This is a genomic window from Streptomyces sp. 7R007 (assembly GCF_054850255.1).
The window spans coordinates 283,617-341,287 of the sequence record NZ_JBTWMV010000005.1 but is presented as its reverse complement, the minus strand read 5'-3'; the positions used below and the strand labels follow the sequence as shown (position 1 = coordinate 341,287).

Sequence of the window (57,671 nt, the reverse complement as noted above, 5' to 3'; positions counted from 1 at the left end):
CCTGCGCGACACCGACGAGGCCGGCCGGCGCGTGACCAACGACCTCCTCGAACCCCTCGACACGGGCGAACGCGAGGTGCTGCACGCCCTGTTGCTGCGCATCGCCGGGGACGGACTGAACTGATGTTGTGCAACTGATTGACGGCCGAAGCATTCCTGCCTAACTTCACCCGGGCGCCGGTGCGGTCCCCCGCCGGCGACATCCCCCGGCTTCGGCAACAGGGAGCGCATCGTGCAGCCATCCCGTACGTCCGCCCGTCAACCGTCCCCCGGCCAACGGCAGTTGCGCCGCGTCGCACTGTCCGGACTGCTCGGCACCACCGTCGAGTTCTACGACTTCCTCGTGTACGGCACCGTCGCCGCGCTGGTCTTCGGCGACCTGTTCTTCCCCGAGGCCGACCCCGCGGTGGGCACGGTCGCCGCCTTCGGCACCTTCGCCGCGGGCTATGTGGCCCGCCCGCTCGGCGGCCTGGTCTTCGGGCACTTCGGCGACCGGCTCGGCCGCAAGTCGATGATGCTGCTGACCATGACCCTGATGGGCTGCGGCAGCTTCCTCATCGGCGTCCTGCCCACCTACGACACGATCGGCGTGTGGGCGCCCGTCCTGCTGGTGGCCCTGCGCGTGGTGCAGGGCCTCGCCATCGGCGGCGAATGGGGCGGCGCGACCCTGATGGTCGTCGAGCACGCCGAGCACACGGCGGGCTCGCGGCGCGGCCTGTGGTCCAGCTTCACCCAGCTCGGGGCCCCGCTGGGCTCCGTGCTGTCCGCCGGTGTGGTCACGCTGGTCTCCGCGCTGCCCGACGAGCAGTTCCGCTCCTGGGGCTGGCGCGTGCCGTTCCTGCTGAGCGTCGTGCTGCTGGCCGTCGGCCTGTTCGTCCGGGTGAAGGTCGCCGAGAGCCCCCTGTTCCGCAAGCCCCAACCCCTCGACAGACCACCGGTGCTGGAGGTCCTGCGCCGCCCGAAGCCGGTGCTGCTGGCGGCCTGCGCCGGCATCGGCGCGTTCACCGCGCAGTCGCTGCTGACGGGCTTCATGATCTCCTACGCCGTCGGCGAGGGGTACAGCCGCTCGCAGGTCCTCACCGCGGTGACCGTCGCCTCCTGCGTGGCCCTCGTCGTGCTGCCCGCCGCGTCCGCGCTGTCCGACCGGGTCGGCCGCCGCCCGGTGGTGCTGGCCGGCGCCGTCGCCTCCGCACTCCTCGCCTTCCCCGTGCTCGCGCTGGTCGACTCCGGCTCCCCCGGCCTGCTGATCCTCGCCCTCGCGCTCGGCCACGGCGTCGCCCAGTCCACGATGTACGGGCCGCTCGGCGCCCTGCTCACCGAGATGTTCGGCACCCGGGTCCGCTACACCGGAGCCTCCCTCGGCTACCAGGCCGCCACCCTGGTCGGCGCCGGTTTCTCCCCGCTGATCGCGAGCAGCCTCCTCGCCTCGACCGGCGTCGGCAGCACCCCCGTCTCCCTGCTGCTGTGCTGTGGCACCGCGATCACCGCCGTCACCGTGTGGCGCCTGCGCGAGACGCACACCGACGCCCTGGAGGAGCCCGCCACCCGCACGCTGGAAGGGAGCCGGCCGTGAAGTCCTGCGTGAAGTCCGCCCTGACGGCCACCGTGAAGTCCCGCACCGCCGTGCTGGCGCTCGCCCTGTGCGCGGCGGCCGCCGTGCCCGCGCACGCCGCGACCGCCTCCGACACCCACCTCGAAGGCCGGCTCCCCTCCGGTGCCGCCTACGTGATGGACGTCCCCGCCGACTGGAACGGCACCGTCCTGCTCTACAGCCACGGCTACACCCCCGCCGGCGCCCCCAACACCGCCCAGGACGCCCCCGGTTCGGACACCCGGACCACACTGCTCGCCGAGGGCTACGCCCTCATCGGCTCCTCCTACGCCACCACCGGCTGGGCGGTCACGGACGCGGTGCCCGACCAGCTCGCCACGCTCGACGCGTTCACCGCGAAGTTCGGCACCGCCCGGCGCACCCTCGCCTGGGGCACCTCGTACGGCGGTTTCGTCACCACGATGCTGGCCGAGCGGCACGCCGACCGCTTCGACGGCTCGCTGTCGATGTGCGGGCTCGTCCAGGGCGGCGTGGCCAACTGGAACAGCACCCTGGACCCGGTGTTCGCGCTGAAGACGCTCCTCGGGGCCGACGTCCCGCTCACCCGCTTCGAGGACCCGGCCGCGGCGTCGGCCGCCGCCACCGCCCTCGGCGCGCGCGTCACCGACGCCCAGCGCACCCCGCAGGGCCGGGCCCGCATCGCGCTCGCCGCCGCCCTGCACGACATCCCCGGCTACAACGACGCCTCCCAGACCGAGCCCGCCCCGACCGACCGGGACGGCCAGGAGGCCAACCAGTACGCCGCCGTCGCCGGACTGCTCGCGCTCCCCGCGTTCAACTGGCGGCAGGAGGCCGAGAGCCGGGCCGGCGGCTCCATGTCCTGGAACACCGGCGTCGACTACACCGCGATGCTCGCGCGCTCCCCGCTGTACAAAGAGGTGAGCGAGCTCTACAAGGAGGCGGGAGTGTCCCTGCGCACCGACCTCGCGGCCCTGAACCGCGCACCCCGGATCTCCGCCGACGCCCGGGCCGTACGGTGGATGCGGGCCACCAGCGTCCTCACCGGCCGCCTGACCGACCCCCAGCTGGACATCCACACGACCGGCGACGCGCTGATCCCGGTCCAGGCCGAGAGCGCCTACCGGCGGGCCGTCACGGCGGCGGGCTCGGGCCGACTGCTCGGCCAGGCGTACGTCGACGGACCCGGGCACTGCGCCTTCACCGCCGGCGAGATGCTCGGCGCCCTGCACACCCTGGAGCACCGCCTGGACACCGGCCGCTGGGACGCCTCGCCGGCGACGCTCAACTCCCGCGCGCGGCAGGAGGATCCGACGGCCCGGCCGCGATACGTCGGCTACCGCCCCGCCGCCTACCCCCGCCCCTACGACCTCGCCCACCCGGGAGACACCCGGCCATGACCCCGCGCTCCGCCCCCGACCGGCTGCTGTCCGTGCTCGCCGCGTTCGACCACGAGCATCCGGCGCTGTGCCTGACGGACATCAGCCGGCGGGCCGGGCTGAGCCTGACCACCGCACACCGGCTCGTGGGCGCCCTGACCGAGTGGGGCGCGCTGGAGCGGGACGACAGCGGCGTCTACCACGTGGGCCTGCGGCTGTGGGAGCTCGCCGCGCTCGCCCCGCGCGGGCTGGCGCTGCGGCAGATCGCGCTGCCGTATCTGGAGGACCTGTACGAGGCCACGCACGAGAACGTGCAGATGGCGGTACGGGACGGGGCGGAGGTCGTGTACATCGAGTGGCTCTCCGGGCGCAGCGCCGTCGGCGTGCACATCCGCGTCGGCGCGCGCTGGCCGCTGCACGCCACCGGGGTCGGGCTGGTGCTGCTCGCGCACGCGGACGCCGATGTCCAGGAGGCGTACTGCAAGGGACCGCTCGCCTCCTTCACGCCGTACACGATCACCGATCCGGAGCGGCTGCGCCGGGTGCTGGCCGAAGTGCGGCGCACCGGGGTGGCGGTCAGCAGCCGCCAGGTCACCGACGACGCGCTGTCGGTGGCCGCCCCGGTGCGCGGGCCGGGCGGGGCGGTGGCCGCCGCCGTGTCGGTGGTGGTCCCGCAGGCGGAGGCCCAGGTGCCGGTGCTGGCACCGGCGGTCCGGGTGGCGGCGCGCGGGATATCGCGGGCGCTGGGCTGGCAGCCGTAGCCGACGGACCGGGGGTGAGCGCGCCGCCGGATATCCCTCTCACCGGCGAGGTCCGCGCCCGCGCCCGCCGTGATACTGGAACGGCCCTTGCCCCGAGGAGCCGCCGATGTCCCCGCACCCGTTCTTCACGCGCGCCGCCACCCGGCTGCGCACGGCGAACCCCTATGCCGTGGACGCGGCGCTCGCCGCGCTCGTGCTGTTCGCGGTCTCCCTGCAGTGGATCTTCCCCGACGAGGGCGACGACCCGCTCTCCTGGCAGGGCTGGCTGCTGGGCGCGGCGACGGCGGTGCCGCTGGTGTGGCGGCGCCGGGCGCCCTTCGTCACCGCCTTGGTCGTGTCGGCGGCCACCCCGGCGATGGCGGTCTACCACGCGCCGCCGCCGGACGTGGTGTGGGGCGGCCTGGTCGTCCTGTACACGCTGGCCGCCCGCTCGGCGGCCTGGCAGCGGCGGCTGATGCTGGCCGGCTGGCTGATCGGCGCCACCCTCACCATGCAGCACAAGGAGAACGCCCGCCCGTTCGAGTACGCCTTCCACCTGCTGACGATCCTGTGCGCCTACGGCCTCGGCACGCTGGAGCGGGTGCAGCGCGCCTACACCGACGCCATCGAGGACCGGGCCCGGCGGCTGGAGCGGGAGCGGGCGGCGGACACGGCACGGGCGATCACACGGGAACGGGCCCGCATCGCCCGGGACATGCACGACGTGCTGGCCCACGCGGTGAGCCTGATGGTGGTGCAGGCGGAGGCCGGACCGGTCGTGGTGCGCAGCGATCCCGAGCGGGCCGAGGCCGCGTTCGAGGCGATCGCGGCGGCGGGGCGCGATGCGATGGCGCAGCTCAGGCGGATCCTCGGGGTGCTCAAGGAGGAGCAGTACAGCGGGACTTCGCCGCAGCCTTGTGTGGCCGCGCTACCCGCCCTGGTCCGGCAGGTCGGCGGATCTGCCGGCCTGCGCGCGGAGTTGCGCACCACGGGCGCGCCGCGCCCGCTGCCGCCGGACACCGAGGTCGCCGTCTACCGGGTGGTCCAGGAGGCGCTGACCAACACCGTGAAACACGCGTACGCTTCCCGCGCTACGGTCGAACTCAACTGGACGGAGGACGCGTTGACCGTGACGGTGACCGACGACGGACGGGGCCCGGCGGGCCCGGGCGGCGGCCACGGGCTGATCGGCATCCGGGAGCGGGCCGCGGCCTGCGGGGGCGCCGCCGAGGCCGGACCGGGACCGGACGGCGGCTTCCGCGTCGCCGTGCGCCTGCCGGTGGCCGCCGACCGGCAGGCGGCGCTGGGGTGAGCATCCGCGTGGTCGTCGCCGACGACCAGGAGCTGGTCCGCAGCGGCTTCAGCATGATTCTGGAAGCGCAGCGGGACATCGAGGTGGTCGCGGAGGCCGGGGACGGCGCCCAGGCGGTCGCGGCGGTCGAGCGGCACGCGCCCGACGTGCTGCTCCTGGACATCCGCATGCCGGTGATGGACGGGCTGGAGGCGGCCCGGCGGGTGTGCGGGCAGTCCGCCTGCAAGGTCGTCATGCTGACCACGTTCGACCTGGACGAGTACGTGTACGAGGCGCTGTACGCGGGCGCCAGCGGGTTCCTGCTCAAGGACGTGCGCCGCGACGACCTCGTACACGCGGTGCGGGTGGTCGCCGCCGGCGACTCGCTGCTCGCGCCGGCGGTCACCCGGCGGCTGGTCGCGGACATCGTCCGGCGCCGCCGGGAGGAGGCCGCCGCCGAGGTCACCCCGCAGCGCCTGGACGTGCTGACCGCCCGTGAGGTGGAGACCCTGCGGCTGCTGGCCCGGGGCCTGTCCAACGCCGAGATCGCCACGGCGTTCTTCGTCAGCGAGCACACGGTCAAGACACACGTGAGCAACGTGCTGAGCAAACTGGGCCTGCGGGACCGGGTGCAGGCGGTGATCTGCGCCTACGAAACGGGACTGATCACGCCGGGCTCCCCCTAACGAGCGAGACGCGACTGCTCACGCCGGGTTCCCCCTAACGAGCGAGACGCGACTGGCACGCCGGGCTTCCCCAGCGAACGAGACGCGACTGCTCACGCCGGCATCGCCCCAGCGAACGAGACGGGACACGGCCTGCCGCACGCCCGCGGGACGAGACCCCGGGCTCCTCGCGCGGGCAAGCTCCCGCCGACCTCCGCGCGTCGAGACCCGCCCCGCATTCCCCGCGCGTCGAACTCCCAGCCCACCTCCCGCACGCGTCGAGGACCCGCCCCGCATCTCCCGCGGGCAAGCTCCAGCCGACCTCCCGCGCGCCGAGAACCCGCCCCGCATCCCCTGCGCGGGCGAGCTCCAGCCGATCTCCCACGCGTCGAGCCCCCAGCCCCCCTCCCCACACGTCGCCCCCCACCCCGCCTCCCCCACGCAGACAAGCTCCCGCCGACCTCCCCCGCACGGGATCTCCCGCCGACGTCCCCCGCACGGGCAACCTCCCGCACGTCGAGGACCCACCCGCATCCCCTGCGCGGGCAACCTCCCGCCGATCCCCCGCGCGTCGACCCCCCAGCCCACCTCCCCACGCGTCAACCCCCCACCCCGCCTCCCCCACGCAGACAAGCTCCCGCCGGCCTCCCCCGCACGGGAGCTCCCGCCGGCCTCCCCCGCGTCGAGCCCCCAGCCCCCATCCCCCGCGCGGGCGAGTCCCCGCTTCGTCTCACTCGTGCGAGGGAGTCCGGGAAACCCCTCCCTCCGGCGATCCGGTGGCACCCCTTCCCGCACGAGCCTGAGGGCATGTCATCCGACGTCCCGCAGGGAGGGGCCATGCTCTCCACGCTCGCCCGGGCGGCCACCCGCCGCCCGCTGACCGTCATCGCTTTGTGGGTGCTCTTCCTGCTGCTCGGGTTCGGGCTGGGAACGGGCGTCTTCGGGCGGCTGTCCGACAACGTGCCCGAGGTCCCCGGCACGGAGTCCGAGCACGCGGCCCAGTACCTCGACGACACCGACCCGACCGGCGAGTCGATCACCGCGGTCGTCGCGGGCGTCCGGGTCGCCGACCCCGGCGTGCGCGACCAGGTCGAACGGGCCGTCGCCGACCTGCGCCGCATCGCCGGGGTGGCCGCCGTGCCCGACCCGTACACCACCCGCGGACTGACCGCCGCAGACGGGCAGGCGCTGATCGTTCCGGTGACCCTCAAGGGCGGTCTCGGCGACGACGCCGAGGAACGGGCGGTGAACGCGGCGACCGACCGCATCAAGCGGGTCGACGCGCCCGACGTCCACGTCAGCGGTGGTCCGCTGCTCGGCACACAGCTCGGCGAGCGAGCCCAACAGGACGTGAAGAACGCCGAGTTGATCTCGCTGCCGGTCGTCCTGGCCCTGCTGCTGGTGGTGTTCGGCGGGCTGCGCGCGGCCGGGCTGCCCCTGGTGATCGCGGTCAGCGGGATCGCGGGCGCCTTCCTCGCCCTGTTCTGCTTCAGCCAGGTCACCGACATCTCCGTCTACGCGATCCAGGTGACGACCATGCTGGGGCTCGGACTCGCCGTGGACTACGCCCTGTTGATGCTGGTCCACTTCCGCGAGGAGCGCCGGCGCACCGACGACGTGGCCGAGGCAGTGCACCGCACGGTCGCGGCGGCCGGGCGGACCGTGCTGTTCTCCGGGCTCACCGTCGCCGTCAGCCTCACCGGGCTGCTGGTCTTCCCGAGCGTGTTCCTGCGCAGCATGGGCCTGGCCGTGGCCGCCGTGGTGGTCATCGACATGCTGGCCGCGCTGACCCTGCTGCCTGCGCTGCTGGCCAGGTTCGGCGGCCGGATCGCCCCCTCCAAGGCGCCCCGGGCGGGCGAGGAGGGCCGCCTCTTCGCCCGCCTCGCCCGCTTCGCCGTCCGCCGCCGCGTCGCCGTCCTGGCCACGGTCGTACCCGCCCTGCTCGTCCTGGCCCTGCCCGCCGCCGGCCTGCGGATCGAGATCGGGGACGCCACCCAGCTGCCGTCGGGCACCGAGGCACGGCAGCTCTACGACACCGTGGGCGCGCACTTCCCGCCGGGTACCGGCGTCTCGCCGGTGACGGTCGTGCTGCGGCCCGGCACCGACGCCGCCACGGCCGAGCGGATCCGCTCGCTGTCCCCCACCGCGGACTCCCGCGTGCTGCCCGGCGGCGCCACCGTCGTCGAGCTGGAGCCCTCGGGGCGGGTGGACGGCAAGGAGGCCACCGACCTGGTCACCGCGGTGCGGGACCTGCGCGGTGACGCCCCGGTCGAGGTCACCGGCCAGGCCGCCCGGCTGGTGGACTTCCGGGCGATGCTCGCCGACCGCGCGCCGTGGGCCGCGGTGACCGTGCTGGCCGGCATCCTCCTGCTGCTGTTCGCCTTCACCGGCTCGGTGCTGATCCCGCTGCGCACGATCCTGACCACCCTGCTCAGCCTCGGCGCCGCGCTCGGCGTGGTGGTGTGGGTCTTCCAGGACGGCCACCTGGCCGGGGCGCTGGGCGCCGAGGGCCTGGGCGCGCTGAGCCTGACGGCGCCCCCGCTCATCGTCGCCATCGCCTTCGGGCTCGCCATGGACTACGAGCTGTTCATCCTGGCCCGGATGCGGGAGGCCCGGGGCCTGACCGGCGACGAGCGGGAGGCGGTCGTCACCGGTCTGCGCCGGTCCGGACGGGTCGTCACGTGCGCCGCGCTGCTGCTCGCCGTCGTCTTCGGCGCCTTCATGACGGGCGGTTTCTCGCCCATCCTGCAGATCGGGCTCGGTCTGACCCTCGCGGTCCTGATCGACGCGACGATCGTGCGGATGCTCCTCGTCCCGGCGACGATGTCGCTGCTGGGCCGGCACGCCTGGTGGGCGCCGGGGCCGCTGCGCCGGGCGCACGACCGGTTCGGGGTGAGCGAGCAGCCCGCGCCGCGGACACCGGTGACCGCGCCGCACGGCGGGTGACGGTCCGGGGTGGCGGGGCCCCGGCCGGGGTCCCGCCACCCGGGCCGCACTCGTGCTCGTCCACGCCCTGGTCCTCACAGGAATCTCAGGAAGCCTTCCGGGAATTCAAAGGATCAACAAATCTGCGCGGCGCAGGATGCACCCGGAAAAGGTGGACATCCCAGGAAGGCCTGACGTGGGCGTCTCGCACATAACGAACCGGTCCGACCAGCAGCCGCAGAGGTGGTCCCGGCGCGGGCTGCTCGCCGTGCTCGGCGCGGCGCCGGCCGCCGCCGTACTGACCGGATGCAGCGGTTCGGCGGGCGCCTCCGAGGACACGACCAAGGCCGGCACCTCCGCGAAGGCCACCGCGACCAGGCGGCCGGTCGTCACCGTCACCCCGGCCGACGGCACCACGAAGGCCGACTTCACCAGCCCCGTCGAGATCACCGTGACCGACGGCACCCTCGCCTCCGTCGAGGTCACCGGCAACGACGGCTCCACGCTGGAGGGCTCCTTCAACGAGGCGAAGACCAGGTGGACGTCGTCGAGGAACCCGTACTCGGGCACGAAGTACACCGTCACCGCGACCGCCGAGGGCGCCTCCGCGCAGACGGCGACCTTCACCACCAGGTCCCCCGGCGAGACCTTCGTGGGCTACTTCACCCCCGAGGCGGGCTCCACGTCCGGTGTGGGCATGCCGGTGTCGATCAACTTCACGCACGCCGTGTCGGACCGGGCCGCCGTCCAGAAGGCGATCACGGTGACCGCGGAGCCGGCCGTGGAGGTGGTCGGGCACTGGTTCGACGACACCCGCCTGGACTTCCGGCCGGAGACGTACTGGGCCTCCGGCACGAAGATCACGCTCAGTCTGCGGCTGAAGGACGTCGAGGGCGCGGACGGCGTGTACGGCGTGCAGCACAAGGACGTCACCTTCCACATCGGCCGTGAGCAGATCACCACGGTCGACCTGTCGGCCAAGCAGATGGTGGTCAGGCGGGACGGCGCGACGTACGCCACCTACCCGGTCACCGGCGGCGACTCCGACCACACCACCTGGTCCGGGATCATGGTGATCAGCGAGCGGTTCAAGCAGACCCGCATGGAGTCCTCCACGGTCGGGCTCGGCGACGAGTACGACATCCCGGACGTCCCGCACGCCCAGCGCCTGACCACGTCCGGCACGTTCGTGCACGGCAACTACTGGGCGTCCACGTCGGTGTTCGGGCACGAGAACACCAGTCACGGCTGCATCGGCCTGCACGACGCCAAAGGCGCGAACGACAGCTCCGTCGCGGGCTACAGGTTCTACGAGAGCTCGATGCTCGGCGACGTCGTCATCGTGAAGAACTCCGGCGAGAAGACCGTCGAGGCCTCCAACGGCCTCAACGGCTGGAACCTGTCCTGGGCGGACTGGAAGGCGGGCAGCGCGGTCTAGGGCCCGCTGCGAACGTCCCCTTCGTGCCGTTCATGGGGTGAACTCACCCGCTGTGCGCGGACTTTCCTTGCTTTAAGTCTTGACGACCACGGTGCCAGGGAGCACATTGGGGCCACTTTGAGAGCGCTCTCAGGGAGCGCTCCCACAGGGCATCCGCGCAATTCCCGTACCCGAGAGGCACCCCACATGAGCGACTCCTCCGGCATACACCGCAGACGGCGCCCGCTGCGGCGGGCGTTCGTCGCCGCGCTCGGCACCCTGGGCCTGGCGGCGGCCGTCGCCCTGGCCGCCGTCCCCTCCGCCAACGCCTCTGCCCCCACTCCCCCGTCGGGCTGGACGCAGCTCTTCCTGGACGACTTCAACGGCTCGGCCGGCACCGGCGTCAACACCTCCAACTGGCTGTACGACACCGGCACCTCGTATCCCGGCGGCGCCGCCAACTGGGGCACCGGCGAGGTCGAGACGATGACCAGCAGCACCAGCAACGTCGCCCTCGACGGCAGCGGCAACCTGAAGATCACGCCGCTGCGCGACGCGGCCGGCAACTGGACCTCGGGCCGCATCGAGACCAACCGCACCGACTTCCAGCCCCCGGCCGGCGGCAAACTGCGCGTCGAGGCGCGCATCCAGATGCCGAACGTCACCGGCAACGCGGCCCTCGGCTACTGGCCCGCCTTCTGGATGCTGGGCGCCCCCTACCGGGGCAACTACCAGAACTGGCCGAGCGTCGGCGAGCTGGACATCATGGAGAACGTCAACGGCATCAACAAGACGTGGGCGACCATGCACTGCGGCACGGCCTCGGGCGGCCCGTGCAACGAGACGACGGGGCTGGGCAATTCGACCGCCTGTCCCAACACGACCTGCCAGTCCGGCTTCCACACCTACACCATGGAGTGGGACCGCTCGGCCAGCCCCGAGGCGATCCGCTTCTACGTCGACGGCGTCAACTACCAGACGGTGACGTCGAGTCAGGTGGACGCGACGACCTGGGCCAACGCCACCAACCACGGCTTCTTCGTCATCCTGAACGTGGCGATGGGCGGCGGCTTCCCGGCGGCGTTCGGCGGCGGCCCGACCAGTGCGACGGAGTCCGGCCACCCGATGCTGGTGGACTACATCCAGGTGCTGTCGTCCAGCGGCAGCGGTACCACCACCCCGCCCTCCGGCAACCGTGACGCCTACAGCGCCATCCAGGCCGAGTCCTACGACGGCCAGTCCGGCGTCACCGCGGAGACCACCACGGACACCGGCGGCGGCCAGGACATCGGCTACATCGCCAACGGCGACTGGGCCCTGTACAAGGGCGTCAACTTCGGTTCCACGGCGGCCAAGCAGTTCTACGCCCGGGTGGCGAGCGGCGCCGCGTCCGGGGTCAGCGGCCTGGTCCAGGTGCGCCTGGACAGCGCGACCAGCACCCCGATCGGCAGCTTCTCCGTCGCCAACACGGGCGGCTGGCAGACGTGGACGACGATCCCGGCCAACATCAGTTCGGTCACGGGCACGCACGACGTGTATCTGACCTTCTCCAGCGGCCAGTCGGCGGACTTCGTGAACGTCAACTGGTTCGACTTCGGTCACTGACGCACGGCGCGAGCGACAGCAGGCGCACCGGATGCCCCCGCGAGGCTCTCGCGGGGGCATCCGGCCGTGTCAGCGCAGCTCCGCGCGGAACGCCGCCGGGGTCATGTCCGTGTGCTGGTGGAAGAACTTCGAGAAGTTCGCCGCGTCCGGGAAGCCGACCGCCGCGCCGACCCGGCCGATGGGCAGGTCCGTGTGGGCCAGCAGGCGCTTGGCCTCCAGTACGACGCGTTTGTCGATGAAGCCCTTGGGGGTCTCGCCGGTGGCGGCGCGGACCGCGCGCACCAGGGTGCGGCGCGAGTAGCCGAGGGCGTCGGCGTAGGCGCTGACGCTGTGGTTGGTGGCGAAGCCCCGCTCCACCGCGTCCCGGAACAGGGTGAAGGTCGTGTCCGTGTGGCGGCGGGCCGCCTCGGCCGAGCTGGCCGCCAGATGGGCGAGCCGCAGCAGGAACGCCGTCAGGCTGTGGCGCAGGACGGCCGTGTGCAGGCTGAGCGGGAGGGTCGTGTCGTCCTCGTACTCGCGCCGCAGGTGCGCGAGGGCCGCGCGCAGGGCGGTCAGCTGGGGCTCGTCAGGGTGCAGCAGGGGCGGCAGGTCGTAGCGGTACAGGCCGGTGGCCTCGACCGTCGCGCGGGGCAGGAAGCCGGGTTGCATGGTCAGCACCGTTCCGCGGTACTCGCCGGACTGCGAGAAACGGTGGACCTGGCCGGGACGGATCCACAGCAGGTCGCCCGCCGTCGCCTCGTACTCCGCGAAGTCGATCATGTGGCGGACGGGTCCGCGGTCGAAGAGCATCACGACGTGGAAGTCGATGCGGTGGACGCGGTGGAGGGGGGCGTCGGCGTGCCAGCTGCGGTCCGCGCCCATGGGGCCCACCTGCATGCCCACTCCGCACACACTCAGCTCGCTGGGGAAGGGGAACGTTCTGATCCCGTCCACGCCGCCTTCACCCTCTCCGCCTTGGATGGTTCTGTCCGCCACGTCCGCCATGTCCCTCTCGCGCCACCCGACCGGGCCGTTCGATGTCCCACTTTCACCACAGGCTGGCACACGCCGACCTTCCCTCGGAAAAGTCATACTTTTAAGTTTGAACGCGTCAGGCCAGAACCACCGCTGCGATCGAGGACTTCTTGAAGATGAGCACGCAGACTCCGGACAGCTTCGAATGGACCGACCTCGACCGGCGCGCCGTCGACACGGCGCGGTTGCTGGCGGCCGACGCGGTGCAGAAGGTCGGCAACGGCCACCCCGGCACGGCCATGAGCCTCGCGCCGGCCGCGTACACGATCTTTCAGAAGGTGATGCGGCACGACCCCGCCGACCCTGAGTGGACCGGCCGGGACCGTTTCGTCCTCTCCCCCGGACACACCTCGCTGACGCTCTACACCCAGCTCTTCCTGGCGGGCTACGAGCTGGAGCTGGACGACCTGAAGGCCTTCCGCACCCACGGCTCCAAGACGCCCGGCCACCCCGAGTACGGGCACACGGCCGGCGTCGAGACCACCACCGGCCCGCTCGGCCAGGGCGTCGCCAACGCCGTCGGCATGGCGATGGCCGCCCGCTACGAGCGCGGCCTGTTCGACCCCGACGCGCCCGAGGGCACCTCCCCCTTCGACCACACCATCTGGGCGATCGTCTCCGACGGCGACCTGGAGGAGGGCGTCTCCGCCGAGGCATCCTCGCTCGCCGGGCACCAGAAGCTCGGCAACCTGGTCTTCGTCTACGACGACAACCACATCTCCATCGAGGGCGACACCGCGACCGCGTTCTCCGAGGACGTGCTGGCGCGGTACGCGGCGTACGGCTGGCACACCCAGCGCGTCGAGCCGGCCGAGGACGGCGACATCGACGTACCGGCCCTGTACGCGGCCCTCAGGGCCGCCCAGGCCGAGACCGGGCGGCCCTCGATCATCGCCCTGCGCACGATCATCGCCTGGCCCGCCCCGAACGCGCGGAACACCGAGGCCGCCCACGGCTCGGCGCTCGGCGCCGACGAGGTCGCCGCCACCAAGCGCGTCCTCGGCTTCGACCCCGAGCGGTCCTTCCAGGTCGACGACGACGTCCTCGCCCACACCCGCGAGGCCCTGGACCGCGGTGCCGAGGCGCACGCGGCCTGGGACAAGCAGCTCGACAAGTGGCGCGGCGCCAACCCGGAGCGGGCCAAGCTGTTCGACCGGGTCCTCGCCGGCCGGCTGCCCGAGGGCTGGGAGGACGCCGTCCCGGTCTTCGAGGAGGGCAAGGCGGTCGCGACCCGCGCCGCCTCCGGCAAGGTGCTGCAGGCGCTGGGCGCCCTGCTGCCCGAGCTGTGGGGCGGCTCCGCCGACCTGGCCGGCTCCAACAACACCACCATCGACAAGACGTCGTCGTTCCTGCCCGCGGACAACCCGCTGCCGGAGGCGAACCCCTACGGCCGTACCGTCCACTTCGGCATCCGCGAGTTCTCGATGGCCGCGGAGATGAACGGCATCGCCCTGCACGGCAACACCCGCGTCTACGGCGGCACCTTCCTGGTCTTCTCCGACTACATGCGCAACGCCGTGCGGATGTCGGCGCTCATGCAGCTGCCGGTGACGTACGTGTGGACGCACGACTCCATCGGTCTGGGCGAGGACGGCCCCACCCACCAGCCCGTCGAGCACCTCGCGTCGCTGCGCGCGATCCCGGGCCTGAACGTGGTCCGCCCGGCCGACGCCAACGAGACCGCGATCGCCTGGGCCGAGATCCTCCGGCGGCACGCCACCCACCCGGCCCCGCACGGTCTGGCGCTGACCCGGCAGGGCGTGCCGACCTACGCGCCCAACCCCGATGCGGCCAGGGGCGGTTACGTCCTGAAGGAGTCGTCGAAGCCGGCCCCGGACGTGATCCTGATCGCCACCGGCTCCGAGGTGCAGCTCGCCGTCGCCGCGCGGGAGCTGCTGGAGGCCGAGGGGATCGGCACCCGGGTGGTGTCGATGCCGTCGGTGGAGTGGTTCGAGGAGCAGCCGGCCGAGTACCGCGAGCGCGTCCTTCCGCCGTCGGTGAAGGCCCGCGTTGCGGTCGAGGCGGGCATCGGCCTGACGTGGTACCGGTTCACGGGTGACGCAGGACGCATCGTCTCCCTGGAGCACTTCGGCGCCTCCGCCGACGCCAAGACCCTGTTCGCCGAGTTCGGGTTCACCCCGCAGAACGTCGCCGCAGCCGCAAGGGAATCCCTTGCCGCCGCCCGCGGTTGATCAGAACGCAAGAAAGAAGATGATCACAGTGACCGAAGCGACCGCGACCGCGGGAGCACTCAAGCGCCTCGCCGACGAAGGCGTCTCCGTCTGGCTGGACGACCTCTCACGCCGCCGGATCGACTCCGGCGACCTGGCCGGACTCGTCGCGCACGGCGGTGTGGTGGGCGTGACCACCAACCCCTCCATCTTCCAGGCCGCCATCGGCTCCGGCGAGGGCTACGAGGAGCAGCTGACCGGCCTCGCCGTGCGGGGCGTCACGGTCGACGAGGCCGTACGGATGATGACCACCGCCGACGTGCGCGCCGCCGCCGACGTCCTGCGGCCCGTGTACGACGCGACCGGCGGCCGGGACGGCCGGGTCTCCATCGAGGTCGACCCGCGCCTGGCCCACGACACGAAGGCGACGGTCGCCGAGGCCAGGCAGCTGGCCTGGCTCGTCGACCGGCCCAACGTCATGATCAAGATCCCCGCGACGAAGGCCGGCCTCCCGGCGATCACCGAGGTCATCGGCCTCGGCATCAGCGTCAACGTCACGCTGATCTTCTCGCTGGAGCGCTACCGCGAGGTCATGGACGCCTACCAGGCGGGCCTGGAGAAGGCGCTCGCCAAGGGCCTGGACCTCTCCGCCGTCCACTCCGTGGCCTCCTTCTTCGTCTCCCGCGTCGACACCGAGATCGACAAGCGGCTGACGGTCCTCGGCACGGCCGAGGCGCTCGCCCTGAGGGGCCGGGCGGCCCTCGCCAACGCACGGCTGGCGTACGAGGCGTACGAGGAGGTCTTCGGCGCCGAGCGCTGGAGCGCCCTCGCCGCCGCCGGGGCCAACCGGCAGCGCCCGCTGTGGGCCTCGACGGGCGTGAAGGACCCGGCGTACAAGGACACGCTGTACGTCGACGAGCTGGTCGCCCCCGGCACCGTCAACACCATGCCGGAGGCCACTCTGCGGGCCACCGCCGACCACGGCGAGATCACCGGCGACACCGTCACCGGCCGCTACGCGCAGGCGCGCGCCGACCTGGCCGCCGTTCAGGCGCTGGGCATCTCCTACGGCGAGGTCGTCCAGCGGCTGGAGGACGAGGGCGTCGCCAAGTTCGAGACGGCCTGGCAGGACCTGCTGGACGCCGTCACCAAGTCGCTGGACGCCAAGGGGGTCGACGCGGAATGACCGAGGTTCCTGCCACCGTCTGGGACAACCCGCTGCGCGACGCGCGCGACCGGCGCCTGCCCCGCATCGCCGGCCCGTCCGGTCTCGTCATCTTCGGCGTCACCGGGGACCTGTCCCGCAAGAAGCTGATGCCGGCCGTCTACGACCTCGCCAACCGCGGCCTGCTGCCGCCGGGCTTCTCGCTCGTCGGCTTCGCCCGCCGGGACTGGGAGGACGAGGACTTCGCGCAGATCGTGCACGACGCGGTGCGCGAGCACGCCCGGACGGAGTTCCGCGAGGAGGTCTGGCAGCAGCTCGCCGAGGGCATGCGGTTCATCCCCGGCGACTTCGACGACGACACGGCGTTCAAGCAGCTGCGCCAGACCGTCGACGAGCTGGACCGGGCCCGCGGCACCAGCGGCAACTACGCCTTCTACCTCTCCGTACCGCCGAAGTTCTTCCCCAAGGTCGTCCAGCAGCTCAAGAAGCACGGCCTCGCCGACGCCCCCGAGGGCTCCTGGCGGCGGGCGGTCATCGAGAAGCCGTTCGGGCACGACCTGGCGAGCGCGCGCGAGCTGAACGCGATCGTGCACGACGTCTTCGAACCCGACCAGGTCTTCCGCATCGACCACTACCTGGGCAAGGAGACCGTCCAGAACATCCTGGCGCTGCGCTTCGCCAACCAGCTCTTCGAGCCGATCTGGAACCGGTCCTACGTCGACCACGTGCAGATCACCATGGCCGAGGACATCGGCATCGGCGGCCGGGCGGGCTACTACGACGGCATCGGCTCCGCCCGTGACGTCATCCAGAACCACCTGCTCCAGCTCATGGCGCTGACGGCGATGGAGGAGCCGGCCTCCTTCGACGCCTCCTCGCTGCTGACGGAGAAGCTGAAGGTCCTCAAGGCCGTCAAGCTCCCGGAGGACCTCGGCCGGCACACGGTGCGGGCGCAGTACGCGGCCGCCTGGCAGGGCGGCGCGAAGGTGCGCGGCTACCTGGAGGAGGACGGCATCGACCCGGCCTCCACCACGGACACCTACGCGGCCGTGAAGCTGAACATCGACAACCGGCGCTGGGCGGGCGTGCCGTTCTACCTGCGCACCGGCAAGCGGCTCGGGCGGCGGGTCACCGAGATCGCGGTGGTCTTCCAGCGGGCGCCGCACTCGCCGTTCGACTCCACCGCCACCGAGGAACTCGGCGAGAACGCGATCGTCATCCGCGTCCAGCCCGACGAGGGCGTCACCGTCCGCTTCGGCTCCAAGGTGCCGGGCACCTCGATGGAGATCCGGGACGTGTCGATGGACTTCGCCTACGGCGAGTCCTTCACGGAGTCCAGCCCGGAGGCGTACGAGCGCCTCATCCTGGACGTCCTGCTCGGCGACGCCAACCTGTTCCCCCGTCACCAGGAAGTGGAAGAGTCCTGGAGGATCCTCGACCCGATCGAGGAGTACTGGGCGAACAACGGCAAGCCCGCGCAGTACGCCTCGGGGACCTGGGGACCCGAGGAAGCCGACGAGATGCTCGCACGAGACGGACGGAGCTGGCGCAGGCCATGAAGATCGACCTGACCGACACCACGGCAAGCAAGATCAACAAGGCGCTGGTGCAGGGTCGCCGCGCCCTCGGCACGCCCGCCGTGGGCATGGTCCTGACGATGGTGATCGTCACGGACGAGGAGAACGCCTACGACGCGATCAAGGCGGCCGAGGAGGCCTCGCACGAGCACCCTTCGCGCACCCTGGTCGTCATCAAGCGGCACGCCCGCACCCCGCGCGACCGCACCAACTCCCACCTGGACGCAGAGGTGCGGGTGGGCGCCGACGCGGGCACCGGTGAGACCGTCGTGCTGCGCACCTACGGCGAGGTCTCCGAGCACGCCGACTCCGTCGTCCTGCCGCTGCTGCTGCCGGACGCGCCGGTGGTCGTGTGGTGGCCGGTGGAGGCGCCGGAGGTGCCCGCCAAGGACCCGCTGGGCGCCCTCGCGCAGCGCAGGATCACCGACCTGTACGCGGCCGAGAACCCGCTCGAGGCCCTGGAGAGCCGCGCCCGCTCCTACGCGCCCGGCGACACCGACCTGGCCTGGACCCGGCTCACGCCGTGGCGGTCGATGCTGGCCGCGGCCCTGGACCAGGCGCGGGCGCAGATCGTCTCGGGCGCGGTGGAGGCCGAGGCGGAGAACCCGGCCGCGGAACTGCTGGCGCGGTGGCTGGAGGCACGGCTGCGGGTGAAGATCGAGCGCGTGGTCACCGCCGGCCCGGTCGTCACCGCGGTCCGGCTGGGCACCGCCGACGGCGAGATCGTCATCGACCGCCCCGAGGGCCCGCTGGCCACGCTCTCCCTGCCCAACCAGCCCTCGCGCACCCTGGCGCTGAAGGTCCGCACCACCTCCGAACTCATCGCCGAGGAGCTCAGGCGCCTCGACGCGGACGAGATGTACGCCGTCGCCCTGCGCGGCGAGGCCGTCAAGGAGAACGTCTGATGTCCGACACCCCCCAGCTGGAGCGGCGGCCCGAGTGGACCGCGTTGCAGGATCACCGCGCCCAGGGGCAGCCGCACCTGCGTGAGCTGTTCGCGGCGGACCCGCGGCGCGCGGAGCGGTACGTCGTGCGCGTGGGCGACCTGCGCATCGACTACTCCAAGCACCTGGTCACCGACGAGACCCTCGCCCTGCTGCAGGAACTGGCCGCCGCCACCGACGTGTTCGGGCTGCGCGACGCCATGTTCCGCGGCGAGAAGATCAACCTCACCGAGGACCGGGCGGTGCTGCACACCGCGCTGCGCGCCCCGCGGGACGCGGTGATCGAGGTCGACGGCGAGAACGTCGTGCCGAAGGTCCACGAAGTCCTCGACAGGATGGCCGACTTCGCCGACCGGGTCCGCTCCGGCGAGTGGACCGGCCACACCGGCAAGCGCATCAGGAACGTCGTCAACATCGGCATCGGCGGCTCCGACCTCGGTCCGGCGATGGCGTACGAGGCGCTGCGGGCCTTCACGGCACGGGAGCTGACCTTCCGTTTCGTGTCGAACGTGGACGGCGCCGACCTGCACGAGGCGGTGCGCGACCTGGACCCGGCGGAGACGCTGTTCATCGTCGCCTCCAAGACGTTCACCACCATCGAGACGATCACCAACGCCACCTCGGCCCGCACCTGGCTGCTGGACGGGCTCGGCGACGACAAGGCCGTCGCCCGCCACTTCGTGGCGCTGTCGACCAACGCCGGCAAGGTGACCGAGTTCGGCATCGACCCGGACAACATGTTCGAGTTCTGGGACTGGGTCGGCGGGCGCTACTCGTACGACTCCGCGATCGGCCTGTCGCTGATGATCGCCATCGGCCCGGACCGCTTCCGCGAGATGCTCGACGGCTTCCGGATCGTCGACGAGCACTTCCGCAACGCGCCCGCCGAGGCCAACGCCCCGCTGATCCTGGGCCTGCTCGGCGTCTGGTACGGCAACTTCTTCGACGCCCAGTCGCACGCGGTGCTGCCCTACAGCCACTACCTGTCCAAGTTCACCGCGTATCTCCAGCAGCTGGACATGGAGTCCAACGGCAAGTCGGTGCAGCGCGACGGGCGCCCGGTGGACTGGCAGACCGGGCCGGTGGTGTGGGGCACGCCCGGCACCAACGGGCAGCACGCCTACTACCAGTTGATCCACCAGGGCACCAAGCTCATCCCGGCGGACCTGATCGGCTTCGCCCGCCCGGTCGCCGAGCTCTCCGACGAACTCAAGTCCCAGCACGACCTGTTGATGGCCAACCTGTTCGCGCAGGGCCAGGCGCTCGCCTTCGGCAAGACCGCCGACGAGGTGCGCGCCGAGGGCGTGCCCGAGGAACAGGTGCCGCACCGCACCTTCAAGGGCGACCACCCCACCACGACCATCCTGGCCCGTGAACTGACCCCGTCGGTCCTCGGCCAGCTCATCGCCCTCTACGAGCACAAGGTGTTCGTGCAGGGCGCGATCTGGAACATCGACTCCTTCGACCAGTGGGGCGTCGAACTCGGCAAGGTGCTCGCCAAGCGCGTCGAGCCCGCCCTCACCGAGGGCGCCGACGTCCCCGGCCTCGATCCCTCCACCACCGCACTCGTGGCCGCGTACCGCGAGCTCAAGGAAGTGAACTGACACCATGCAGCTCGGTCTGATCGGTCTCGGCAAGATGGGCGGCAACATGCGCGAGCGGCTGCGCCGCGCGGGCCACACCGTCGTCGGCTACGACCGCAACCCCGACCTGTCCGACGCGGCGAGCCTCGCCGAACTCGTGGACAAGCTCGAAGCCCCGCGCACCGTCTGGGTGATGGTCCCGGCCGGCGGCCCCACCCAGTCCGTCATCGACGAACTCGGCGACCTGCTCTCCCCCGGTGACGTCGTCGTCGACGGCGGCAACTCCCGCTGGACGGACGACGAGAAGCACGCCGAGGAGCTCGGCGCCAAGGGCATCGGCTTCGTCGACGCCGGTGTCTCCGGCGGTGTGTGGGGCCTGCAGAACGGCTACGCCCTGATGGTCGGCGGCGACAAGGAGCACGTCGAACGCCTGGAGCCGGTCTTCGAGGCGCTCAAGCCCGAGGGGCCGTACGGCTACGTCCACGCCGGCCGGGTCGGCGCCGGGCACTTCTCCAAGATGGTCCACAACGGCATCGAGTACGCCATGATGCAGGCCTACGCCGAGGGCTGGGAGCTGCTGGAGAAGGTCGACTCCGTGGACAACGTCCGCGAGGTCTTCCGCTCCTGGCAGGAGGGCACCGTCATCCGCTCCTGGCTGCTGGACCTCGCGGTCAACGCCCTCGACGAGGACGAGCACCTGGACAAGCTCAAGGGCTTCGCGCAGGACTCCGGCGAGGGCCGGTGGACGGTCGAGGCGGCCATCGACAACGCGGTGCCGCTGCCGGCCATCACGGCCTCGCTGTTCGCCCGGTTCGCCTCCCGCCAGGACGACTCCCCGCAGATGAAGATGGTCGCCGCGCTGCGCAACCAGTTCGGCGGGCACGCCGTCGAGTCGAAGTAGGCGGCCGTGGGGGACCTTCTCCTGGTCCGCCACGGCGAGACGGAGTGGAGCGCGTCGGGCCGGCACACCAGCTTCACCGACCTGCCCCTCACCGAGCACGGTGAGGAGCAGGCCAAGGCCCTCGCTCCCCTCCTCTCGCAGCGGACCTACGCACTCGCCCTGACCAGCCCGCTCGCCCGCGCGATACGCACCGCCGAACTCGCCGGCGTCTCCGGGACGGTCGTCGAGCCCGACCTGCACGAGTGGGACTACGGCGCCTACGAGGGCGTCACCACCGTCGAGATCCACCGCACCCGCCCGCACTGGGACCTGTGGCTGCACGGCGTCCCGCCGGGCGCCGAGAGCCCCGGCGAGTCCCCGGCCGAGGTGGGCCTGCGCGCCGACCGCGTGCTGGCCCGCGTCGACGCCGCCCTGCAGAACCGCTCGGGCGACGTCGTCCTCGTCGCGCACGCCCACTTCCTGCGGGTCCTCGCGGCCCGCCGGCTGGGCCTGACCCCGGCGGACGGGCGGCTGTTCCAGCTCGCGACGGCCACGGTCAGCCGCCTGTCGACCGAGCACGGCCGCCCGGTCATCGCCGAGTGGAACACCCGGCCGTGACACCCCCGGCCCGGGCTACAGCACGTCGCCGAACTCGCTCAGCACCCCGGGCGGTGCCAGCGCGTTGACGTAGTGGCCCGGGCCGTGGTCGTCGAAGGAGTACTTGAACGGGATGGTCCGGGTCAGCGCCAGCCGGGTCGCGAAGAACGCCAGCGGCGCGACGACGGCGAGGCCGGCCAGACTGTCCATCTGCGGGTAGTGCAGGCCGGGTTCGGTCACCTCCGTCCAGCCCCGGGCGCCGGTGCTCACCAGCGGCCGTACGGACCGCCGTACGCCCTCCGCGGCCCGTACCAGCAGCCCTCCCCAGTCCCGGTTGACGGCCGTGCGCACCAGGTCGGACGGCAGGGTGAGGGCCTCGATCGCCGAGTCGGCGGCGAAGGTGAGGCCGGCGTCGACCGGGCCGTGGTGCCGGCGGTAGTGGAACTCGCGGCCGAAGGGGGCGTACGGGCCGACCGGGCGGGGCGGCAGGGCGGGCACGACGTCGCGGTCGAAGATGTAGCGGAGCATGCGGTCGCGCAGGAGGTGGCTGTCGTGCGGGCCCGGGGCCTCCTCGCAGGCGCGGGCCAGGTCGGGGCCGCCGACCATGGGCTGACCGAAGGTGTAGACGGCCTTGAGCTTCTCGGCGATGCGCCGGTAGCGCGGCTCGTACACCAGGGTGAGCGCCATGATCGCGGCCATGGCGGCGCCCAGGCTGTGCCCGGTGATGTACAGGGCCTCCAGGCCGTCGCCGCGGGTGCCCTCGATCTCCGGGTTGACCGACAGCCCGCGCCGGGCGCGTTCCAGGGCGTCGATGACGGCGTGGCGGGTGGCGCGGACGTTGCGGTAGAAGCCGGCGTGGACGTCGTACCGCCTGCCGTCGAGTTCGACGGCGAGCATCTCCGGCCGGACGTCGGCGTCGGTGAGGATGCTGATGATGTCCTCGGGCTGGGTGCCGCGGTAGCACAGGATCGCCACCCTGCGGTCCCTGTCCTGGACGAGGTAGGCGGCGGACGCGATGTACATGGCGTCCACGCGCTGTTCCAGCACCCGGCACTCGTTCTCCTCCAGCCCGAGCCGGGCCATGATCATGGAAACGGTCTGCGGGTCGCCCTTCTGCTCCCAGCCGGCGTACGCGTACGCCGCGCAGGTGGCGAGGACGTGCGGGACGACCCCGTCGGGGTCCGGCTGGTGCTTGTCCTCGACGAGCCGGTCCACCAGGTCGGGGTAGACCGGGAAGCCGCTCGGATCGGTGTCCGGCTTGCACGGGCGCAGCGCGGTGTAGGCGGGCCCTTTGACGTATGTGTCCCGCATGTGGGACCTCCCCCGGGACGTCTGCGGGTGGTGAGCACACCACCGGGGCCGCGGGCCGTCAACCGAGCAGGAGTCGTTCCCCGGCCACGGCGGGGGTGGCCGGGTGGGGTTGCTGGGAAGCCCGGGAGCCGGCGGCACCCGTACGGTCCCGGCTGACGAGCCCCTATGCCGCTCGCCGTGCACTTGTTCGCATGGGGCGCAAGGTGGCGCACAACGGCGCGAACCGTCGCTGTGACGTGTCTGTGCCGCCGGTAGCGTGCGGGGCCCTGTCCCGTACGCAGTCGTACGAAGGAAACCGAGCGATGGCCGAGACCGGGCGGCGAGAACCGCGGTACGAGCACTACGAGGGCGGCAGTCCCCAGGCGGAGCGGCTGGTGTTCGAGCAGCTGGCCCGCGAGCTGATGGAAGTGCAGGTCAGGAACCGCCGGGCCGGCGGCGGGGGGATCTCGCGCACCTTCCACGCCAAGGCGCCGGTGGCGGTGGAGAACGCGCGGCTGCGCTTCCACGACGACCTGCCGGCGGCGCTGCGCGTCGGGTTCGCCCAGCCGGGCGCGGAGTATCCGGCGGTGGTACGGCTGTCCAACGCGAGCGGCATCCGGCAGGGCGACGGCGCCCCGGACCTGCACGGCGCGGCGGTACGGGTGCGGGTGGCGCAGGACGAGAGCCACGATCTGCTGGCGACGGGCTATCCCGTCTCCCACGCCCGCAACGCGCGGGAGTTCGTGGCGTTCGCCAAGGCCATGGCGGGCGCGAAGAGCCCGGTGCGCAAGGCGTTCGGACTCTTCGTGAAGCTGCCGCTGGCCGTCGGCCTGGGCACCGCGAACCGGATGCGCCGCAATGTGCAGGCGGCCACCCGGCACACCGTGGACTCCCTCGCCACCGAGACGTTCTGGAGCCGGGGCGCGATCCTGTGGGGCGAGGCGGGACCGGTGCGGTTCCTGTTCCGGCCGGCGCCCGGCACGCCGCCGGCGCCGTCCCCCGACCGCCGCGATCCGGACCTGCTGCACCGGGAGTTCGCGCACCGGCTGGCGCGCGGGGACGTCGCCTACGACCTGTGCGTGCAGCGGTTCGTCGACGAGCGGCGAACCCCCGTCGAGGACGCCTCGGTGGAGTGGAAGGACGCCGTGGCGCCGGCGATCGCGGTGGCCCGGCTGACGATCCCGGGCCAGGACCTGGACTCGGCCGAGGCCCGCGCGGCCGCCCGCCGGATCGAGGACCTCGCCTTCAACCCCTGGTACACCACGGACGACTTCCGCCCGCTCGGCAACATCAACCGGGCCCGCAAGGCGGCCTACGAGGCGGCGAGCGCGCACCGGCTGGGCCTGCGCTTCGTGACCGGGGAACCGCTGCGCAACCGGCTCCTGGGCCGCCCCACGGAGGCCGTGTTCGCGCTGCTGAACCGGTATGTGCCCTGGCACCGGCTGCCGTTGCAGCTGAGCCTGCTGAACCTGGTGTTCCTGCGCAAGGTGCTGCGCCGGCGCAACCTGATCGACACCGAGCCGCGCGAGGCGCCGCCGCGGGCGCAGCCGGTGCCCGAGCCGATCCCGGAGCGGCTGCGCGGCGAGCGGTCGTACGACGGCACGTACAACGATCTGTCGGCCCCGCGGATGGGCGCCGTCGGCTCGGCCTTCGGCCGCAACCTCAAGCCGGTCTACCGCCCCGACCTGTTCGACACCCCCAACCCGGTCACGGTCAGCCGCCGCCTGCTGTACCGCGAGAACTTCGTGCCGGCGACCTCGCTGAACATCCTCGCCGCGGCCTGGATCCAGTTCCAGGTGCACGACTGGGTCAACCACCGGCGTCACAAGCCCGGCGAGCGCAGCGTGGAGGTGCCGTTGCCGCCCGGCAGCGGGCCCTGGCACAACACGCCCGGCGGGCCCGCCGAGACCGTGATGCGGTTCGCCGACAACGAGGGCATCGAGGTGCCGGGCGCGCCGCCGGTGCTGTTCGGCAACAACGCCTCGCACTGGTGGGACGGTTCGGAGGTGTACGGCGAGGACGAACAGACCGCGCGCTTCCTGCGGGAGGCCGACGGGCGCGCCGAACTGCGCCTGGAGGACGGCCATCTGCCGGGCGGGGGCAACGGCCACATTCCGCTCACCGGCTTCAACGAGAGCTGGTGGATGGGCCTGAGCGCCATGCACACCCTCTTCGCCCGCGAACACAACGCGGTGTGCGCCGCGCTGCGCGCCGCGTACCCGGCGATGAGCGAGGAGCGGATCTACCAGACGGCCCGGCTCGTGGTCTCCGCGCTGATCGCGAAGATCCACACGGTGGAGTGGACGCCGGCGATCCTCGCCACCGAGGCGATCGACATCGCGCTGAAGACCAACTGGCAGGGACCGCCGAGCAACTGGCTCAACCAGCTGGGGCTGTGGCTGTTCGAGGCGCACTCCCTGACGGGCATCCCGAAGACGCTGCCCGACCACCACACCGCGCCGTACTCGCTGACCGAGGACTTCGTCACCGTCTACCGCATGCACCCGCTCGTCCCGGACGACTTCGAGCTGCGCGAGCACCACTTCGGGCAGCGTCTGGAGACGGTCGGCTTCCTCGACATCCAGGGCGGTGCGGCCGAGACGCAGATCCGCAAGACGGGGCTGGCCAACACCCTGTACTCGTTCGGCATCGCGCACCCCGGCGCGATCACCCTCCACAACTACCCGCGCGCGCTCCAGCAGTTCGAGCGGGACGGGGAGATCATCGACCTGTCGGTGGTGGATCTCGTACGGACCCGGCGGCGGGGCGTCCCGCGCTACAACGACTTCCGGGAGGGCCTGCACAAGCAGCGCATCCGCTCCTTCGAGGAGCTGACGCAGAACGCCGAGACGCTGGCCCGCCTCAAGGACGTCTACCGCTCCGTCGACGAGATCGACACGGTGGTCGGCCTGTTCGGGGAGAACCCGCCCACCGGGTTCGGTTTCAGCGACACCGCGTTCCGCGTCTTCATCCTTATGGCGAGCCGGCGCCTGCAGTCCGACCGCTTCCTCAACGTCGACTACCGGCCGGAGGTGTACACCCCGCTGGGCATCGACTGGGTGGAGAGCAGCGGCGTGGACTCCGTCATCCTGCGCCACTGCCCGGAGCTGGCGGCGCTGCTGCCGCGCGGGGCGAGCGCGTTCGCGCCGTGGCGGACGGTGCGTCCGTCGCAGGACGGGAGCGGCGGATGAGCGCGGCCGGCGGTGAGCGGGGTCTTGCGGACCTGCTCACCCGTCCCCTGCTGCCCACCCTCTGGCACCGGCGCACCCACCGCGTCAGCCGGGGTGCCTCGGTGCCGGCCGGGTCGATGAGCCACCGCTCCACGCAGTTGCCGCAGCCGCTGTCGGAGCTGGAGGAGGCGGTGCTCATCGCGATGACCGGCTGCTCCGGGCTCACCATGCCGGACCGCCCCTTCGAGGACCCGCGCGACGGCAAGCCCATCATGGCCAAGCCCAACCTCACCATGGCGGGCCGCACCGCCGGCAGCCCGGACAACTCACAGGGCACGCACTTCTTCCTGATCAACAACACCGGTACGTACTACCTGCGCAAGCTGCCGCCCGCGCCCCGGGAGCCCTTCGACGCCGGGACGTTGGTGGCGCGCGCCCGCGAGTCCAAGGTGCGCGTCCTCGACCGGCGGCTCGACGTGCCCGAGGACCGGCGGGACTTCCCGGCGTACCTGGACTCGAACCGGTTCCTGTCCAACCTGCCGGGGACGACCGTGTTCTTCCCGGTGGTCGATCTGTCGCACCAGTACATCAACGCGCTGATGTACCTGCTGACCCAACCGGACGGCGCCCGGCCCACGTTGGTCGACGACCGCAACTTCTACCGGCCGGCCGGGGTGCGGAAGTGGGTGCGCAACGGCTTCCTCAACGGCGACCTGAAGCTGCCGCTGGGCGCGCTCGGGCCGATGCGCACGCAGATCGAGGCCGACCTGCTGCTGCAGAACCTGATGCTGACCGCGGAGGCGATGGGCCTGGGCGCCTGGATCCACGCGTCGCTCAATCCCCAGATCGCCCTGGGCGACCCGAAGTTCTCGCGCGCCTACGGCCGCATGCTCGGCTTCACCTTCGTCACCCCGCGCTGGCGCCTGGCCGACGTGTGGCGCTGGCACGTCCCGCTCCCGAAGTACGCCACGCTGCGCTCGCATCCGGTCGGCCTGACCTCGCCCGAGGGCGAGGAGCTGATCGCGGCGGCCTGTCCGCCGGCGTACCAGTCGATGGCGGACGCGGTGGACTCGGTGATCCGGGCCAAGTTCGGCGCGGGCGGGATCTACACCGACAAGGACGTCTTCACCCGTATCTACAAGGAGGACTACGGGCAGCGGTATCTCGCCGAGGCGAGCGAGTACGAGGAGCGGGTGATCGACTGCGCGCGGGACGTGTGCGCGTACATCCTGCGCACCCACCGCCGTTTCCCCGCCCACACGGACGCGATCCACGTGCCGGGGATCTGGTTGCAGGCCCACCACGTGGAACAGGAGTACTACGAGCGGTTCTTCGTGAACGGGCTGACCGAGACGCACCGGCGCCATGCGAGGGTGTGGGACTAGAGTTCCCGGTTTGTGGAGATCAACGACCTGACGCCGGCCGAGGAACGGGTGTGGCGGGCGTTCGCGACGGGGGCGGCGGTCGACTTCCGCCGGGGGCACGAGGAGGAGGTGGCCGCCGGCTGGGGGCCCGAACGCACGGTCCGCGCGGCCGTGTTGCGGGCCCTGCTGCTCGACGGGCCCCAGGAGCCGGGGGAGATCGCCGCACTGAAGCTCGCGGGCGCCCGGATCACCGGCGTGCTCGACTTCCAGTACGGGGCGACGGATCAGGCCGTACGGCTGAGCCACTGCCGCTTCGACGAGGTGCCGCGGCTGTACGGGGCGCGGTTCCGCCAGCTCAACCTGAGCGATTCGGTGCTGCCGGGGCTGACGGCGGCGACCTTGCGGGTGGAGGGCGTGCTGCGGCTGACCGACTGCCGGTTCGAGGGGCCGGTACGGCTGGGCGGGGCGCAGATCTCCGGGGCGCTGTTCATGGACCGGGCCGTCTTCGACGCGCCGGACGCGGGCGAGCCCGCCGTCCAGCTGAACCAGGCATGTGTGGGCGACGACCTCTGGGCGCCCGGCCTGGTGGCCCGCGGGCAGGTCCGGCTCACCGGCGCCACCGTCGCCGGTTCGGTCAACTTCCGCGACACGGTGTTCGAGACGGCCTCCGGCACCGCGCTCGACGCGCAGAACCTCACCGTCGGAGCGGACGTCCGGGCGTCCTGTCTCGCCGCGCGCGGAGGGGTCGACGTCCGCGGCTCCCGCATACCCGGCTGTCTCGACCTGCTGCACGCCCACCTCTCCCACCCCGGCGGCACGGCACTGCGGGCGAGCAGCTGCGCCATCGGCGAGCTGTGGCTGCGCCGCGGCGAGCGCATGCAGGGCGCCCTCAACCTGCGCCGCTCCCAGATCGAACTCCTCACCCTGGAACCGGCGATGCTCCCGCGGCAGGTGTACGTCAACGAGCTGACCTACACCGCCCTGACCCCGCACGAGCCGGCCGAACGCCGCCTGCCCATGCTGGAGAGCGACGGCGACGGCTATGTCCCCTACGCCTACGAGCAGTTGACCGCGGCCTACCGCCGGGTCGGCGACGACCACGCCGCGCGTCTGGTCCAGCTCGCCAAGCAGCGCCGGCTGCGCGCCACCCGCGCCTGGTACGGCCGCGTCTGGGGCTACGTCCAGGACGCCACCGTCGGCTACGGCTTCCGCCCGCTGCGCGCCTGCGCCTGGCTGCTGTCCCTGCTCGCCGCCGGCACGCTCGCCTACGCCCTGCACCATCCGCGGCCCCTGAAGGCGTCGGAGGCCCCGCACTTCAACCCGGTCTTCTACACCCTCGACCTGCTGCTGCCGGTGATCTCCTTCGGGCAGGAGGACGCCTTCGCCCCGGACGGCTGGTACCAGTACCTCGCCTACGGTCTGATCGTCACCGGCTGGATCCTGGCCACGACGGTCGTCACCGGCGTGACCCGGTCCGTCAGCCGCCAGTGAGGTGCTGGGCGGCCAGCCGCACGGGCGCGTTGGCGGCGCCGTATCCCGCGTAGCCGCCGTCGCGCTGGACGAGTTCGAAGAAGACCCGGCCGACGGTGCGGGTGTAGCAGTGCCGGAACTCGCCGTGGGCGTCCCGGTCGTAGAGGATGCCGAGTTCGCGGTACGTCTCCAGCTCCTCCTCGGCGAGGTCGAAGCGGGCGGCGAGGTCGTCGTAGTAGTTCGCCGGCACCGGCAGCAGGCGTCCGCCCGCCGCGCGGAAGCGCCGGGCCGCCGTCACCAGGTCCTCGGTCGCCAGCGCGATGTGCTGGGCGTGCAGGGTGTCGTCGTCCGGTGCCGCGCCGACGGACAGTGCGATCCGGACGCTGCCGTCGGCGTTGGTGACGGCGCGGCTGCGCAGCAGGCCGTAGGGGTCGGCGACGTCCACGCTCTCCTGGGCGCGCAGGCCGAGGACGCCGCGGTGGAAGAGGGTGGCCTCGTCGAAGTGGTGCCAGGGCTGCACGAGGGCGAGGTGGTCGATGCGCCGTACGGTCGCGTCCGGCGCGTCGTGCCGTACGTCCGCGAAGTCCGCTCGCCAGTCGGGGAGTTGGGGGCGGCCGGTGGCGCAGAAGAACAGTTCCGTGCCGTCGGGGGCGGCCACGGCGTCCAGCGGCGCGTCCTCGGGGGCGCGGCGGCGCGGCAGCACCGGCGCGAGCAGGGCCTCGGCGCGCCGTGCCGCGCCCGCGGGGTCGGGTGACTCCAGGCCGATCGCGGCGAGCGCGGTGCCCTCGCGGCGGGCGGCGGGCCCGGTGTTGACCAGGACGCGGGCCTCGCCCTGCTGCCAGAGGTCGACCGGTTTGCTGCGGTGCCGTGCCGTGCGGGCGAAGCCGAGGGCGGACAGCGTGGCCGTGACGGGTTCGGCGTCCGGGGTGAGGAGTTCGGCGAAGGCGATGCCGGTCGGCACCACCGGGGCGGGCGGCGCGCTCACCCCGGCCGCCTCCTGCAGCACGAGCAGCGAGCGGTGCGCGTCGACGGCCGTGGGGCCCGCCTCGGCCTGCCGGAAGACGTCGTTGAAGACCTCCAGGGAGAGCGGGCCGGTGTATCCGGTGCGCAGGACGTGCCCGAGCAGGCCCGCGACGTCGAAGCCGCCCTGACCGGGGAAGCAGCGGTGGTGGCGGCTCCACTGCAGCACGTCCATGGCGAGCAGCGGGGCGTCGGCGAGCTGGAGGAAGAAGATCTTCTCGCCGGGGATGTCCTCGATGCCCTTGGGGTCCGAGCCGCGGGAGAGGATGTGGAAGCTGTCGAGGCAGGTGCCCAGGGCCGGGTGGCCGGCCGTCTCGACGATGTGCCAGGCGTGGTCGTAGGTGTTCACGTGCCGGCCCCAGGCGAGCGCCTCGTAGGCGACGCGGATGCCGAAGTCCTGGGCGAGGTCGGCCAGTTCGCTCAGCTGCCGGGCGGCGAGGTCGTCGTCGTCCACCGTGTGGGGCGAGACGCTGGAGCAGACCAGGACCGTGTCGGCGCCGAGCCTGCGCATCAGCTCGAACTTGTGCCGGGCGCGGCGCAGGTTGCGGGCGAACAGGTCGGCGGGCACGGCCTCGATGTCCCGCATCGGCTGGTAGAGGTCGACGGTGAGGCCGAGGTCGGCGCACCGGGTGCGGACCTCCTCGGGTGACAGCGGGCTGGCCAGCAGATCGTTCTCGAAGATCTCCACCCCGTCGAAGCCGGCCCGGCTCGCGGCGGTGAGCTTCTCGGTGAGCGATCCGCTGAGGGAGACGGTGGCGATGGACGTACGCATCCTGGTGGCCTCTCTTCCTCGTCCTACCGGGGAGTCGCCACGGCGCCCGCCAGTTCCCCGATGTCCGCGAGCATCCGTGCCGCGTCGGGCTCCCGGCCGGTGAACAGGCGGAAGGCGTCCACCGCCTGGAAGACGGCCATGCCCCCGCCGTCGAGCGTGGCGCAGCCCAGGGCCCGTGCGGTGCGCAGGAGTTCGGTCTCCAGCGGGCGGTAGACGACCTCGGCGACCCACAGGCCGGGGTGCAGCAGCTCGGCCGGGAAGGGCAGCCCGGGGTGGGCGGCCATGCCGGTCGGGGTGGCGTGCACGATCCCGTCGGCGGCGGCGAGCAGCTCCGCCAGCCGGTCGGGCGTCGCGGCGACGGCCCGTCCGGCGCCGAAGTGCCCGTTCAGCGCCGCGGCCAGGGCCGCCGCCCGATCGGCCAGCGCGTCGACGACGGTGACGCGCTCCGCGCCGAGGGTGAGCGTGGCGTGCGCGACCGCCGCGCCCGCGCCGCCGGCGCCGAGCTGCACGACCCGCTCCAGGGGCACGTCGGGCAGGCCGCGCGCGAAGGAGGCGGCGAATCCGGTGACGTCGGTGTTGTGGCCGACGGCGCGGCCGTCCTCGAAGACGACGGTGTTGACCGCGCCGAGCGCATCGGCCTGGGGAGCGAGGGCGTCCAGGTGCTCGATGACGAGCTGCTTGCACGGGTGGGTGATGTTCAGCCCGTCGAAGCCCAGGTCCCGCGCCGCCCGCACCAGGTCGCCGACGGCCCGCGGGGGCACCCCGAGGGTGTCGATGTCGATGAGCCGGTACAGATAGCGCAGGCCCTGCCGGTCGGCCTCGCGCTCGTGCAGGGCCGGACTGAGCGAGGGGCCGATGCCCGCGCCGATCAGTCCGACGAGAAACGAGTCCTTGGGCACACGGACCTCCCGAGCCGAAAGCTAATGTACGAACCAGTACGTTAGCTATATCAGCCGAACCACCCCACGGGAAGCCCCCGTCTAGAATCTGGCGCACCGGCCGCTCTCCCGAAGGAACCCGATGACCAGCGTCGACGAACCGGCACGACCGAACGGACGGATCCGCGACGCCGCCCGCACCCGGGCCGAGATCCTCGACGTGGCGACGCAGGAGTTCGCGCGGGCCGGCTACGACGGCGCCCGGGTCGACGAGATCGCCGCCCGCACCCGCACCACCAAGCGGATGATCTACTACTACTTCGGCGGCAAGGAACAGCTGTTCACGGCCGTCCTGGAGCGGGCCTACGGCGTGATCCGCGAGGCCGAGCAGCAGCTGGACGTCGAGCACCTGGACCCGGTCGCGGCGATCCGGCGGCTGGCCGAGCTGACCTTCGACCACCACGAGCAGCACCCCGACTTCATCCGCCTGGTCAGCATCGAGAACATCCACGGGGCCGAGCACATCGCCGCCTCCGCCGAGCTCGGCAGGATCGGCTCCCCGGCGCTCGACGTGATCCGCCGGATCCTGGCCGCCGGGCAGGAGTCCGGCCTGTTCACGGCCGACGTGGACGCGGTCGACCTGCACGCGATGATCAGCTCGTTCTGCTTCTTCCGGGTCGCCAACCGGCACACCTTCGGCGCGCTGTTCGGCCGCGACCTGGTGGACCCCGCCCAGCGCGAGCACTACCGCGCCATGCTCGGCGACATGGTGATCGCCTACCTGACGGCGGAACGCGCGGCGGACTGAATGCCGCCGCGCCACCTCTTGACACCGGGGAAACACGGACGCAACATCCCTGGCAACCGCTACTAACTATCCAGTGGGTTAATTGACTGGGTAGCTCCGGATCCCCGAAGGAGCTCGCCGTGACCCTCCCCGTCCCCGACGCCCCGCCCGGCCAGCCGCGCAAGGCGGCCCTGGCCGCCTGGATCGGCAGTGCGCTCGAGTACTACGACTTCTTCATCTACGGCAGCGCCGCCGCCCTGATCTTCCCGAAGATCTTCTTCGACACCTCCGACCCGGCGAACGCGACCCTGCTGTCGCTGGCGACCTTCGGCGTCGCCTACGCCGCCCGCCCCGTCGGCGCGCTCTTCCTCGGCCACTTCGGCGACCGCCTCGGCCGTAAGAAGATCATGGTCTTCACGCTGATCCTGATGGGCCTGTCGACGTTCCTGATCGGCTGTCTGCCCACCCGCGCCCAGGTCGGCACCCTCGCGCCGGTGCTGCTGGTGGCGTGCCGGGTGCTGCAGGGCGTCTCCGCGGCGGGCGAGCAGGCCAGCGCGAACTCCATGACGCTCGAACACGCGCCGCCCCACCGGCGGGGCTTCTTCACCAGCTTCACCCTCGGCGGCACCCAGGGCGGCCAGCTGATCGCCACCCTGGTGTTCATCCCGGTCGCGGCCCTGCCCGAGGACCAGCTGCTGTCCTGGGGCTGGCGGGTGCCGTTCTGGGCGAGCATCGTGGTCGCCGCCGTCGGCTACCTCATCCGGCGCCGGCTGGAGGAGACGCCGGTCTTCGCGGCGCAGGCGGCCTCGGCAGGCGTCGTGCGGCTGCCGCTGCTGGTGCTGCTGCGCGAGCACTGGGCGGACGTGCTGCGGGTGGTCGCGGGGGCGCTGGTCGCGTCCGTCTCGACGATCTTCACGGTGTGGGCGCTGGCGTACGCGACGAGCGACGCGGTCGGCATGTCCCGCTCCTCGATGCTGTGGGTGGGCGCGCTCGCCAACCTGGTCGCGCTCGCCGCGATCCCGCTGTGGGCCACCCTGTCGGACCGCATCGGCCGCCGCCCGGTCTACCTGATCGGCGCGGCGGGCAGCGCGGTGGCGATGTTCCTGTACCTGTGGGCGATCTCGACGGGCTCCTACCCGCTGACGCTGCTGCTGGGCATCCTCGCCTTCGGTGTCGTCTACAGCGCCGCGAACGGTGTGTGGCCCTCCTTCTACGGCGAGATGTTCGCCACCCGCGTGCGGCTGTCCGGGATGGCGATCGGCACCCAGATCGGGTTCGCCGTGGCCGGCTTCGCGGTCACGTTCGCGGCCGAGATCGCGGGTCCGGACGGCACCGACTGGTCGTCGGTGGCCCTGTTCACCGCGGCCCTGTGCGTCCCGCCGGTGATCGCCGCGCTGTCGGCCCGGGAGACGGCCAAGGTGCCGACCGAGCTGCTGGGCGAGCGGGCGTCACGGGAGGCGTCGCAGCGCGAGGCCGTGACGGCCTGAGCGCGGCGGTCCCCGGATCCCCGCCGGGGACCGTCGTCCTCACCCCTCCAGCAGCAGCTCCGTCCACCGGCGGGCCACCCACTCCAGCGAGAACCCCTCCCGGACCTGGGTGCGGGCCAGGCGTCCGGCGGACGTCCACCCCTCCTCCCCCAGTGCGGCGATCGCCTCCGCCATCGCCTCGGGGGTGGGGTGGATCCAGCGCCGGTCGTAGATCTCGTCCGCGCCCGGCCACGGCAGCAGGGCGGGTACGGCGCCCGAGGCCATGCCCTCGGCCGGGGCGAGGTGGAAGCTCTCGTCGTCGCTGGTGGACAGCACGTGTCCGACGCGGCGCAGCCAGCCCGCCACGTCCGCCCCGAACTCGTCGAAGACGACGGCCCCTTCGAGCAGCGGCGAGGTCTGCACCCGGCGCAGGATCGCGTCGTAGTGCGCCCGCTCCTCCGGCTTGTTCCAGATCCACCAGTACTCCCAGGCCGGCTTGGACTTCACCGACAGCCGCCAGCGCGGGTCGCGGGCGCGCAGTTTCTCCAGCACGTCGAGGCCGAGGTCGAGGCGTTTGCGGCTGGGGGCGATGCCGATCATGCCGAGGCGGAAGCGGGCTCCGGGCGCCTTGGGGCGGTCGAGCTGGTCGGTGTCGACCCAGTTGGGCACGACGACGACCTTGGACTCGGGCCAGCCGGTGTGCTCCAGGGTGCGCCGCCGGTAGAAGGGGCTGACGCACACCACCCGGTCGACCGCGCCGATGTCGACCTGCCGCGGCCAGGCGGCCTCCAGCTCGAAGCGGTGCAGCCGGACGATCAGCCGGCTGCCGCGGCGTTTGTGGCGGCTGTACCAGACGGCTGCCGGACCACACCACTCGACGACCACCACATCGGCCCAGTCGGCGAGTTCACGGCCGGCGGCCGGGTCGTGCCGGGAGAGCGCGGGCCAGGTGTCGAGCCGTACCTCGAGACCCGGCAGGGCGCGCAGGTGGTCCAGGAGCCGGGTGAGGAACTTCAGGTCGTGACCGGCGACGCCGACGCGCAGCGGGCGGGTGCGGGCGGCCAGGGCGGGCGGCACGGGCGGGAAGGCCCGCTCCAGGTGGGCGCGCCACCGGTCGGCCGCCCGCCGCAGGGTGTGCCGCTGGGCGGCCTCGCGGCACCGGTCGGCGGCCAGCCGCCGCGCCCGGGGTTCCCGCGCGGCCCGTACGACGGCCTCGGCGGCGTCCGCGAGCGCGGCCCGCCCCGGCACGAACAGCGGGTAGTCGGCGCCGAGCAGCGCCTCGTGGGCGGGCGTGCGGTTGAGCACGACGGGCAGGCCGAGGGCGCCGAACTCCAGGACCTTGGTGGACAGTTCGAGGCTGGAGTCGAGGACGGGGTCGCGCCAGCCCAGGCCCAGGTCGCAGTCGGCGGCGATGCGCATGGCCTCCTCGCGGGGCTGTCCGCCGTGGTGGTGGACGCCGGGGGCGGTACGCAGGGCCCGGGCCATGGCGTCGTGGAAGTCGGGGTCGTCGTGGTGGATCTTGTCGCCGACGGTGTGGAGTTCGGCCCGCACGCCCTGCCCGGCGAGGAGTTCGGGCAGCAGGGTCATGGGCAGGGTGTTCCAGCGGGGGGCGAACTTGCCGGTGTAGACGAGCCGCAGCGGCTCGTGGGCTTCTTGGCGTTCGGGCACCGGGAAGGACGGTTCCGGGACGGCGGGCGGGCTGAGCACGCTGCGGCCGCACGCCTCGGGCACCCAGGTCTCCAGGAAGCAGCGCAACTCCTCCGTCTGGCACAGGAGTCGACGGGAGGCGCCGGCGATGAGGGAGAGCTCCGAGCGGGCCTCCTCGGTCATCTCGGCCGCCGACTGCGGGATGTCGGTGAGGTAGGCCCAGATCCGCCCGTCGAAGGCGCCGTCGGCGACGACCCGGCTGACCAGCCGGCGGCCGCGCAGCACGAGCAGATCGCAGGGGTCCTCGGCGTCCAGCCGGGCCAGCAGCTGCGAGGCCTGGGCGGGCGAGAGGGGGCGCGCCTGCTGTCCGGGGACCAGCTTGTCCTCGTACGGCCTGACGACGGTGACGTTCGCCAGCGCGGCCAGCGGATCGGTCAGCCGGCCGGTGCGGACCGGTGCCTTGAGCACCAGGCGGGTGCGGCAGCCCGCCAGGGACAGGGCCTGCACGGTCGACTGGGCCCACACCGCGGAGCCGTCGATGAGGTTGAGGTCGACGTCGCCGTAGACGAGCGCCTTGAGCGTGCGGGGCACCAGGGCTCCCTTCCCGGTCATGAGGTCGCCTTCGCGCGGACGGCGAGGAGGCGGTGGCCGTGGGCGGACCAGTCCTCGGGGGGCAGGCCGGAGGCGAACAGCGGCCGGCGCACGAGGAGGGGGCGCAGGACGGGCACGAAGACGTGGTCGTCGTCGGCCGGTGTGGCGCCGAGCGCGTCGGCGCCGGAGCGTTCCTGCGCGCACATCAGGTCCAGCAGCAGGGTGGCCGGGCGGTCCTCGGCCAGGTCCGTCCAGTCGGCGACCCAGGGCGCGGTGGGCGCTCCGCCGCGGACGGTGACGCCACTGGCGAGGAGTTCGTCGAAGGCGAGGGCGGGGTCGCCGGGGTCGGGTACGACCACCTCGTGGGGCCGGTGCAGCTGGGCCAGCACCTGGCCGGTCAGGGCGGCCACCTCGGCCTGGTCACGCGGGGCGGCGAGGACGGCCACGCGGCGCTCGGCGAGCGGATCGGGGGCGCCGACGTGCCGGGCCAGCTCCGCCAGCCGCACGCGGGTGCTGTCGTGCAGGAAGGCGTCCCGCAGCCGTTCCCGGCCGTCCGGGTCGAGCCGGGTCAGCCGGACGCCGGTGTCCCGGTCGAGGACGGCGTCCCAGGCGAACCGGGCCAGGCCCGGGGCGACGGCGGCGGGCGCGTCCCGCCACAGGACCGTCGAGCGGCCCGACGACCGCGCCTCGGCGAGGAGTTCGGCGAGTCTGCGGTCGAGGTCGGGGGCGAGCCCGGTGCCGGTGAGCGCCCAGGGGCCCTCGCCCGTGCAGGCGCCGAGCTGGACGACCACCGCGTCCGGGTCGGTGCGCTCGACGAGCAGCCGGCCGTCGTGGGGCAGCAGCCGGTTGACGACGGCGTCGGCGGCGAAGTCCTCGGCGGTGCGGTCGGTGAGCACGCCCGCCAGCACCAGCCGGTCGCGGGGTGTGGCGGCCAGCGCGCGGTGGGCGAGGTGCAGCCGCCCGTCGGCCACGGCGGCTGCCTCCGGCTCGCGCGCCTTGGCCGGGGCCGGCTTCGTGCCGCGCCCGCGTCCGCGCCACATCCCGTACAGCTCCCGGGGCAGGCGCACCGCGCCCCGCCCGGGCGAGCGCGCGGCGGCCACCAGCGCCCGTCCCACCCGCAGCGAGGTCGAGCCCTCCAGCATCGCCACCCGCGCCTCCAGCACCCCGACCCGGTCGCGCGCGGCCCGCAGCGCGGAGGCCAGCTGCTCCTTCTCCCGTACGGCGGCGGCGAGGCGCTCGGCCGTGCCGTCGTCCTTGCGGGCGTCCAGGGCGCGGGCGCGCTCCTCGGCCGTGCGTTCCAGGTCGAGGGCGCGGGCGCGCAGGGTGCGGGAGACGAAGTCGGCGAGGACGTACTCGTCGGCCATGCGCAGTGCGGTGGCGAACCCGTCGGCCGGGACGGGGCGGCCGAACCAGTCGTGCGGCGGCAGGAGTTCGTCGGTGCGGGCGAGGACGGCACCCGCGTGCAGGTGGGTGTAGTCGAGGGCGGCGGCGCGCAGCACCTGGCAGCGATGGGCGACCAGGTCGTCCAGGAGCCGGTGGTAAGGGAGTTCGGACGCGTGGTGGCCGAACAGCAGCAGTCCGCGCCCGCCGGGGCGCATCCGTTCCAGGACGGCCCGGCAGTGCTCCTCGTCGCCGTGCAGGTTGGGGTCGGGGCCGTAGGACAGGAGCACCAACTCCCCCTCGCCGACGTCCTGTTCGCCTTCGCGCAGGGTGATGCCGGGGGGCAGGCCGAGGTAGGGCGCGAGGCGCAGGCCGCGGCCCGCCGTGGCGTCCACGACGGTGGTGACGCCGTCCAGGTGGGGGCGGAGCAGATCGGTCAGGCGCATCAGCGGGTCCTCGTGAAGACGTGGAAGCCGACCAGGTTTTCGCGGAAGCCGTAGGGCCGGAAGAGGGTGTGGGTCAGGCCAAGCGGTTCGAGCACCCGGCGGTAGGCGTCGGTGGGCCGGTGGAGTATGTAGTCGCCGCGCGGTGTGGGCTCGCGGGTGTCCTCGTCGGTGAGGACGAGGCGCCCGGTGAGCCGGACGAGGGAGGCGAGGTTGCGCAGCCCGGCGGCCCACTCGCCGTCGTCCATCACGTGGAACAGGACGTCCACGCAGAGCACGACGTCGTACGGCCAGGGGGCGCGGAAGTCGGTGAGCGGGGCCACGGCGTAGCGGGGGCCGCCGCCCTCCGCGCGGGCCCGGGCGATCGCCTCCCCGCTGGTGTCGAAGGCGTCGACGCGGTGCCCGCAGCGGGCCAGGGCGCGGGCGAAGTGCCCTTTGCCGCAGCCCGCGTCCAGCACGAACAGCGGGGCCTCGGGGCTCGACAGGTCGCCGATGAGGTCGAGCAGCGCGCCCAGCCGCAGCGCGTAGAAGATCTCGTTGCCGGGGCGGTCCAGGCCGATGTGCCCGCCGGAGGCGAGGTCGTCGCGGTCGCGGTGGCGGGCGTCCCAGTAGGCGCGGGTGCGGGGCTCAGCCATGCCGGTCCAGCCACTGGGTGAGCACCCGGGCGATCCTCGGGCCGGCCTTCCCGTCCCACAGCGGCGGTCCCTCCGGGGCGGCGGGCGCGGATCCGGACAGGACCTTGTGCAGGGCGGGCGCCAACTCCTCGGGCGTGACGAGGCGGTTGGTGCCGTGGGTGACGGTGACCGGGCGTTCGGTGGTGGTGCGCAGGGTCAGGCAGGGCACGCCGAGCACGGTGGTCTCCTCCTGGACGCCACCGGAGTCGGTGACGACCGCGGCGGCTCCCCGGACCAGGCTCATGAACTCCACGTAGCCGAGCGGTTCGAGCAGACGCACCCCGGGCGCGTCCGCGAGTCCGGCGGCCCGCAGGGCGGCACCACCGCGCGGGTGCAGGGGCACGGCGAGGTCGAGCTGGGCGGCGGCCTCGGCGAGGGCGCGGGCGGCGGCCCGGGCGGCTTCGGGGTCGTCGACGTTGACGGGGCGGTGCAGGGTGACGACGCCGTAGCGCTCGGGCAGGCCGCGCGCGGTGCGGGCGGCCTCGGGGTCGAAGCGGTCCAGGTGGGTGCGGAGGGTGTCGATCATCGGGTTGCCGACGAAGTGGACGCGGGCCGGGTCCGCTCCCTCGCGGGCGAGGTGGCCGACCGCCTCGGGACTGGTGGCGAAGAGCAGGTCGGCGAGCTGGTCCACCAGCCGCCGGTTGACCTCCTCCGGCATCGCCATGTCGAAGCTGCGCAGGCCCGCCTCCACGTGGGCAAGCGGGATGTGCAGCTTGGCGGCGACGAGGGCGGCGGCCAGCGTGGAGTTGACGTCGCCGTAGACGACGGTGAGCGCGGGTGCGCGGGCGGTGAGTTCGCCCTCCAGGGCCACCAGCAGGTCGGCCGTCTGCCGGGCGTGGCTGCCGGAGCCGACGCCGAGGTCGGTGTCCGGTTCGGGCAGGCCCAGCTGGCGGAAGAAGACGTCCGACATCCGCTCGTCGTAGTGCTGGCCGGTGTGCACCAGGACCTGGTCGCAGCCGGCCTCGCGCAGCGCCGCGACGACGGGCGCGGCCTTGACGAAGTTGGGCCGGGTGCCCACGACATGGAGGATGCGGCCGTTCATGAGGGGTTCCCTTCGTCGCTGCGGCTCCCCCGTTCGGCGGGGTGTCGGCCCCCCGGTTGTTCACCGGGCCGCCCTACCGTGGCCGCATGTCCCGTCGTGTCCCCCGTGCTCTCATCCTCGCCGCCTCCGTGGCCTGGGGCGAGTTGCGCCACGACCCCCGCCGGGCCGCCCTGCTCGGGGTGCGGCTGCTGCCGGCGGGCGCGCGCCGGCGTGTCCGGCCGGTCGAGCGGCGGCTCGCCGCACGGGCCCGTACGGCCGGCCCGGCCGCGGCCCCGTCCGCTGTGGCCCGGGTGCCGGCGCCCGCCGGACGGGTGATCCGGCCCGTGCCGGGGCGGGTGCTGCACCTGGTCACCAACGGGCTGCCGTTCAAGCACGCCGGCTACACCGTGCGCACGCAGAAGCTGGCCGAGGCGCAGCGGGCCGCCGGTCTGGATCCGCACGTCGTGACGCGCATCGGCTTCCCGGTGGCGCAGGGCGCGCTGGACGCCCGGCCCCTGCAGATCGTGGGCGGGGTGCCGCAGCACCGGCTGCTGCCGCGGACGCTGCCGTACGGGCAGGACGCGCTGCTGGCCCGCAACGCCGAGCTGGCCGGGCGGCTGGTGGAGCGGCTGCGGCCGGCCGTGCTGCACGCGGCGACCGACCACGGCAACGGGCGCGTCGCGCTCGCCCTGCGGGAGGCCTTCGGGCTGCCGGTGGTGTACGAGGTGCGGGGCTTCCTGGAGGAGACCTGGCTGACCCAGGCCCCGGGGCGGAGCAGGGACGACGCCACCTACCGGGCGCGGCGCGCGCTGGAGACGCACTGCATGCGGGAGGCCGACCTGGTGCTGACGCTGGGGGCGGCGATGAAGGCGGAGATCGTGGACCGCGGGGTGCCCGAGGAACGGGTGCTGATCTCGCCGAACGCGGTGGACGAGGAGTTCCTCGCCCCGCTGCCGGACGGGGCCCCGGTGCGGGCCCGGCTCGGCATCGCGCCCGAGGAGCTGGTGGTCGGCACGGTCAGCAGCCTCACCCCGCACGAGGGCATCGGCACGTTGCTCCATGCGGGTGCCGAGCTCAGGCGCCGGGGTGTGCCGCTGCGGCTGCTGATCGTGGGCGACGGTCCGGAGCGCGCGGCGCTGCGGCGGCTGGCCGCCGAGCTGGGCCTCGGCGACGGGGCCGCCCTGTTCACCGGCCGGGTTCCGCACGCCCAAGTGCGGGAGTTCCACGCCGTGTTGGATGTGTTCGCGGTGCCGCGCACCGATGAGCGCGTCTGCCACCTGGTGACCCCTCTCAAACCGGTCGAAGCGATGGCGAGCGGTCTTCCCGTGGCCAGTAGTGATCTCACCGCAATGAGAGAACTGATCGAACCGGAAGTGAACGGACAGCTAATTCTTCCCGAATCGTCCCGTGACTGGGCAGATGCGCTCGAAAAACTGCTTTACAGTCAAAAGCGGCGGGCCCGATGGGGAGCGTCCGCCCGGGCGCTGGTCGCGCGTGACCGCACCTGGAAGCGGGTCGCCACCACGACCCGTGAGGCGTATCGCGCACTCGGATGCGCCTGACAGCCGCCCCTTTCCCCACCCCCCATTCCAAGTCCGTTCCGTCCTGCCTTGAGGCCGGGTGAATCCCTATGCAGGTCGAGAAGACCGAATCGCTCGGGGAAACAAGCGAACAGCTCGGGGAATCAGCACGGGCCGACCACGTGGAACTCGCGGTGATCGGCCTCGGATACGTCGGACTGCCGCTCGCGCGGGAAGCGGTGTCGGTCGGGCTGCGGGTCGTGGGCCTCGACCGCGATCCATGGGTCGTCGGCGCCCTCAACTCCGGGCGCTCGCACGTCGACGACGTCGGCGACGACGACGTGCGCCGCATGCGCGACGCCGGTTTCACGGCGTACACGGACGACGCCTGTCTCGCCCGCGCGCAGACGATCGTCATCTGTGTGCCGACCCCGCTGAGCGGGGACGGCGGGCCCGACCTGGGCGCGGTGACCTCCGCCGCGCGCACGGTGGCGGGCCGGCTGCGGCCCGGACAGCTCGTGGTCCTGGAGTCGACCACCTATCCGGGCACCACCGAGGAGGTCGTACAGCCCCTGCTGGAGGAGTCCGGGTTGCGGGCCGGCGAGGACTTCGCGCTGGCCTTCTCGCCGGAGCGCATCGACCCCGGCAACACCACGCACGCGCTGCGCGAGGTGCCCAAGGTGGTCGGCGGCTGCACCCCGGCGTGCGCGGTGCGCGCGGTCGCCTTCTACGGCAAGTTCATCGACACCGTGGTCCAGGCGAAGGGCACCCGCGAGGCGGAGATGGCCAAGCTGCTGGAGAACACCTACCGGCACGTCAACATCGCCCTGGTCAACGAACTCGCCATCATCTGCCGTGAGTTGCACGTCGACGTGTGGGACGCGATCCGCTGCGCGGGCACCAAGCCGTTCGGCTTCCAGGCCTTCCGGCCCAGCGCCGGCGTGGGCGGGCACTGCATCCCCATCGACCCGAACTACCTGTCGTACAAGGTGCGTTCGTCGCTCGGCTACGACTTCCGGTTCGTCGAGCTGGCGCAGGAGATCAACCGGCGCATGCCGGACTACGTGGTGCGCCGCGCCCAGGACCTGCTCAACACCGCCGGCCGCCCCCTGCACGGCTCGCGGGTGCTGCTGCTCGGCGTCACCTACAAACCGGACGTCGCCGACCAGCGCGAGAGCCCGGCGGTGCCGGTGGCCCGGCAACTGCGGGAGCGGGAGGCCGAGCTGTCCTTCCACGATCCGCACGTGCCGCACTGGTCCGTCGACGGCGTGCCCGTCCCGCGCGCCGACGACCTGACGGCGGCGGTGCGCGAGCACGACCTGACCATCCTGCTGCAGGACCACTCCGCCTACGACCTGGTCGCCCTGGCTGACGAGACCCGGCTGCTGTTCGACACCCGCGGACGGATCTTCCGGCCGGGCGTCGAGGTCCTGTAGGCGCGGCCCGCGGGCCTTGCCACCCCCCACCGTTCGCGCGGAGTCGAAAGGCACTTCGATGCGGGTACTTGTCGTGACCATCGTGCACCACCCCGAGGACGCGCGGATCCTGCACCGGCAGATCGCCGCCCTGCGGGAGCGCGGCCACCAGGTCGTCTACGCGGCCCCGTTCGCGGCCCGCCAGGTGGCCCCGCGCCCCGGCGTCGAGGGCGTCGACCTGCCCCGGGCGGCCGGCCGCGACCGCCGGGCGGCGCTGCGCGCGGCGCGGCAGCTGCTCGCCGAGCGCGGCCCGCAGGCGGACGTCGTCCTCCTGCACGACCCAGAGCTGCTGCTGGCGCTCCCCGGCACCCTGCGCCGCTGGCGGCGCACCGGACGGGCGCCGGTGACGGTGTGGGACGTCCACGAGGACACCGCGGCGGCGCTCGCCATGAAACGCTGGGTGCCGCGGCCGCTGCGGCCGGCGCTGCGCGTCGGGGTGCGGGCGGCCGAGCGGCTGGCCGAGCGGCGGCTACGGCTGCTGCTGGCCGAGGACGCCTACCAGGACCGCTTCCGCCGCACCCATCCGGTCGTCCACAACCTCGCCGCCGCGCCGCCTCCCGCGCCCGAGCCGCCCGGCACCGAACGGGTCGTCTACCTCGGTCACCTGTCGCGGGCCCGCGGCGCGCTGGACCTCATCGAGACGGCGCGGCTGCTCGGATCGGCGATACGCGTCGAGGTCATCGGCGCGGCCGACCCCGACGTGCGGGAGGCGCTGGCGGCGGCCGATCGCGACGGCGTCCTGCACTGGCACGGCTTCCTGCCCAACGACCGCGCGCTCGCCCTGCTGACGGGCGCGCTGGCCGGCCTGTCCCTGCTGCACGACCAGCCCAACTACCGCCACTCGCGCCCCACCAAGGTCGTCGAGTACATGGCCCACGGCGTGCCGGTCATCACCACGCCGACCCCGCTGGCGGCCGAACTCGTCGAACGGCACGGCTGCGGTCTGGTCGTGCCGTACGAGGACCCGCGGGCGGCGGCGGAGGCGGTGCGGCGCCTGTGCGCGGACCCTCGGCTCCGGCTGCGTGCGGCCCGCCGGGGCTACGAGGCGGCAGTGGCCGACCTCAACTGGCAGCACCGGGCGGAGGACTTCGTCGGCCTGCTGGAGAGCTGGACCCGGCAACCGACCGCCCCCGCCCACCTGACGGGCGTACCGGCGACACCGTAGCGGAGGCCCGCCAGGCTGGGGACCCGCACCTACGGCATCCAGCCCCAGCCGCCGGGATAGCGAACGGGCATCAGGCAGGGCTGATACCGCCGGCAACACCCAGCACCAGCCGCCGCAACAGCAGACGGGTACCAGGCAGAACCCATACCGCCGACAACACCCAGCACCAGCCGCCGCAACAGCCGACGCGCGTCAGGCAGGGGCCTGGACCGCGGGCAGCATCCAGCACCAGCCGCCGCGACAGCAGACGGGCATCAGGCAGAACCCATACCGCCGGCAACACCCAGCACCAGCCCCAGCGACAGCAACCGCACATCAGGCAGGGCCCATACCGCCGGCAACACCCAGCACCAGCCCCTGCGGTAGCGGACGCGCGTCAGGCTGGGGGCTGGACCGCGGCGTCCAGTATCGGTCCCACCTCGCTTGCCACGGTCTCCAGCGCGCGCGTGTTCCCTTCGGCCCTGGCCATGATGATCGCCCCCTCCAGGGCGCTGATCATGAGCGTGGCGAGGGGCTCGGCCCGTTTCGCCGGGACCCCCATGCCGGTCAGCGCGTCGGCGACTGGTCGCGTCCAGGTGGCGAAGGCGGCGGCCGCCGCCTGCCGCGTCGACTCGGCCGACCCCGCGCAGTCCACGGTCGCCGCGGCGACGGGGCAGCCCGCGAGGGTGCCGTTGTGCTCGTACTCGTCGGTCCACTGCCGCACCATCGCCGCGAACAGCCCGCCGGGCGTGGGCTGTTCCATGCCCGCCAGGAACCGGGCGACGCGCCGGCCGGCGTACCGGCCCGCCCACGCCACCGCCTCGTTGACGAGCTGCTCCTTGCCGCCGGGGAAGTAGTGCTGGAGCGAGCCCCGCGGCGCCCCGGCATGCGCGGCGACGTCCCGCATGCCCGTCGCGCCGACCCCGTCGCGCCGGATGAGCTGAGCCGCGCTGAACACCATCCGCTCCCGCGGACCCCGTTCGGACACCGTGATCACCGACCTTCCTCCCCCCACTCTATGACCGCCGTCATAACCGCCGCTACTATGACCGTCGTCATAGACCTGCTCGCCGACCACCCCACGGACGGCCCCCGGACCCCGGACACAAGGGAGCGCACGGTGCACCTCGGCTTCATCGGGCTCGGCGTCATGGGACAGCCCATGGCACTCCGGCTGGCCCGCGCGGGAACCCCCCTGACCGTCTGGAACCGCACCCCGGCCCGCGCCGAGCCGCTCCGCGCGGCCGGCGCCGAGGTGGCGGCGGACGCCCGCGAGCTGTTCGGGCGGGCGGACGCCGTACTGCTCATGCTCGCCGACGACCGGGCCATGGACGCCACGCTGGGCCGCGGCACCCCGGACTTCGCACGCCGCGTCGCCGGCCGCACGGTCGTCCACATGGGCACCACCTCGCCGGAGTACTCCGAAGCCCTGGCGGCCGACGTCCGCGCGGCCGGCGGGAGGTACGTCGAGGCACCCGTCTCCGGCTCCCGAGTGCCCGCCGAGAAGGGCGAGTTGGTGGCGATGCTGGCCGGGGAGCCGGCGGCCGTCGACGCCGTACGGCCGCTGCTGACCCCCCTGTGCCACCGGACGTTCGTCTGCGGACCCGCACCGAACGCCCTGCTCATGAAGCTGTCGGTGAACCTCTTCCTGATCACCCAGGTCACCGGCCTCACCGAGGCCTTCCACTTCGCCGACCGGCAGGGCCTGGACCGGCGGCTGTTCCTGGACGTGCTGGACGCGGGCCCGATGGCCAGCGCCGTCTTCCGGACGAAGGCGCCCAAGCTGCTCGCCCGCGACTTCGCGGTGCAGGCGGCCGCCCTGGACGTCCTCAAGAACAACCGCCTGATCGCCGAGGCCGCCCGCAGGACGGGCCTCGCCTCCCCACTGCTCGACGTCTGTCACGCCCTGTTCCGCGAGACGGTGGCACTCGGCCACGGCGGCGAGGACATGGCGGCCGTCCTGCACGCACTGGAGGCCCGCACCAACGGGCCGTCCGTCACCCCTGGTTAGCGCCCTCGGGAATCCCGTACGCCCGCTCCACCTTCAGCCGCACCACCAGGCGCCGGTCGCGGACCATCGCGGACCGGTAGTCGTCCCAGTCGGGGTGCTCGCCCAGGATGTCGCGGTAGTAGCGCACGAGTTCGTCGACCGTCTCGTCGTGCGGGTCCTTCGCGACCGGCGAGAGCTCGGCGGTGCCCTCGACGACCGTGTACGCGCGGCGGTCGGGCGTGGAGACGTGGTACGACGCCCGCGCGTCGCGGCGCAGGTTGCGGGTCTTGGCCCGGTCGTCCGTGACCGAGATCCGCAGCACGCCCTCGTCCGGGTAGTAGTGGTGGCTGACGTTCGACAGCTGGGGCCGGCCGTCGCGCTTGAGGGTGACCAGTACGCCGCCGCGCACGTCGGAGAGCAGGTCGAGCAGTGTGTCCTGAGTCATGTCCGGCTCAACCGGCGGGGCCGACCCCGGCATTCCCATGGCATGCGCATTCCCATGGCATTCCCACGGCAGGCCCCGCCTCGTCCGGTAGACACTGTCTACCGGGCACTGGTAGACAGTGTCTATGAGTGATCCCGAAAGCGGCCTGCGGGCCCGGCTGATCGACGTCGGAGTGGACCTGGTGGCCCGGGAGGGCGTGCAGGCGCTGACCCTGCGGGAGATCGCGCGCCGGGCCGGCGTCTCGCACGGGGCGCCGCGCCGGTACTTCCCCACCCACCTCGAACTGCTGTCCGCCATCGCCCGGCGCGGCTTCGAGCAGCTCGCCGGGCGGGTGACGGCGGCGGCCGGCAGCGGTACGGCGCCCCCGCGCGAGCAGCTGACCGCGCTGGCGCACGCGTATCTGGAGTTCGCGCTCGGCAACCGCGGGATGTACGAGCTGATGTTCCGTCACGATCTGCTGGACAGCGGTCACTTGGGGCTGCGGGACACCAGCCTGCCGCTCTTCGGGCGCCTGGTGGAGCTGGTCGGCGCGGTCCGGCCCGACGCGGACGCCCGGCTCGTCGCGGGCGCGCTGTGGGCGAACCTGCACGGCATCGCCCAGCTGTGGGGCTGGGGCAGTCTCCAACTGGTCACCGGCGCCGACGACTTCGCGCCCCTGCTGCGATCGGCGCTGGACGCTCACCTCGGGGCTCGGACATGAGGGCGCACCGCGGCCTGACGCTGGCGAGCAGTGTGGCCGGCGCGGTGATCGTCGCCCTGGACGGCACGGTCCTCACCGTCGCGCAGCCGACCCTGCGCGAGGACCTGGACGCCTCCTTCGCGCAGGTGCAGTGGACCAGCACCGGTTATCTCATCGCCGTGGCGGGCCTGTTGGTGATCGCGGGGCGGCTCGGCGACCGGTACGGGCACCACCGTCTGTTCGCCGTCGGCATGCTGGGCTTCGGGGCCGCCTCCGCGGGCATCGGCCTCGCGCCCGACGTCGGCTGGGTGATCGGCCTGCGGGTGGTGCAGGGCGTGTTCGGGGCCCTGGCGCAGCCGGCCACGCTCGGAATGCTGCGGGCCGTGTTCCCGCCGGACGGGCTGCGGATGCCGATCGCGGTCCGCACGAGCGCGATCGGGCTGGCGGCCGCGGCCGGACCCGTGCTGGGCGGGGCGCTGGTGGCCGGGCCCGGCTGGCGGGCCGCGTTCTTCCTGAACGTCGTACCGGCGACCGTGTTCGGCCTGCTCGCCCTCGCCGTCCGCACCCCCCGCCGCTCCTCCCCCATCCGCCTGGACCTGCCCGGCGCCCTGCTGCTCGCGGTGACGCTGGCCTGTCTGGTGCACGCGCTGGTGGCCCGGTCGGCGGCCGAGGCGGCCGTGGCGGCACTCGCCGGCGCCCTCCTCGTCCGGCACGAGCGGTGCGCCGCGAGCCCGCTGATCCCGCCGGACGCCCTGGGACCGGCGCTCGGCGTCCTGGTCGCCGCTTCGGCGGCCCTGAACGGCACCCTGTTCACGGCCACCTTCCTGCTCCAGGACGCCTTCGGCCTCGATCCGCTCCAGATGGCGCTGCGCAGTCTGCCGCTGGCGGCGGCGATGATCCTCGCCGCGCCCGGCTGCGCGGTGCTGCTGCGCCGCGCCGGGGCCCGCCGCACGACGGTGTCCGCGATGCTCGTGCTGGTCGCCGGGATCCTGCTGCTGGACCGGGCGTCGGGCACGTTCTCGCTCTGTGCCGCCTTCGCGCTGCTGGGGGCCGGGTTCGGCACGGTGATGGTGGCGGCCACCCATGTCGTCGTACGGCGGGCCGCGGTCGGGTCGGCCGGGGTGGCGGGCGGGTTGCAGCAGACGGCGATGAACGTCGGGCCGGTGCTGGGCGTGTCCGCGGCGACCGTGCTGACGGAGCTCGGTGGCGGGCAGCGGCCGGCGCTGCTGGTGCTCGCCGCGCCGGCGGCGGTAGGTGCCGTCGCGGCCGCCGCGCTGCCGGGGCGGCGCTGTGACGCGGGCGACGATCACCGTCAACCGGGGGACCGGGTCGGTGTTCCTGCGCGACGATGAGGTCCGGGGCCGGTCCGGCGGGGTACCCGGACCGTGCTTCGAGGAAAGCGATCGAAGGAGAGCGATGCCACAGCTGCGACAAGAGGTCGACCCGGGCGAGGTCGGACTGGACGCGAAGGCGCTGGACCGTCTCGACCAGCACTTCGCCCACTACGTCGACGAAGGGTGCCTGCCCGGCTACCTGGTGGCCGTGGCCCGCGGCGGCCGTGTCGCCCATCTCACCGCGCACGGCCGGCGCGACATCGCGGCCGGTCTGCCCGTCGAGGCGGACACCCTGTGGCGGATCTACTCCATGACCAAGCCGGTCACCGCCGTCGCCGCGCTGATCCTCATGGAGGAGGGCCGGCTGTCGCCGGACGACCCGCTCGACCGCTTCCTGCCCGCGTTCGCCGAGCCGCGCGTCTACGTCGGCGGCTTCGGCGCGGACGTCGTCACCCGCCCGGCCGCCGGCCCGATCCTGATCCGGCACCTGCTCACCCACACCGCGGGCCTGACCTTCGGCTTCTACCACACCCACCCCGTCGACGCGCTCTACCGCGCGGCGGGCCTGGAGTCGTCGGTGGTGCCGGGCACGGACCTGGCGCGGACGGTCGAGGTGTACGCGGGCCTGCCGCTGCAGTTCGACCCGGGCACCGAGTGGAACTACTCCGTCGCCAGCAACGTCCTCGGCCGGGTCGTCGAGGTCGTCTCCGGGCAGCCCCTCGACGCGTTCTTCGCCGAGCGCGTCCTCGGCCCCCTCGGCATGACCGACGCCGGCTTCCACGTCACGGACGAACAGGCTTCCCGGCTCTCGGAGTTGTACGGCGAGACGGAGGCCGGCGGCATCGAGCCGACCCCGGGCCTGCCGGTGCGCGGCCGGCCCCGGTTCCTGTCCGGCAGCGGCGGCCTGGTGGCCTCGGCGTACGACTACCACCGCTTCATGGAGTTCCTGCGCCGGCGCGGCGAACTCGACGGCGTGCGACTGCTCGCCCCCGAGTCGGTGGACCTGATGACCCGCAACCACCTCCCGGGCGGCGCCGACGTCCGCGCCTTCGGCAGCCGGCCCGCCCAGGACACCCCCACCAACGACGGCATCGGCTTCGGTTTCGGCGTCTCCGTGGTGATCGACCCCGCGCGTACGCCGGCGCCCACGGGCCTGGGCTCGTACGGCTGGAGCGGGGTGGCGACGACGACGTTCTGGGTCGACCCGGGCCGCGATCTGACGGTGCAGTTCTACACGCAGGTGCGGCAGAAGTCCTCCAAGCCGTACTTCGCCGACCTCAAGCGGCTCGTCCACGAGGCCGTCACCGACTGACCCGGCCGGCCGCGCCTACCGGTCGACGCGCAGGGTGAACTCCACGCCGTCCCGGGCGAGTTCACCCAGCCACCGCTCGGAGCGGGCGGCCGTCTCGGCGGCCCGGCTGAGGCCGGCCGGCAGGGAGCCGTCCAGGATGTGGCGGACGCCGAGGGCGAGCGGGCGGGAGACGCAGCGGGCCATGGCGCTCTCCCGCGCGTCGCCCGTCATGTCGAGCAGATAGCCGCCCGCCCAGCTCTCGCCCGCCTGGCCGCGCACGGTCAGCGACACGGCGAGCACGACCCGGTCCCGGTCCGCGTCGGTCGTCGGGTACCGCTCGGCCAACTCCCGTGCCAGGGCGGCGATCCGCGCGTCGTCGCCGCCCTTCAGCTCCTCGAACACGGCGTCCCAGGCGCGCAGCCAGCCCTCCAGCCGCAGCGTGCCCCGCACGAAGGACCGCGCCTTCCACGCGGCCGGCAGCCCGTACTGCTCGACGAAGGGCACGCTGTCCCGGTTGGGGTAGACCTCGAAGGCCTCGCCGTCGACGACGTGCCGCCGGGTCGCCTCCCAGGGACGCCGCACGGTGGTCTCGGCCCCGTCCTGGAGGTAACGGGCGGGTGCGCGCAGTGCGTTGAGGACGCCGGCCGGCGCCCAGCTGAACCGGTAGGTGAAGTCGTTCGGCACGGCCGGGACGCCGCCGCAGTAGGAGGTGAAGTCGTACGTCGCCACCGTGCCCTCGCCGACGGCCTGCCGGGCGCGGGCGACGAGGCTGTGGGCGAAGAGGTGGTCGATGCCGGGATCGAGCCCGGCCTCGGTGAGGACGGCCAGTCCCGCCGCGGCGGCCCGCGGCACCTGGTCGAGGACGGCGTCCGACACATAGCTGGAGCAGGCGAAGTGTGCGGTGCGGGCTACGCAGGCGGCGAGGATCCCGGCGTGTTCGGGCGCGGGCAGCATCGACACCACGACGTCCCCGGGCGCCAGTTCGGCCGTGAGCGCCTCAAGCGTGTAGGCGCGCGGCTCGGCGCGTCCGGCGAGGCCCAGCCGGCCGAGGGCGCCGGCGGCGCGTTCCTCGGTGCGGTGCCACAGCCGTACCCGCTCGGCCGCCGCGCACAGCCGGGCCAGACCGCTGCCCGTGGACAGTCCCGCGCCGACCCAGTGGACGGTGCCGCTCGCCGCGATCCGGTCAGCCACGGCCCGCCTCCCCTGCCCCGACACCGAGTTCACGGCAGGCCTGGTGGAACCGCTCCAGGCAGCGCCCCCACGCCCCGCCGACGCCGAAGTCGAGGAGCTGGGGCAGCAGGGCGGCCGAGAAGTCGGTGCTGGACTCCCTGGGCAGCAGGGACGGCAGGTTGTCGATGGCGATGAGGTCGAGCGGGGGCTCCTTGCGCAGCCGGCGGGCGGGCTCCGCCCAGTCGGTGGTGCGGTCGTAGACCGGCAGGACGTTCAGGGGCGAGCCGACGTCGCAGGTGACGTCGCACAGGGTGCGCAGGCGGCGGGCGGGGTCGTCGAGGTCCTGTTCGCGCAGGAAGGGCGGGACGGGGGTGGTGGCGAGGACGGCGTTGACGAGCACGTCGTGCGCGAGCAGCGCCGGGCGGTCCAGGTCGCGGGTCTCGGCCAGGTCCCAGCAGGTGGGGTCGACGCCCGCCGTGTGGAAGGCGACGCGTGCGCCGCGGCCGCTGCGGCCGAGGGCGCCGATCACCAGGGCGGTGAACTCCTCGTCGGCCTTGACTGGTTGGAGGAGAGTGTCCAGGTCTTCCTTGGTCGTCGGGGTCAGCGGGGCGGTGAGCCTGCCGCGGTGCTGGAGGACGGCGAGGGCGGCGCCGAGGTAGCCGGCCCAGAAGCCGAAGGCGGCGAGGCGGCGGCCGTGGTCGTCGACCAGGTACTCCAGGTCGAACAGGGCTCCTCCCCCGCGGGCGAACCGGCCCAGCAGGTCCGCGGCGCCGGGCTGCCGTTTGTAGGCGTGCCCGAAGAAGATGTGCCGGTGCGGCAACTCGGCCGGGTCGTCCGGGAGTTCCTTCAGGCCGAGGACGACCGCGGCCCGCGGCGCCGACCGCCACGAGCCCGCGGGCGCGACACCGCAGCCGGCGGCCTCGTACTCCTCGATGGGGAAGATCCGCTGGGGGGACTCCTCCACGGTCAGCGTCACGCCGGCCTCGGTCAGTCGCCGGGCGTCGGTCGGCACGACCGGCGTGCGCCGCTCGGTGCCGCGGTCCTCGTGGCGCAGCCACAGGTGGAGCTCTGTCATACCAGGTTGGCCTCCGGGCGCGGGGCGTCGGCCGCGAACCGGCCGGCGCTCAAGGGGCTGACGTCCACGAAGGGTACGCGGCCGAGGTACAGGTCGCGGACGACCTCGCCGACGGCGGGTCCCTGCAGGAAGCCGTGCCCGGAGAAGCCGGTGGCGTACAGGAAGCGGGAGACGGAAGTGGCCTCGCCGATCAGCGCGTTGTGGTCGGGCGTGTTCTCGTACAGGCCGGCCCAGCCCGCCGTGCGGCGCAGGTCGGCGAGGGCCGGGGCGCGGCGCCGCATCGCCTCGTACAGCCGGGGGATCCACCGGTCGTGGGTGTCGGTGGCGAAGCCGGGCCGCTCGTCGGGGTCGGACATGCCCAGCAGCAGGCCCGGGCCCTCGGTGTGGAAGTAGAGGCTGGTGGTGAAGTCGATGGTCATCGGCAGGTCGCGGGTGAGGCCGGGCACCGGTTCGGTGACGGCGACCTGGCGGCGCAGCGGCTCCACCGGCAGGTCGACGCCGGCCATCGCGCCGACGGCCCGGGACCAGGCGCCGGCCGCGCAGATCACCGTGTCGGTCGCGATCCGGCCGAGCGTGGTGGACACGGCGGTGATCCACTCGCCCTGGAGTTCGATGCCGGTGACCTCGGTGTGCCTGAGGATGCGGACGCCGAGGTCGCGGGCGGCGGAGGCGTAGCCGTGGACGACGGCCTCGGGGGTGCAGTGGCCGTCGCCGGGCGAGAAGGCGGCGGCGAGCAGGCCGTCGGTGGTGATCAGCGGGGAGAGCCTGCGGGCCTCCTTCGGCGTGATCATGCGGCTGGGCACGCCGAGCGCGTTCTGCAGCCGCACGCCGCGCTCGAAGGAGGCCACCTCCTCGGGCGTCGACAGCAGGAAGAGATAGCCGACCCGGTGCAGCCCGATGTCGCAGCCGATCTCCTCGCCGAACCGGTCGAACGCCTCCAGACTGCGGGCGCCGAGCTGGATGTTGAGCTCGTCGGAGAACTGCGCCCGCACCCCGCCGGCCGCCTTCGAGGTGGAGCCGGAGGCGAGTTCGTCGCGTTCGACGAGGACGACGTCCCGCACTCCGGCGGCGGCGAGATGGTAGGCGATGCTGGTGCCCATCACCCCGCCGCCGATCACGACGGCACTGGCCTGCATCCTCACGGGCGCCTCCACGACGGTCGGGTGTCCCCCTCTTCCCTGTCCGGACTCCCCGCCCCGTAACCGGGCGTCCCCGTGATCGGCGCGATCAGGACAGGTGCGCCACCGCGTCCAGATGCGGCAGCACGTGGTCGAGCCGCTCGCGCTTGGTGCGCAGGTAGGTGATGTTGCTCTCGCACGGCGGGATCAACAGCGGGACCGTCTCGGACACTTCGATGCCGTGCCGCACCAACGCCTCCCGCTTGCGGGGGTTGTTGGACATCAGGCGTACGGAGTTCACGCCCAGGTCGTGCAGCATCCCGGCGGCCACGCCGTAGTCGCGGGCGTCCACCGGCAGGCCGAGCGCGAGGTTGGCCTCCACGGTGTCCAGGCCCTCCGCCTGCAGGGCCATCGCGCGCAGCTTGGCGAGCAGCCCTATGCCGCGGCCCTCGTGCCCCCGCAAGTAGACGACGATGCCGCTGCCTTCGGCGACCACGGCGCGCAGCGCGGCCGCCAGCTGGTCGCCGCACTCGCAGTGCTGGGAGCCGAACGCGTCACCGGTCAGGCACTCGGAATGCAAACGGGTCAGGACGTCTTCGGCGCCGATCTCGCCGTAGACCAGGGCGACTTGTTCGTCACCGCGGTCGTGGTCGAGGTAACCCACCGCCCGGAATTGTCCGTACCGCGTGGGCAGCGGCGCATTCACGATCCGTTCCACGCCCGTGCGCTTGGCCGGCTTCTTGCCGAGTACGCCGATTTTTTCTGTCATGATCTGATTCCTAAGCAGAGACGAAAGGCCGTGAAGAAATGAGTGGTTCGGGCGCGCGTACGGCGGCATACGGTCTGGTGCCGGCGGACACTACGGAAGAGGTACGGACCAGGGCGGCGGGTGTCTCAACGCAGGTGGCCGTCCTTCCCGTGGGCAGCTTCGAACAGCACGGTCCGTTCCTTCCGCTGGCGACCGACACGCTCGTCGCCTGTGCCGTGGCCCGGGAGATCGCCGCGGCGTACCCGGTGCACCTCCTTCCTCCGGTGACGATCTCCTGCTCGCACGAGCACGCGGCCTGGCCGGGGACCGTCAGCATCTCCTCCGTGACCCTTCACGCGGTGGTACGGGACATCGCCGACTCGCTGCGCCGCTCGGGCGTCGAGGCCCTCGTGGTCGTCAACGGGCACGGCGGCAACTACGTTCTGGGCAACGTCGTCCAGGAATCCTCCTCCCGCGGCGAACGGATGGCACTCTTCCCGGCCGCGGAGGACTGGCAAACGGCCCTGGAGCGGGCCGGGGTGACCAGTTCTCTGCTGACCGACATGCATGCCGGGGAAATCGAGACCTCCATCCTTCTGCACGCTCACCCTGAATTGCTCCGGCCCGGTTACGAGACCGCTGATTTCGTCGCGGACGACCGCCGTCATCTGCTCACCCTCGGTATGTCCGGCTATACCGATTCGGGCGTCATCGGGCGTCCTTCGCTGGGTTCGGCGGAAAAGGGGAAGGAACTGCTGGCGAGCCTCGCGGATTCCTTCGGCGCGTGTTTCTCGCTGCTGACGTCGGCGCCTTCCTGATCCCGGCGGGCGCGCAGAGCGGCGTACCAGCGCACGACGAGGACGGCGGCGCCGGGCAGGGCGGCGACGAAGCTCAGCACGCCGTACACGACGCTGACCGCGAGCCCGGTGCTCGCGCCGAGCCCGGCGGCGGCGAACGCCCAGGCGGTGACGCCCTCCCGGGGGCCGAAGCCGCCGACGTTGAGGGGCAGTCCCATGGCGACCAGGGCGAGTACGGCGATCGGCAGCAGGGCGCCGACCGAGGCGGCGCTGCCGGCGACCCGGGCGGCGAGCACGAACATCGCGAGGTGACCGGCCAGCACGAGGACGGAGGAGACGGCGACGCCGGGGCCGTTGCGGCGGGACGCCAGCCCCTCGCGGGCCTCGGCGAGGGCGGCGCGCAGGGCGCGTCCCCGGCGGGAGGGCGTCGTCCGGTTCATCCGCAGGGCGACGGCGACGGCGAGCGCGCCGACGGCCGCGAAGAGGACGAGGGGCGCGGCGTGCCGGGCGTCGGCGCGCACGGGCGACGGCATGACCAGCAGCACGGGGATGCCGACGGCGGTCAACGCGAGCTGTCCGGCGGCTCGTTCGAGGACGACCGTGCGGACGCCGCGGCCCAGGTCGCCGGCGCTCTGGCCGTGCCGGACGGCCCGGTGCACGTCGCCGAGGACGCCGCCGGGCAGGGCCGCGTTGAGGAACAGCGCGCGGTAGTAGTCGGCGACGGCCGCACCGAGCGGCAGCCGGATCTTCAGGCCCCGGGCGACCAGGGCCCACCGCCAGGCGCTGAGCACGGTGGTGACCAGCCCGATCACGAGTGCCCAGAGCAGCGTCGGCCCGTCGATCCGCCGCAGCCCTTCCAGGAAGACGCCGGTGCCCAGCCGCCACAGCAGCACGGCGAGGATGACGACACCGGCGACGGTCCCGAAGTGGGTGCGCACGGCCGGGGAGTTGAGAACGGCCCGCCACCACGGCGTCCGGGCCGCCGCCTCGGGACGCGGCACGCGGACGACGACCCCGATGCGGGACGCGGAGACGGCGGGGCCGGTGGGCGCGACGGCGGCGGGATGTGCCCGCGCGGCCGAGCCCGCGAGGACCACCTCCGTCCCCGCCGGGGCGGCCGGGGCGACGGCGGTCGTTCGCGGCGTGGTGGCCGGGTTGGCCGTCGTGCCGACGACCGTTCCCGCCGTGCCCGCGACCGTCCGCGCCGGAGCGGCGGAGGCGCCGCCCGGGACCCGCGCCGCGGCGGCCGTGTCGGCCACCGTGGCGCGCGTCCCGGTCTCACCCGGCGCCTCCGCCGACGGGCCGGCCGGGGCAACCCCGCAACCCCCGCCCGCCCGCGTCCCGGGCCCGCTGCTGAGGACGGGCACCCGTACCGTCTCCACGCTCACGCCGCACCCCCGGTCGGCCGGCACATCGCCAGCAGGTCGCTGTGGTGGACCAACACCTGCAGTTCCCCGGCCTCGCAGGCAGCCAGCCGCTCGCGCAGATACCGTTCCGCACGCGGCTTGAGCTCGGGGCGCTGTTCTACGGCCGCGCCGACCCAGCCGCGCAGCCACTGCGCGGTGAGCGCGGCCTCGGCGGGGCCCAGGCGCCAGGGACTGGGGTGGATCCGTACCGTGGCGCCGCGCTCGGAGAACGCCTCGGCCGCCGCCGTGACCGCGTCGGGGCCGAGCAGTCCGTTCCGGCGCTGGTGGGCGTTGAACGCCTCGGCGATCTCCTCGTCCATCGCGTCGGCCGGCGTGAGGTCGACCCGGCCGGCCACCGACAGGGTCAGCAGCGCCGTGCAGCCCGCTCCGGTGCAGGCCGCGGCGAGGGTGTCGACCTCCTCGCGGGTGAGGACGTCGAGCAGCGCGGACGCGGTCACCAGCGAGGCGCCGGTCAGGGCGTCCGGGGTGAGGCGGGCGACGTCGCCGCGGCGCGTCTCGACGCTGACCCGACTGCCGTCGGCGGCCGAGCGCGGCGAGGCGACGGCCGCGAAGTGCAGCAGGTAGGGGTCGCGGTCGTGCAGGATCCAGTGCTGGGCGCCGTCCAGCAGGGGCGCGAGCCAGCGGCCCATCGAGCCGGTGCCGCAGCCCAGGTCGTGCACGACCAGCCCACGCCGGCCGGGCAGGTTGGCGAGCCGGATGCGCAGCGGGTCGAGCAGGTCGTGCGCCCGGGCGGCGGCGTCGGCGCCCTCCCGCAGCTCCAGCCACTCGGGGGCGTACCGCGGCGGCTCCTCCGCCCCGGTCTCCCGCAGCCGTACCGTCGGCCGCTCACCGGGACGCGGACTGGGACCGGCACCGGGAATCACGGATTCAGCGGAACCGGCCACGGCCCCCGCAGCACCGACAGCACCCTCCAGAATTTCCACGCCCTCCACGGCCCCGTTCACAGCACCCCCCGACCCGGCCCCGGCACCCCCCGCGCCGGCCCCGGACCCGCCCACGGCCTTCACACCCCCGGTCACGCCGCCCCCAGCCCCGGTCACGGCCTCCACGGCCCCGGTGACGGCGGCCCCCAGCCCCGTCACAGCACTCCGCGACCCGGCCACGCCGCCGCCCGACCCGGTCACGCCGCCGCCCGGCCCGGCCACTGCACCCCCCGCCCCGGCCACCGCCTCCGTGGCCGCCCCGGGCAGGGACTGCCTCGGTCCCGGCTGGGCCGGGATCTTCCCGCCTGCCCGTACCGTCCTGTTCATGCCGCCCTCCTGGGTTCGCTCGGCAGCCGGCCCAGTACTCCGGCGAGACTGCGGGCCGTGGTCGCCCAGCCGTCCAGGGCGGCCCGCCGGCCCCTGGCGGCCGCCTTCAGACGGCGTCGTACGTCGGCCTCGCCGAACCAGCCGCGCAGTTCGGCGGCGATCGCGGCGGGGTCCTCCGGCGGTACGAGGATGCCGGGCACCCCGCCGTCGGGGGCGCGGCCGACCGCCTCGGGCAGGCCGCCGACGTCGGTGGCGAGCACCGGGATGCCGCGCGCGAGCGCCTCGGTGACCGCCATCCCGTACGTCTCCGCGTAGGAGGTGAGGACCATGAGGTCGGCGGCGGCGTAGCTGGCGTCCAGTTCGGCGCCGGCCTGCGGTCCGGCGAGGTGGATGCGGTCTTCGAGTCCGTGCTCGGCGATCAGCCGCCGCAGGTGGGCCACGTACTCGGGGTCCTGTCCGAGCCCGCCGACGCACACGCAGCTCCACGGCAGGTCGGCCGCCGCCGCGAGCGCCTGCACCAGCCGGTGCTGCCCCTTGCGGGGCGTCACGGCGGCGACGCACAGCAGCCGGGACACCCCGTCGGTGCCGGAGGCCAGCGGCGCGATGTCGGCGCCGGGGGCGGCGACGTGGACCCGCTCGGGGGCGAGGCCGTGGTGGGAGACGAGACGGCGGACGGCCCAGTCGCTGGTGGCGATCACGGCGGGCACGGCCC

Annotated in this window: 45 protein-coding genes and 1 pseudogene (2 of these 46 cut by a window edge); 29 read left to right on the top strand and 17 right to left on the bottom strand. The window is 73.3% G+C overall.

Features of this window, described 5'->3' with window-relative positions:
- The 9 genes from ACYF6T_RS09820 to ACYF6T_RS09780 form a co-directional block, all read left to right on the top strand.
- On the top strand, positions 1-124 hold the end of the coding sequence (locus ACYF6T_RS09820; protein ID WP_461695196.1) for a MarR family winged helix-turn-helix transcriptional regulator. It extends 302 nt beyond the left edge of the window; only the last 124 of its 426 coding nucleotides appear in the window; its start codon lies off the left edge, out of view; the stop codon is at positions 122-124.
- A 108-nt stretch (positions 125-232) separates the two neighbouring features.
- Positions 233-1,573 (top strand): MFS transporter, encoded by a 1,341-nt coding sequence (locus ACYF6T_RS09815; RefSeq protein ID WP_461695169.1) that lies wholly within the window; start codon positions 233-235, stop codon positions 1,571-1,573.
- 32 nt (positions 1,574-1,605) lie between these two features.
- The gene (locus ACYF6T_RS09810) at positions 1,606-2,970 is read left to right on the top strand and encodes an alpha/beta hydrolase family protein (RefSeq protein WP_461695195.1); all 1,365 of its coding nucleotides are present in this window, start codon (positions 1,606-1,608) and stop codon (positions 2,968-2,970) included.
- Entirely contained in the window at positions 2,967-3,710 is a 744-nt protein-coding gene (locus tag ACYF6T_RS09805) for an IclR family transcriptional regulator (RefSeq protein ID WP_461695167.1), read from the top strand. The genes ACYF6T_RS09810 and ACYF6T_RS09805 overlap by 4 nt, the downstream gene beginning before the upstream one ends.
- A 106-nt stretch (positions 3,711-3,816) precedes the next feature.
- Positions 3,817-5,001 carry a sensor histidine kinase gene (locus tag ACYF6T_RS09800; protein WP_461695165.1) on the top strand — a complete coding sequence of 395 codons (1,185 nt, stop codon included), beginning with the start codon at positions 3,817-3,819 and terminating at the stop codon, positions 4,999-5,001.
- The gene (locus ACYF6T_RS09795; RefSeq protein WP_461695164.1) at positions 4,998-5,666 is read left to right on the top strand and encodes a response regulator; all 669 of its coding nucleotides are present in this window, start codon (positions 4,998-5,000) and stop codon (positions 5,664-5,666) included. The genes ACYF6T_RS09800 and ACYF6T_RS09795 overlap by 4 nt, the downstream gene beginning before the upstream one ends.
- 816 nt (positions 5,667-6,482) lie before the next feature.
- On the top strand, positions 6,483-8,591 hold the full coding sequence (locus ACYF6T_RS09790; protein ID WP_461695193.1) for an MMPL family transporter: 2,109 nt from the start codon (positions 6,483-6,485) through the stop codon (positions 8,589-8,591).
- Between the two features lie 175 nt (positions 8,592-8,766).
- Positions 8,767-10,008, top strand: a complete 1,242-nt coding sequence (locus tag ACYF6T_RS09785; RefSeq protein ID WP_461695163.1) for a L,D-transpeptidase — start codon at positions 8,767-8,769, stop codon at positions 10,006-10,008.
- 186 nt (positions 10,009-10,194) lie between these two features.
- Positions 10,195-11,592, top strand: coding sequence for a glycoside hydrolase family 16 protein (locus ACYF6T_RS09780; RefSeq protein ID WP_461695162.1), 1,398 nt, complete (start codon positions 10,195-10,197; stop codon positions 11,590-11,592).
- Positions 11,593-11,661: 69 nt separating this feature from the next.
- On the opposite strand, the gene ACYF6T_RS09775 is transcribed toward ACYF6T_RS09780, so the two are convergent.
- Positions 11,662-12,567 carry a helix-turn-helix domain-containing protein gene (locus tag ACYF6T_RS09775; RefSeq protein WP_461695161.1) on the bottom strand — a complete coding sequence of 302 codons (906 nt, stop codon included), beginning with the start codon at positions 12,565-12,567 and terminating at the stop codon, positions 11,662-11,664.
- Between the two features lie 155 nt (positions 12,568-12,722).
- Here ACYF6T_RS09775 and tkt point away from each other — a divergent pair, with 155 nt between their 5' ends.
- The 7 genes from tkt to ACYF6T_RS09740 are packed head-to-tail and all read left to right on the top strand — an operon-like array spanning position 12,723 to position 21,544.
- Entirely contained in the window at positions 12,723-14,798 is a 2,076-nt protein-coding gene (gene tkt / locus ACYF6T_RS09770) for a transketolase (protein WP_461695159.1), read from the top strand.
- A 19-nt stretch (positions 14,799-14,817) separates the two neighbouring features.
- Entirely contained in the window at positions 14,818-15,963 is a 1,146-nt protein-coding gene (gene tal / locus ACYF6T_RS09765) for a transaldolase (RefSeq protein ID WP_461695158.1), read from the top strand.
- Positions 15,960-17,501 carry a glucose-6-phosphate dehydrogenase gene (zwf, locus tag ACYF6T_RS09760; RefSeq protein ID WP_461695157.1) on the top strand — a complete coding sequence of 514 codons (1,542 nt, stop codon included), beginning with the start codon at positions 15,960-15,962 and terminating at the stop codon, positions 17,499-17,501. Before tal ends, zwf begins: the two co-directional genes overlap by 4 nt.
- The gene (gene opcA / locus ACYF6T_RS09755; protein ID WP_461695155.1) at positions 17,498-18,424 is read left to right on the top strand and encodes a glucose-6-phosphate dehydrogenase assembly protein OpcA; all 927 of its coding nucleotides are present in this window, start codon (positions 17,498-17,500) and stop codon (positions 18,422-18,424) included. Before zwf ends, opcA begins: the two co-directional genes overlap by 4 nt.
- Positions 18,424-20,067 carry a glucose-6-phosphate isomerase gene (gene pgi / locus ACYF6T_RS09750; protein WP_461695154.1) on the top strand — a complete coding sequence of 548 codons (1,644 nt, stop codon included), beginning with the start codon at positions 18,424-18,426 and terminating at the stop codon, positions 20,065-20,067. The genes opcA and pgi overlap by 1 nt, the downstream gene beginning before the upstream one ends.
- A 4-nt stretch (positions 20,068-20,071) precedes the next feature.
- Positions 20,072-20,947, top strand: a complete 876-nt coding sequence (gene gnd / locus ACYF6T_RS09745) for a phosphogluconate dehydrogenase (NAD(+)-dependent, decarboxylating) (protein ID WP_461695152.1) — start codon at positions 20,072-20,074, stop codon at positions 20,945-20,947.
- Between the two features lie 6 nt (positions 20,948-20,953).
- On the top strand, positions 20,954-21,544 hold the full coding sequence (locus tag ACYF6T_RS09740) for a histidine phosphatase family protein (RefSeq protein WP_461695151.1): 591 nt from the start codon (positions 20,954-20,956) through the stop codon (positions 21,542-21,544).
- 15 nt (positions 21,545-21,559) lie between these two features.
- Here the strand turns inward: ACYF6T_RS09740 and ACYF6T_RS09735 are convergent, their stop codons facing one another.
- Positions 21,560-22,834, bottom strand: a complete 1,275-nt coding sequence (locus ACYF6T_RS09735; RefSeq protein WP_461695149.1) for a lipase family protein — start codon at positions 22,832-22,834, stop codon at positions 21,560-21,562.
- 302 nt (positions 22,835-23,136) lie between these two features.
- On the opposite strand from ACYF6T_RS09735, the gene ACYF6T_RS09730 reads away from it, so the two are divergent.
- Genes ACYF6T_RS09730 through ACYF6T_RS09720 form a run of 3 tightly spaced genes read left to right on the top strand, consistent with a single transcriptional unit; the run spans position 23,137 to position 28,838 of the window.
- A complete protein-coding gene (locus tag ACYF6T_RS09730; protein WP_461695147.1) occupies positions 23,137-26,004 on the top strand; it encodes a peroxidase family protein in 2,868 nt (955 codons plus the stop codon).
- Positions 26,001-27,368: a hypothetical protein gene (locus ACYF6T_RS09725; protein WP_461695146.1), complete on the top strand. Its 1,368-nt coding sequence runs from the start codon at positions 26,001-26,003 to the stop codon at positions 27,366-27,368. Before ACYF6T_RS09730 ends, ACYF6T_RS09725 begins: the two co-directional genes overlap by 4 nt.
- A gap of 12 nt (positions 27,369-27,380) precedes the next feature.
- Positions 27,381-28,838 carry a pentapeptide repeat-containing protein gene (locus ACYF6T_RS09720; RefSeq protein WP_461695145.1) on the top strand — a complete coding sequence of 486 codons (1,458 nt, stop codon included), beginning with the start codon at positions 27,381-27,383 and terminating at the stop codon, positions 28,836-28,838.
- Here the strand turns inward: ACYF6T_RS09720 and ACYF6T_RS09715 are convergent.
- Entirely contained in the window at positions 28,825-30,609 is a 1,785-nt protein-coding gene (locus ACYF6T_RS09715) for a bifunctional sugar phosphate isomerase/epimerase/4-hydroxyphenylpyruvate dioxygenase family protein (RefSeq protein ID WP_461695143.1), read from the bottom strand. The two genes, ACYF6T_RS09720 and ACYF6T_RS09715, sit on opposite strands and share 14 nt — an antisense overlap.
- A gap of 23 nt (positions 30,610-30,632) precedes the next feature.
- Entirely contained in the window at positions 30,633-31,508 is an 876-nt protein-coding gene (locus tag ACYF6T_RS09710) for a shikimate dehydrogenase (protein WP_461695141.1), read from the bottom strand.
- Between the two features lie 121 nt (positions 31,509-31,629).
- Between ACYF6T_RS09710 and ACYF6T_RS09705 the strand changes: the two genes are divergently transcribed.
- Together ACYF6T_RS09705 and ACYF6T_RS09700 are read left to right on the top strand one after the other, a co-directional pair.
- Positions 31,630-32,295 (top strand): TetR/AcrR family transcriptional regulator, encoded by a 666-nt coding sequence (locus ACYF6T_RS09705; protein WP_461695140.1) that lies wholly within the window; start codon positions 31,630-31,632, stop codon positions 32,293-32,295.
- Between the two features lie 119 nt (positions 32,296-32,414).
- Positions 32,415-33,761, top strand: a complete 1,347-nt coding sequence (locus ACYF6T_RS09700; RefSeq protein ID WP_461695138.1) for an MFS transporter — start codon at positions 32,415-32,417, stop codon at positions 33,759-33,761.
- 39 nt (positions 33,762-33,800) lie between these two features.
- On the opposite strand, the gene ACYF6T_RS09695 is transcribed toward ACYF6T_RS09700, so the two are convergent.
- Genes ACYF6T_RS09695 through wecB form a run of 4 tightly spaced genes read right to left on the bottom strand, consistent with a single transcriptional unit; the run spans position 33,801 to position 39,517 of the window.
- Positions 33,801-35,999 carry a glycosyltransferase gene (locus ACYF6T_RS09695; protein WP_461695137.1) on the bottom strand — a complete coding sequence of 733 codons (2,199 nt, stop codon included), beginning with the start codon at positions 35,997-35,999 and terminating at the stop codon, positions 33,801-33,803.
- A complete protein-coding gene (locus tag ACYF6T_RS09690) occupies positions 35,996-37,804 on the bottom strand; it encodes a hypothetical protein (protein ID WP_461695136.1) in 1,809 nt (602 codons plus the stop codon). The genes ACYF6T_RS09695 and ACYF6T_RS09690 overlap by 4 nt, the downstream gene beginning before the upstream one ends.
- Positions 37,804-38,436 (bottom strand): class I SAM-dependent methyltransferase, encoded by a 633-nt coding sequence (locus tag ACYF6T_RS09685; protein WP_461695134.1) that lies wholly within the window; start codon positions 38,434-38,436, stop codon positions 37,804-37,806. The genes ACYF6T_RS09690 and ACYF6T_RS09685 overlap by 1 nt, the downstream gene beginning before the upstream one ends.
- On the bottom strand, positions 38,429-39,517 hold the full coding sequence (wecB, locus tag ACYF6T_RS09680; RefSeq protein WP_461695133.1) for a non-hydrolyzing UDP-N-acetylglucosamine 2-epimerase: 1,089 nt from the start codon (positions 39,515-39,517) through the stop codon (positions 38,429-38,431). Before wecB ends, ACYF6T_RS09685 begins: the two co-directional genes overlap by 8 nt.
- Before the next feature lie 86 nt (positions 39,518-39,603).
- Between wecB and ACYF6T_RS09675 the strand changes: the two genes are divergently transcribed.
- From ACYF6T_RS09675 to ACYF6T_RS09665, 3 genes are all read left to right on the top strand, one after another.
- The gene (locus ACYF6T_RS09675) at positions 39,604-41,058 is read left to right on the top strand and encodes a glycosyltransferase family 4 protein (protein WP_461695131.1); all 1,455 of its coding nucleotides are present in this window, start codon (positions 39,604-39,606) and stop codon (positions 41,056-41,058) included.
- Between the two features lie 68 nt (positions 41,059-41,126).
- Complete coding sequence (locus ACYF6T_RS09670; protein WP_461695129.1) at positions 41,127-42,452, top strand: nucleotide sugar dehydrogenase; 1,326 nt, start codon at positions 41,127-41,129, stop codon at positions 42,450-42,452.
- Positions 42,453-42,510: 58 nt separating this feature from the next.
- On the top strand, positions 42,511-43,656 hold the full coding sequence (locus ACYF6T_RS09665) for a glycosyltransferase (protein WP_461695128.1): 1,146 nt from the start codon (positions 42,511-42,513) through the stop codon (positions 43,654-43,656).
- A 376-nt stretch (positions 43,657-44,032) separates the two neighbouring features.
- Here ACYF6T_RS09665 and ACYF6T_RS09660 read toward each other — a convergent pair whose 3' ends face one another.
- A complete protein-coding gene (locus tag ACYF6T_RS09660; RefSeq protein WP_461695192.1) occupies positions 44,033-44,629 on the bottom strand; it encodes a TetR/AcrR family transcriptional regulator in 597 nt (198 codons plus the stop codon).
- Positions 44,630-44,755: 126 nt separating this feature from the next.
- Here ACYF6T_RS09660 and ACYF6T_RS09655 point away from each other — a divergent pair, with 126 nt between their 5' ends.
- A complete protein-coding gene (locus ACYF6T_RS09655; RefSeq protein WP_461695191.1) occupies positions 44,756-45,646 on the top strand; it encodes an NAD(P)-dependent oxidoreductase in 891 nt (296 codons plus the stop codon).
- Here the strand turns inward: ACYF6T_RS09655 and ACYF6T_RS09650 are convergent.
- Positions 45,633-46,070: a PPOX class F420-dependent oxidoreductase gene (locus ACYF6T_RS09650; protein WP_461695127.1), complete on the bottom strand. Its 438-nt coding sequence runs from the start codon at positions 46,068-46,070 to the stop codon at positions 45,633-45,635. The two genes, ACYF6T_RS09655 and ACYF6T_RS09650, sit on opposite strands and share 14 nt — an antisense overlap.
- 124 nt (positions 46,071-46,194) lie before the next feature.
- Between ACYF6T_RS09650 and ACYF6T_RS09645 the strand changes: the two genes are divergently transcribed.
- The 3 genes from ACYF6T_RS09645 (at position 46,195) to ACYF6T_RS09635 (ending at position 49,395) form a co-directional block, all read left to right on the top strand.
- Complete coding sequence (locus ACYF6T_RS09645; RefSeq protein WP_461695125.1) at positions 46,195-46,770, top strand: TetR/AcrR family transcriptional regulator; 576 nt, start codon at positions 46,195-46,197, stop codon at positions 46,768-46,770.
- Positions 46,767-48,101, top strand: coding sequence for an MFS transporter (locus ACYF6T_RS09640; RefSeq protein ID WP_461695124.1), 1,335 nt, complete (start codon positions 46,767-46,769; stop codon positions 48,099-48,101). Before ACYF6T_RS09645 ends, ACYF6T_RS09640 begins: the two co-directional genes overlap by 4 nt.
- Positions 48,102-48,165: 64 nt before the next feature.
- Positions 48,166-49,395 (top strand): serine hydrolase domain-containing protein, encoded by a 1,230-nt coding sequence (locus tag ACYF6T_RS09635; protein WP_461695122.1) that lies wholly within the window; start codon positions 48,166-48,168, stop codon positions 49,393-49,395.
- 15 nt (positions 49,396-49,410) lie between these two features.
- Here ACYF6T_RS09635 and ACYF6T_RS09630 read toward each other — a convergent pair whose 3' ends face one another.
- The 4 genes from ACYF6T_RS09630 to ribA form a co-directional block, all read right to left on the bottom strand.
- On the bottom strand, positions 49,411-50,565 hold the full coding sequence (locus ACYF6T_RS09630; protein WP_461695120.1) for a saccharopine dehydrogenase family protein: 1,155 nt from the start codon (positions 50,563-50,565) through the stop codon (positions 49,411-49,413).
- Positions 50,558-51,619, bottom strand: a complete 1,062-nt coding sequence (locus ACYF6T_RS09625; protein ID WP_461695119.1) for a saccharopine dehydrogenase — start codon at positions 51,617-51,619, stop codon at positions 50,558-50,560. The genes ACYF6T_RS09630 and ACYF6T_RS09625 overlap by 8 nt, the downstream gene beginning before the upstream one ends.
- Complete coding sequence (locus tag ACYF6T_RS09620; RefSeq protein ID WP_461695190.1) at positions 51,616-52,755, bottom strand: NAD(P)/FAD-dependent oxidoreductase; 1,140 nt, start codon at positions 52,753-52,755, stop codon at positions 51,616-51,618. The genes ACYF6T_RS09625 and ACYF6T_RS09620 overlap by 4 nt, the downstream gene beginning before the upstream one ends.
- 91 nt (positions 52,756-52,846) lie before the next feature.
- Entirely contained in the window at positions 52,847-53,506 is a 660-nt protein-coding gene (gene ribA, locus ACYF6T_RS09615) for a GTP cyclohydrolase II (RefSeq protein ID WP_461695117.1), read from the bottom strand.
- A 38-nt stretch (positions 53,507-53,544) separates the two neighbouring features.
- Between ribA and ACYF6T_RS09610 the strand changes: the two are divergent.
- Positions 53,545-54,291 (top strand): annotated as a pseudogene (locus tag ACYF6T_RS09610) (creatininase family protein); the annotation flags it as partial.
- Here ACYF6T_RS09610 and ACYF6T_RS09605 read toward each other — a convergent pair.
- The 3 genes from ACYF6T_RS09605 to ACYF6T_RS09595 all read right to left on the bottom strand — a co-directional run.
- The gene (locus ACYF6T_RS09605; RefSeq protein ID WP_461695189.1) at positions 54,177-55,379 is read right to left on the bottom strand and encodes a lysylphosphatidylglycerol synthase transmembrane domain-containing protein; all 1,203 of its coding nucleotides are present in this window, start codon (positions 55,377-55,379) and stop codon (positions 54,177-54,179) included. The pseudogene ACYF6T_RS09610 and the gene ACYF6T_RS09605 sit on opposite strands and share 115 nt — an antisense overlap.
- 287 nt (positions 55,380-55,666) lie before the next feature.
- Complete coding sequence (locus tag ACYF6T_RS09600) at positions 55,667-56,623, bottom strand: class I SAM-dependent methyltransferase (RefSeq protein ID WP_461695188.1); 957 nt, start codon at positions 56,621-56,623, stop codon at positions 55,667-55,669.
- A 332-nt stretch (positions 56,624-56,955) separates the two neighbouring features.
- A protein-coding gene (locus ACYF6T_RS09595; protein ID WP_461695116.1) for a glycosyltransferase family 4 protein crosses the window boundary here: on the bottom strand, positions 56,956-57,671 show its 3' portion. Its footprint extends 466 nt past the window's final position; the window shows 716 of its 1,182 coding nt (coding positions 467-1,182); its start codon lies beyond the right edge, outside the window; the stop codon is at positions 56,956-56,958.

Coding starts and splice junctions, on each gene's coding strand:
- wecB (WP_461695133.1), bottom strand. CDS start 39,517: ATGAACGGCCGCATCCTCCATGTCGTGGGCACCCGGCCCAACTTCGTC.
- ACYF6T_RS09800 (WP_461695165.1), top strand. CDS start 3,817: ATGTCCCCGCACCCGTTCTTCACGCGCGCCGCCACCCGGCTGCGCACG.
- ACYF6T_RS09725 (WP_461695146.1), top strand. CDS start 26,001: ATGAGCGCGGCCGGCGGTGAGCGGGGTCTTGCGGACCTGCTCACCCGT.
- tkt (WP_461695159.1), top strand. CDS start 12,723: ATGAGCACGCAGACTCCGGACAGCTTCGAATGGACCGACCTCGACCGG.
- ACYF6T_RS09705 (WP_461695140.1), top strand. CDS start 31,630: ATGACCAGCGTCGACGAACCGGCACGACCGAACGGACGGATCCGCGAC.
- ACYF6T_RS09665 (WP_461695128.1), top strand. CDS start 42,511: ATGCGGGTACTTGTCGTGACCATCGTGCACCACCCCGAGGACGCGCGG.
- ACYF6T_RS09780 (WP_461695162.1), top strand. CDS start 10,195: ATGAGCGACTCCTCCGGCATACACCGCAGACGGCGCCCGCTGCGGCGG.
- zwf (WP_461695157.1), top strand. CDS start 15,960: ATGACCGAGGTTCCTGCCACCGTCTGGGACAACCCGCTGCGCGACGCG.
- gnd (WP_461695152.1), top strand. CDS start 20,072: ATGCAGCTCGGTCTGATCGGTCTCGGCAAGATGGGCGGCAACATGCGC.
- ACYF6T_RS09620 (WP_461695190.1), bottom strand. CDS start 52,755: ATGCAGGCCAGTGCCGTCGTGATCGGCGGCGGGGTGATGGGCACCAGC.
- opcA (WP_461695155.1), top strand. CDS start 17,498: ATGAAGATCGACCTGACCGACACCACGGCAAGCAAGATCAACAAGGCG.
- ACYF6T_RS09715 (WP_461695143.1), bottom strand. CDS start 30,609: ATGCGTACGTCCATCGCCACCGTCTCCCTCAGCGGATCGCTCACCGAG.
- ribA (WP_461695117.1), bottom strand. CDS start 53,506: ATGACAGAAAAAATCGGCGTACTCGGCAAGAAGCCGGCCAAGCGCACG.
- ACYF6T_RS09690 (WP_461695136.1), bottom strand. CDS start 37,804: ATGCGCCTGACCGATCTGCTCCGCCCCCACCTGGACGGCGTCACCACC.
- ACYF6T_RS09640 (WP_461695124.1), top strand. CDS start 46,767: ATGAGGGCGCACCGCGGCCTGACGCTGGCGAGCAGTGTGGCCGGCGCG.
- tal (WP_461695158.1), top strand. CDS start 14,818: ATGATCACAGTGACCGAAGCGACCGCGACCGCGGGAGCACTCAAGCGC.
- ACYF6T_RS09805 (WP_461695167.1), top strand. CDS start 2,967: ATGACCCCGCGCTCCGCCCCCGACCGGCTGCTGTCCGTGCTCGCCGCG.
- ACYF6T_RS09735 (WP_461695149.1), bottom strand. CDS start 22,834: ATGCGGGACACATACGTCAAAGGGCCCGCCTACACCGCGCTGCGCCCG.
- pgi (WP_461695154.1), top strand. CDS start 18,424: ATGTCCGACACCCCCCAGCTGGAGCGGCGGCCCGAGTGGACCGCGTTG.
- ACYF6T_RS09635 (WP_461695122.1), top strand. CDS start 48,166: ATGCCACAGCTGCGACAAGAGGTCGACCCGGGCGAGGTCGGACTGGAC.
- ACYF6T_RS09695 (WP_461695137.1), bottom strand. CDS start 35,999: ATGACCGGGAAGGGAGCCCTGGTGCCCCGCACGCTCAAGGCGCTCGTC.
- ACYF6T_RS09685 (WP_461695134.1), bottom strand. CDS start 38,436: ATGGCTGAGCCCCGCACCCGCGCCTACTGGGACGCCCGCCACCGCGAC.
- ACYF6T_RS09625 (WP_461695119.1), bottom strand. CDS start 51,619: ATGACAGAGCTCCACCTGTGGCTGCGCCACGAGGACCGCGGCACCGAG.
- ACYF6T_RS09730 (WP_461695147.1), top strand. CDS start 23,137: ATGGCCGAGACCGGGCGGCGAGAACCGCGGTACGAGCACTACGAGGGC.
- ACYF6T_RS09670 (WP_461695129.1), top strand. CDS start 41,127: ATGCAGGTCGAGAAGACCGAATCGCTCGGGGAAACAAGCGAACAGCTC.
- ACYF6T_RS09645 (WP_461695125.1), top strand. CDS start 46,195: ATGAGTGATCCCGAAAGCGGCCTGCGGGCCCGGCTGATCGACGTCGGA.
- ACYF6T_RS09650 (WP_461695127.1), bottom strand. CDS start 46,070: ATGACTCAGGACACACTGCTCGACCTGCTCTCCGACGTGCGCGGCGGC.
- ACYF6T_RS09790 (WP_461695193.1), top strand. CDS start 6,483: ATGCTCTCCACGCTCGCCCGGGCGGCCACCCGCCGCCCGCTGACCGTC.
- ACYF6T_RS09675 (WP_461695131.1), top strand. CDS start 39,604: ATGTCCCGTCGTGTCCCCCGTGCTCTCATCCTCGCCGCCTCCGTGGCC.